General features: G+C 73.2%; 49 protein-coding genes and 1 riboswitch (2 of these 50 cut by a window edge). Of the genes, 34 read left to right on the plus strand and 15 right to left on the minus strand.

Features of this window, described 5'->3' with window-relative positions; all coding sequences use genetic code 11:
• Positions 1 to 378: the 5' portion of a histidine phosphatase family protein gene (locus BJ981_RS20180; RefSeq protein WP_184612859.1), read on the minus strand. It extends 195 nt beyond the left edge of the window; only the first 378 of its 573 coding nucleotides appear in the window; its start codon is at positions 376 to 378; its stop codon lies off the left edge, out of view.
• A 229-nt stretch (positions 379 to 607) separates the two neighbouring features.
• Between BJ981_RS20180 and BJ981_RS20185 the strand changes: the two genes are divergently transcribed.
• From BJ981_RS20185 to BJ981_RS20225, 9 genes are all read left to right on the plus strand, one after another.
• Positions 608 to 820, plus strand: a complete 213-nt coding sequence (locus BJ981_RS20185) for a CbtB domain-containing protein (RefSeq protein ID WP_184612860.1) — start codon at positions 608 to 610, stop codon at positions 818 to 820.
• Between the two features lie 18 nt (positions 821 to 838).
• Positions 839 to 1621 carry a CbtA family protein gene (locus tag BJ981_RS20190; protein ID WP_184612861.1) on the plus strand — a complete coding sequence of 261 codons (783 nt, stop codon included), beginning with the start codon at positions 839 to 841 and terminating at the stop codon, positions 1619 to 1621.
• Positions 1622 to 1685: 64 nt separating this feature from the next.
• A complete protein-coding gene (locus tag BJ981_RS20195) occupies positions 1686 to 3815 on the plus strand; it encodes a putative cobaltochelatase (RefSeq protein WP_184612862.1) in 2130 nt (709 codons plus the stop codon).
• A gap of 1 nt (position 3816) precedes the next feature.
• On the plus strand, positions 3817 to 4419 hold the full coding sequence (gene cobO, locus BJ981_RS20200) for a cob(I)yrinic acid a,c-diamide adenosyltransferase (protein ID WP_184612863.1): 603 nt from the start codon (positions 3817 to 3819) through the stop codon (positions 4417 to 4419).
• 54 nt (positions 4420 to 4473) lie between these two features.
• On the plus strand, positions 4474 to 5889 hold the full coding sequence (locus tag BJ981_RS20205) for a cobyrinic acid a,c-diamide synthase CobB (protein WP_184612864.1): 1416 nt from the start codon (positions 4474 to 4476) through the stop codon (positions 5887 to 5889).
• The gene (cbiE, locus tag BJ981_RS20210) at positions 5886 to 7091 is read left to right on the plus strand and encodes a precorrin-6y C5,15-methyltransferase (decarboxylating) subunit CbiE (RefSeq protein ID WP_184612865.1); all 1206 of its coding nucleotides are present in this window, start codon (positions 5886 to 5888) and stop codon (positions 7089 to 7091) included. The genes BJ981_RS20205 and cbiE overlap by 4 nt, the downstream gene beginning before the upstream one ends.
• 140 nt (positions 7092 to 7231) lie before the next feature.
• Positions 7232 to 8107, plus strand: a complete 876-nt coding sequence (gene cobM, locus BJ981_RS20215; protein WP_221314736.1) for a precorrin-4 C(11)-methyltransferase — start codon at positions 7232 to 7234, stop codon at positions 8105 to 8107.
• Positions 8108 to 8109: 2 nt separating this feature from the next.
• A complete protein-coding gene (locus tag BJ981_RS20220) occupies positions 8110 to 8778 on the plus strand; it encodes a precorrin-8X methylmutase (RefSeq protein WP_184616262.1) in 669 nt (222 codons plus the stop codon).
• Positions 8779 to 9101: 323 nt separating this feature from the next.
• Complete coding sequence (locus BJ981_RS20225; protein WP_184612866.1) at positions 9102 to 10751, plus strand: precorrin-2 C(20)-methyltransferase; 1650 nt, start codon at positions 9102 to 9104, stop codon at positions 10749 to 10751.
• Between the two features lie 191 nt (positions 10752 to 10942).
• On the opposite strand, the gene BJ981_RS20230 is transcribed toward BJ981_RS20225, so the two are convergent.
• Together BJ981_RS20230 and BJ981_RS20235 are read right to left on the minus strand one after the other, a co-directional pair.
• The gene (locus BJ981_RS20230; protein WP_184612867.1) at positions 10943 to 11683 is read right to left on the minus strand and encodes a cobalt-precorrin-6A reductase; all 741 of its coding nucleotides are present in this window, start codon (positions 11681 to 11683) and stop codon (positions 10943 to 10945) included.
• 45 nt (positions 11684 to 11728) lie between these two features.
• On the minus strand, positions 11729 to 13132 hold the full coding sequence (locus tag BJ981_RS20235) for a ferredoxin-like domain-containing protein (RefSeq protein ID WP_184612868.1): 1404 nt from the start codon (positions 13130 to 13132) through the stop codon (positions 11729 to 11731).
• A 185-nt stretch (positions 13133 to 13317) separates the two neighbouring features.
• Positions 13318 to 13445, plus strand: a riboswitch (cobalamin riboswitch).
• A gap of 56 nt (positions 13446 to 13501) precedes the next feature.
• On the opposite strand from BJ981_RS20235, the gene cobN reads away from it, so the two are divergent.
• The 3 genes from cobN (at position 13502) to BJ981_RS20250 (ending at position 20021) form a co-directional block, all read left to right on the plus strand.
• On the plus strand, positions 13502 to 17149 hold the full coding sequence (cobN, locus tag BJ981_RS20240) for a cobaltochelatase subunit CobN (RefSeq protein ID WP_204070678.1): 3648 nt from the start codon (positions 13502 to 13504) through the stop codon (positions 17147 to 17149).
• A 280-nt stretch (positions 17150 to 17429) separates the two neighbouring features.
• On the plus strand, positions 17430 to 19271 hold the full coding sequence (locus tag BJ981_RS20245; RefSeq protein ID WP_184616264.1) for a glycoside hydrolase family 15 protein: 1842 nt from the start codon (positions 17430 to 17432) through the stop codon (positions 19269 to 19271).
• A gap of 201 nt (positions 19272 to 19472) precedes the next feature.
• Positions 19473 to 20021 (plus strand): nucleotidyltransferase domain-containing protein, encoded by a 549-nt coding sequence (locus BJ981_RS20250; protein ID WP_239139690.1) that lies wholly within the window; start codon positions 19473 to 19475, stop codon positions 20019 to 20021.
• 4 nt (positions 20022 to 20025) lie between these two features.
• Here BJ981_RS20250 and BJ981_RS20255 read toward each other — a convergent pair whose 3' ends face one another.
• The 5 genes from BJ981_RS20255 to BJ981_RS20275 form a co-directional block, all read right to left on the minus strand.
• Positions 20026 to 20928, minus strand: coding sequence for a transglutaminase-like domain-containing protein (locus tag BJ981_RS20255; RefSeq protein WP_184612870.1), 903 nt, complete (start codon positions 20926 to 20928; stop codon positions 20026 to 20028).
• Between the two features lie 156 nt (positions 20929 to 21084).
• Entirely contained in the window at positions 21085 to 22173 is a 1089-nt protein-coding gene (locus BJ981_RS20260; protein WP_239139691.1) for a cation diffusion facilitator family transporter, read from the minus strand.
• Positions 22166 to 22570 (minus strand): ArsR/SmtB family transcription factor, encoded by a 405-nt coding sequence (locus BJ981_RS20265; RefSeq protein WP_239139692.1) that lies wholly within the window; start codon positions 22568 to 22570, stop codon positions 22166 to 22168. Before BJ981_RS20265 ends, BJ981_RS20260 begins: the two co-directional genes overlap by 8 nt.
• Before the next feature lie 99 nt (positions 22571 to 22669).
• A complete protein-coding gene (locus tag BJ981_RS20270; RefSeq protein WP_184612871.1) occupies positions 22670 to 23254 on the minus strand; it encodes a carbonic anhydrase in 585 nt (194 codons plus the stop codon).
• A gap of 100 nt (positions 23255 to 23354) precedes the next feature.
• Positions 23355 to 23750: a hypothetical protein gene (locus BJ981_RS20275; protein ID WP_184612872.1), complete on the minus strand. Its 396-nt coding sequence runs from the start codon at positions 23748 to 23750 to the stop codon at positions 23355 to 23357.
• A 259-nt stretch (positions 23751 to 24009) separates the two neighbouring features.
• On the opposite strand from BJ981_RS20275, the gene BJ981_RS20280 reads away from it, so the two are divergent.
• Positions 24010 to 25245: an esterase-like activity of phytase family protein gene (locus tag BJ981_RS20280; protein WP_239139693.1), complete on the plus strand. Its 1236-nt coding sequence runs from the start codon at positions 24010 to 24012 to the stop codon at positions 25243 to 25245.
• Positions 25246 to 25320: 75 nt separating this feature from the next.
• Here the strand turns inward: BJ981_RS20280 and BJ981_RS20285 are convergent, their stop codons facing one another.
• Positions 25321 to 27663: a sialidase family protein gene (locus BJ981_RS20285; protein WP_184612873.1), complete on the minus strand. Its 2343-nt coding sequence runs from the start codon at positions 27661 to 27663 to the stop codon at positions 25321 to 25323.
• Positions 27664 to 27807: 144 nt separating this feature from the next.
• Between BJ981_RS20285 and BJ981_RS20290 the strand changes: the two genes are divergently transcribed.
• The 3 genes from BJ981_RS20290 (at position 27808) to BJ981_RS20300 (ending at position 32033) form a co-directional block, all read left to right on the plus strand.
• A complete protein-coding gene (locus BJ981_RS20290) occupies positions 27808 to 28428 on the plus strand; it encodes a nucleoside/nucleotide kinase family protein (protein ID WP_184612874.1) in 621 nt (206 codons plus the stop codon).
• Positions 28429 to 28519: 91 nt separating this feature from the next.
• Entirely contained in the window at positions 28520 to 30376 is a 1857-nt protein-coding gene (gene asnB, locus BJ981_RS20295) for an asparagine synthase (glutamine-hydrolyzing) (RefSeq protein ID WP_184616268.1), read from the plus strand.
• Positions 30377 to 30470: 94 nt separating this feature from the next.
• The gene (locus tag BJ981_RS20300) at positions 30471 to 32033 is read left to right on the plus strand and encodes an ABC transporter substrate-binding protein (RefSeq protein WP_184612875.1); all 1563 of its coding nucleotides are present in this window, start codon (positions 30471 to 30473) and stop codon (positions 32031 to 32033) included.
• 18 nt (positions 32034 to 32051) lie between these two features.
• Here BJ981_RS20300 and BJ981_RS20305 read toward each other — a convergent pair whose 3' ends face one another.
• The 3 genes from BJ981_RS20305 to BJ981_RS20315 all read right to left on the minus strand — a co-directional run bounded on the left by BJ981_RS20305 (position 32052) and on the right by BJ981_RS20315 (position 34259).
• The gene (locus BJ981_RS20305) at positions 32052 to 32477 is read right to left on the minus strand and encodes a hypothetical protein (protein WP_204070680.1); all 426 of its coding nucleotides are present in this window, start codon (positions 32475 to 32477) and stop codon (positions 32052 to 32054) included.
• A gap of 80 nt (positions 32478 to 32557) precedes the next feature.
• On the minus strand, positions 32558 to 33004 hold the full coding sequence (locus BJ981_RS20310; RefSeq protein WP_184612876.1) for a Fur family transcriptional regulator: 447 nt from the start codon (positions 33002 to 33004) through the stop codon (positions 32558 to 32560).
• A gap of 187 nt (positions 33005 to 33191) precedes the next feature.
• Positions 33192 to 34259: an NAD(P)/FAD-dependent oxidoreductase gene (locus BJ981_RS20315; protein WP_221314738.1), complete on the minus strand. Its 1068-nt coding sequence runs from the start codon at positions 34257 to 34259 to the stop codon at positions 33192 to 33194.
• Between the two features lie 622 nt (positions 34260 to 34881).
• Between BJ981_RS20315 and BJ981_RS20320 the strand changes: the two genes are divergently transcribed.
• On the plus strand, positions 34882 to 35367 hold the full coding sequence (locus BJ981_RS20320; RefSeq protein WP_184612877.1) for a hypothetical protein: 486 nt from the start codon (positions 34882 to 34884) through the stop codon (positions 35365 to 35367).
• Between the two features lie 12 nt (positions 35368 to 35379).
• Here BJ981_RS20320 and BJ981_RS20325 read toward each other — a convergent pair whose 3' ends face one another.
• Positions 35380 to 36045 carry a DUF6461 domain-containing protein gene (locus BJ981_RS20325; RefSeq protein WP_184612878.1) on the minus strand — a complete coding sequence of 222 codons (666 nt, stop codon included), beginning with the start codon at positions 36043 to 36045 and terminating at the stop codon, positions 35380 to 35382.
• Between the two features lie 263 nt (positions 36046 to 36308).
• Here BJ981_RS20325 and lysS point away from each other — a divergent pair, with 263 nt between their 5' ends.
• From lysS to BJ981_RS20385, 12 genes are all read left to right on the plus strand, one after another.
• On the plus strand, positions 36309 to 38012 hold the full coding sequence (lysS, locus tag BJ981_RS20330) for a lysine--tRNA ligase (protein WP_184616271.1): 1704 nt from the start codon (positions 36309 to 36311) through the stop codon (positions 38010 to 38012).
• A gap of 2585 nt (positions 38013 to 40597) precedes the next feature.
• Positions 40598 to 41404, plus strand: a complete 807-nt coding sequence (locus tag BJ981_RS20335) for an SAM-dependent methyltransferase (protein WP_275422347.1) — start codon at positions 40598 to 40600, stop codon at positions 41402 to 41404.
• Positions 41405 to 41853: 449 nt separating this feature from the next.
• Entirely contained in the window at positions 41854 to 43629 is a 1776-nt protein-coding gene (locus tag BJ981_RS20340) for an ABC transporter substrate-binding protein (RefSeq protein WP_184612880.1), read from the plus strand.
• A 3-nt stretch (positions 43630 to 43632) separates the two neighbouring features.
• Positions 43633 to 44712, plus strand: a complete 1080-nt coding sequence (locus tag BJ981_RS20345) for an ABC transporter permease (RefSeq protein WP_184612881.1) — start codon at positions 43633 to 43635, stop codon at positions 44710 to 44712.
• Positions 44709 to 45626, plus strand: a complete 918-nt coding sequence (locus BJ981_RS20350; protein WP_184612882.1) for an ABC transporter permease — start codon at positions 44709 to 44711, stop codon at positions 45624 to 45626. Before BJ981_RS20345 ends, BJ981_RS20350 begins: the two co-directional genes overlap by 4 nt.
• Before the next feature lie 11 nt (positions 45627 to 45637).
• Positions 45638 to 46717, plus strand: coding sequence for an ABC transporter ATP-binding protein (locus BJ981_RS20355; protein ID WP_184616272.1), 1080 nt, complete (start codon positions 45638 to 45640; stop codon positions 46715 to 46717).
• A complete protein-coding gene (locus BJ981_RS20360) occupies positions 46714 to 47733 on the plus strand; it encodes an ABC transporter ATP-binding protein (RefSeq protein WP_184612883.1) in 1020 nt (339 codons plus the stop codon). The genes BJ981_RS20355 and BJ981_RS20360 overlap by 4 nt, the downstream gene beginning before the upstream one ends.
• Complete coding sequence (locus BJ981_RS20365; RefSeq protein WP_239139750.1) at positions 47730 to 48629, plus strand: GNAT family N-acetyltransferase; 900 nt, start codon at positions 47730 to 47732, stop codon at positions 48627 to 48629. The genes BJ981_RS20360 and BJ981_RS20365 overlap by 4 nt, the downstream gene beginning before the upstream one ends.
• Positions 48630 to 48672: 43 nt before the next feature.
• Positions 48673 to 49578, plus strand: a complete 906-nt coding sequence (gene murQ / locus BJ981_RS20370) for an N-acetylmuramic acid 6-phosphate etherase (RefSeq protein ID WP_184612884.1) — start codon at positions 48673 to 48675, stop codon at positions 49576 to 49578.
• Between the two features lie 159 nt (positions 49579 to 49737).
• Positions 49738 to 50085: a DUF488 domain-containing protein gene (locus BJ981_RS20375; RefSeq protein WP_239139749.1), complete on the plus strand. Its 348-nt coding sequence runs from the start codon at positions 49738 to 49740 to the stop codon at positions 50083 to 50085.
• Between the two features lie 113 nt (positions 50086 to 50198).
• Complete coding sequence (locus tag BJ981_RS20380) at positions 50199 to 51095, plus strand: SGNH/GDSL hydrolase family protein (RefSeq protein ID WP_184612886.1); 897 nt, start codon at positions 50199 to 50201, stop codon at positions 51093 to 51095.
• 103 nt (positions 51096 to 51198) lie between these two features.
• The gene (locus BJ981_RS20385; RefSeq protein ID WP_221314739.1) at positions 51199 to 51612 is read left to right on the plus strand and encodes a hypothetical protein; all 414 of its coding nucleotides are present in this window, start codon (positions 51199 to 51201) and stop codon (positions 51610 to 51612) included.
• 15 nt (positions 51613 to 51627) lie between these two features.
• On the opposite strand, the gene BJ981_RS20390 is transcribed toward BJ981_RS20385, so the two are convergent.
• The gene (locus tag BJ981_RS20390; protein ID WP_184612887.1) at positions 51628 to 52809 is read right to left on the minus strand and encodes a zinc-dependent alcohol dehydrogenase; all 1182 of its coding nucleotides are present in this window, start codon (positions 52807 to 52809) and stop codon (positions 51628 to 51630) included.
• Positions 52810 to 53007: 198 nt separating this feature from the next.
• On the opposite strand from BJ981_RS20390, the gene BJ981_RS20395 reads away from it, so the two are divergent.
• From BJ981_RS20395 to manA, 5 genes are all read left to right on the plus strand, one after another.
• Positions 53008 to 53574 (plus strand): hemerythrin domain-containing protein, encoded by a 567-nt coding sequence (locus BJ981_RS20395; protein ID WP_184616275.1) that lies wholly within the window; start codon positions 53008 to 53010, stop codon positions 53572 to 53574.
• A 63-nt stretch (positions 53575 to 53637) separates the two neighbouring features.
• On the plus strand, positions 53638 to 54687 hold the full coding sequence (locus BJ981_RS20400) for an NAD-dependent epimerase/dehydratase family protein (protein WP_184612888.1): 1050 nt from the start codon (positions 53638 to 53640) through the stop codon (positions 54685 to 54687).
• Between the two features lie 145 nt (positions 54688 to 54832).
• Positions 54833 to 55276, plus strand: a complete 444-nt coding sequence (locus tag BJ981_RS20405) for an Hsp20/alpha crystallin family protein (RefSeq protein WP_184612889.1) — start codon at positions 54833 to 54835, stop codon at positions 55274 to 55276.
• A gap of 128 nt (positions 55277 to 55404) precedes the next feature.
• Positions 55405 to 55725: a MerR family transcriptional regulator gene (locus tag BJ981_RS20410; protein ID WP_184612890.1), complete on the plus strand. Its 321-nt coding sequence runs from the start codon at positions 55405 to 55407 to the stop codon at positions 55723 to 55725.
• A 209-nt stretch (positions 55726 to 55934) separates the two neighbouring features.
• Positions 55935 to 57020, plus strand: coding sequence for a mannose-6-phosphate isomerase, class I (gene manA / locus BJ981_RS20415; protein WP_184612891.1), 1086 nt, complete (start codon positions 55935 to 55937; stop codon positions 57018 to 57020).
• Positions 57021 to 57075: 55 nt separating this feature from the next.
• Here the strand turns inward: manA and hpaE are convergent, their stop codons facing one another.
• On the minus strand, positions 57076 to 57671 hold the 3' portion of the coding sequence (gene hpaE / locus BJ981_RS20420; protein WP_184612892.1) for a 5-carboxymethyl-2-hydroxymuconate semialdehyde dehydrogenase. Its footprint extends 871 nt past the window's final position; the window shows 596 of its 1467 coding nt (coding positions 872–1467); its start codon lies off the right edge, out of view; the stop codon is at positions 57076 to 57078.

Consider the following 57671-nt stretch of genomic DNA (forward strand, 5'->3'; position numbering starts at 1 on the left):
CAGCCAGCCGGCCACCCGGCCGATCAGCGCGGCGACGGACTCGCCGCCGTGCGGGGCCGCCTCGGGATCGGTGAGCCAGGCGACGAAGCCCTCCGGGTGCTCCGCCTGCACCTCGGCGAGCGTGCGGCCCGCCCAGCGGCCCGCGTCCAGGTCCCTCAGCCCGTCGTCCACCTCGGCGGCCAGGCCCAGGCCCTCGGCCGTCCGCAGGCAGCGCAGCGAGGGCCCGCACCGGACACGCGGCGCGAGGTCCGCGAACAGGGGCGCCGCCTCCGCCACCTGACGGACACCCTGGGGCTCCAGCTCTTCGTCCGTGGGGAACGCGGCCCGGCGGAGCGCGCTGGTCGGGGCGTGGGAGAGCAGGACGATCCTCGCGGTCACGATGTCCACTCCTGGGGTGGGAGGAGGTGAATGTCTCCCTTGAGGTCAGTTGACGCGTCTGTGGTTCACACCGTAGCGTCCAAGCCGACATTGATGACGGTGTGGGGAAGACCAGCGAGATTCTGGCACGGCCGCGCCACTGTGACCGGTCCTTCGGGGCCGGGAGTCAGACCCTCCATCGTCACCGGAACTCCCTATGGGACGCGTGATCCCGAGGAGGCACTTGTTCATGGCCAACGCCGCCGTTCCCCAGTCCCGGCCCGTACCCGTGCGCATTCCCGTCAGGGAACTGCTGCCGTGGACCGTCTTCGCCGGAGTCCTCGCCCTCGCCCTCATCTACTTCGTCGGCGCCGAACAGGGCGCCACCTCGCTGATCTCTGGCGACACCGTGCACGAGTTCGTGCACGACGCGCGCCACCTGCTCGGTTTCCCCTGCCACTGAGGCGGGGCCGGAACCGAGATGGTGAGAAACCTCCTGGTCCGCGGCATGCTCGCGGGCCTGGCCGCCGCCGCCCTCGCCCTGGTCTTCGCCTGGGTCTTCGGAGAGCCCCAGGTCGCGGGGGCCATCGCCGTCGAGGAGAGCGGGGGCGGCGGCCACGCGGCCCCCGCCCCCGCGGTGCCCGGCACCGGGTCCGGTGAGACCACCGGGCACGATCACGACGACGAAGGTCCCGTCAGCCGGGACGTGCAGTCCACCGTCGGGCTCGCCACCGGCCTCGGCGTGTTCGGGGTCGCCGTCGGCGGGCTGTTCGCGCTCGCGTTCGCCTTCGCCCACGGGCGGCTCGGCGCGCTCGGGGCGCGGGCGACGGCGGCGCTGCTCGCGCTGGGCGCGTTCGTGGCCGTCGAACTCGTGCCTTTCCTGAAATATCCCGCCAACCCACCGGCGGTGGGCGACCCCGCGACGATCTCCCGCCGGACGGTCCTGCACCTGGCGACGCTGGTCATCTCGGCCCTCCTGGCCGTCGCCGCCGTCCACCTCGGCCGCCTGCTCGCCGCGCGCCACGGCGCCTGGAACGCCACCCTGCTCGCCGTCGCCGCCTACCTCGCGGCCGTGATCGTGACGTACCTGCTCATGCCCGCGGTCGACGAGGTGCCGTCCGACTTCCCCGCCACCTTGCTGTGGCGGTTCCGGCTCGCGTCCCTCGGCATCCAGGCGATCATGTGGAGCGGCATCGGGCTGACCTTCGGCGTGCTCGCCGAACGCGCCCTCGCGCCGCGCCGCGCGCTCGCCACCGCCGCCTGACCCCGGGCCGTCCCCAGCCCCTGGCCACCCGCGGCGTCGCGCCGCTCGGAAGGACGTTCTCGCCATGCCGGACCGCCCGGCCGCACGCCACCACTACCCCTTCACCGCGGTGGTGGGACTCGACACCCTCAAACTGGCCCTCATCCTCAACGCCGTCTCCCCCCGCACCGGCGGCGTGCTGATCCGCGGCGAGAAGGGGACGGCCAAGTCCACGATCGTCCGCGCGCTGGCGGCCCTGCTGCCGCCGGTCGCGGTCGTCCCCGGCTGCCGCTTCTCCTGCGACCCCGCCGCCCCCGACCCCGGCTGCCCCGACGGCCCGCACGGCGACGACCCCGGCGCCTCGGTGCGCCCCGCGCGGCTCGCCGAACTGCCCGTCGGCGCCACCGAGGACCGCCTGACCGGCTCGCTCGACCTGGAACGCGCGCTCACCGAAGGCGTCAAGGCGTTCGAGCCCGGCCTGCTCGCCGCCGCGCACCGCGGCGTCCTGTACGTCGACGAGGTCAACCTGCTGCACGACCACCTGGTGGACCTCCTGCTCGACGCCGCCGCGCTCGGCACCTGCTACGTCGAGCGCGACGCGGTGTCGGTCCGGCACGCGGCCAGGTTCATGCTGGTCGGCACCATGAACCCCGAGGAAGGGGAACTGCGGCCCCAGCTCCTCGACCGCTTCGGCCTCACCGTCGAGGTCGCCGCCTCCCGCGACCCGGGTGAGCGGGCCGAGGTCGTCCGCCGCAGGCTGGCCTTCGAGGACGACCCCGAGGGGTTCGCGGCACGCTGGGCGGCCGAGGAGAACGACCTCGCCGCCCGCATCGCCGCCGCCCGTGACCGGCTCCGCGCGGTCGAACTGCCCGACGCGGCGCTGCGCCGCATCTCCGCCGTCTGCGCCGCCTTCGACGTGGACGGGATGCGCGCCGACCTGATCACCGCGCACGCCGCCATGGCCCATGCCGCCTGGCGTGGCGGCACGCAGGTGACGGCCGACGACATCCGGCAGGCCGCGCGCCTCGCCCTGCCCCACCGCCGCAGACGCGACCCCTTCGACGCACCCGGCCTCGACGAATCCGAACTCGACACCCTCCTCCAGGACCCCGACCTCGACCCCGAACCCGACCCGGACGGTCCTGCCGGGCGTGGCCCCGATGGCGGCCCCGATGGCGGGCGGGACCCCGGGGCCGCCGATCCCGAGGACGGCCTGTCCGGCGGATCGGACGACGGCACCGAGCCGCACCCGGATTCCGGCCCCGACGCCGGGCCTGACCTCGACCCGTCCCCAGGTCCAGGCGGCAACGGCCGGACCCCCGAGCCGGCCCCCGGCGACCCCGCTCCGGCGGGCGGCCAGGCCGGACGGCACGGCGAGACCACCGGCGATCAGGACCTCGGGCAGCGGGCCGCGCAGGCGGGCGAGCCGTACCGGGTGCGCGCCCTGACCGTCCCCGGGCTCGGCGCGGGCGCGCCAGGGCGGCGGTCCCGGGCCCGTACGCCGTCCGGCCGCGTCTCGGGATTCCGCCTCCCCGAGGGCCGGATCGCCGCGCCGCACCTGACCGCGACCCTGCGCGCCGCGGCGCCGCACCAGCGCGCCCGCGGCAGGACCGGGCCCGGCCTGGTCCTGCGCCGCGACGACCTGCGGGAGGCCGTGCGCGAAGGCCGCGAGGGCAACCTCGTGCTCTTCGTCGTGGACGCCAGCGGCTCGATGGCCGCGCGCCGCCGCATGGGCGCGGTCAAGGGCGCGGTGCTGAGCCTGCTGCTGGACGCCTACCAGCGCCGCGACAAGATCGGCCTGGTGACGTTCCGTGGCACCCGCGCCGAGCTGGCGCTCCCGCCCACCTCCTCGGTGGAGGCGGGGGCCGCCCGCCTGCGCGCCCTGCCCACGGGCGGCCGCACCCCTCTCGCGGCCGGGCTGCGGCGGGCCGCCGACGTGCTGCGCGCCGAACGCCTGCGCGACCCCGCGCGCAGGCCCCTGCTCGTCGTGGTCACCGACGGCCGGGCCACCGCGGGCTCTCCCGCCGACCTGCGCGGGGCGGCGGCCCTGCTCAGGGATGTCGCCGCCGTCGTGGTGGACTGTGAGAGCGGGCCCGTGCGGCTCGGGCTGGCCGGAGGGCTGGCGCGGCTGCTCGGCGGCGAGGCCGTCCGGCTGGAGGAGCTGGCGGCGGGAAGCCTGCGCGATCTGGTCCGCGAACGCCGGAAGGCGGCCTGACATGCCTCAAGGGAAGCCGGCCCAGGTGCCGGACGACGGCCTGACGACCCGGCAGCGGCGCGCCCGCCCGCTGGTCTTCGTCCACACCGGGCCCGGCAAGGGCAAGTCCACCGCGGCCTTCGGGCTGGCCCTGCGCGCCTGGAACCAGGGCTGGCCGATCGGCGTGTTCCAGTTCGTCAAGTCCGCCAAGTGGCGCGTCGGCGAGGAGCGCGCGCTGACGGTGCTCGGCGAGTCCGGCGCGGGCGGCACGGTGACCTGGCACAAGATGGGCGAGGGCTGGTCCTGGATCAAGAAGGCGGGCGCCGAGGAGGACCACGCCGCCGACGCCCGCGAAGGCTGGGCGCAGATCAGACGCGACCTGGCCGCCGAGACCTACCGTCTCTACGTGCTCGACGAGTTCACCTATCCGATCAAATGGGGCTGGATCGACGTCGAGGACGTCGTGTCCGCCCTCGCCGCCCGCCCCGGAACCCAGCACGTGGTCATCACCGGAAGGGACGCCCACCCCCGCCTCCTGGAGGCCGCCGACCTGGTAACCGAGATGACCAAGGTCAGACACCCCATGGACTCCGGCCAGAAAGGCCAGAAGGGCATCGAATGGTAACCCGCGTCGCCTCTTCACCCTCCGGCCTTCCGGTCCTGCCGTGGCGGGGCGGGCATGGTTGAGGTTCCGCGTCTGGTGATCGCGGCGCCGGCGTCGGGGTCGGGGAAGACGACCGTCGCGACCGGCGTGATGGCGGCGCTGACCGCCAAGGGGGTCGCCGTGTCGCCGCACAAGGTCGGCCCCGACTACATCGACCCGGGCTACCACACGCTCGCCGCCGGGCGTCCCGGCCGCAACCTCGACCCGTGGCTGACCGGCGAGGACCTCCTCGTCCCCCTGTTCCTGCACGGCGCGGCGGGCGCGGACCTCGCGGTCATCGAAGGCGTGATGGGCCTCTTCGACGGCGCGTCCTTCCCGCGCGGCGCGGTCCCCGGGGCGGACGCCGACCACTTCGCCTCCACGGCGCACGTCGCCCGGGTTCTCGGCGCGCCGGTCGTGCTTGTGGTCGACGTCTCGGCGCAGGCCGGGTCGGTCGCGGCCCTGGTGCACGGCTTCGTGTCGTACGACACCCGGGTCCGCGTCGGCGGAGTGATCCTGAACAGGGTCGGCTCGCCCCGGCACGAGCAGATCTGCCGCGACGCGCTCGACGCCACCGGCCTGCCCGTACTCGGCGCGATCCCGCGCACCGACATCGCCGGCACCCCGTCCCGCCACCTCGGCCTCGTCCCCCCCGCGGAACGCAGCGCCGAGGCCGTCCGCGCGGTCGCGTCCCTGGGCGACCTGATCGACGCGACCTGCGACCTGCGCGCTTTGACGGACCTCGCCAGAAGCGCGCCCCCGCTCACGGCCCACCCATGGAACCCCCACGAGGCGATCGCCCCCACGACCGTCGACCGCACGCCGGGCGGCGCGCACGATGTGACGGCGCGGGCGGGCGGCGAGGTCGTCGTCGCCGTGGCCGGGGGCAAGGCGTTCACCTTCGGGTACGCCGAGCAGGCCGAGCTGATCGCCGCGGCCGGCGCGACCGTCGCCGTGTTCGACCCGCTCACCGACGAGCGGCTGCCCGAGGGCACCGCCGCCCTGGTGCTGCCGGGCGGCTTCCCCGAGGTGTACGCGGGGGAGCTGTCGGCCAACGAGCCCCTGCGCCGCGCGGTGGCCGCGTTCGGCGGCCCCATCGCCGCGGAGTGCGCCGGCCTCCTCTATCTCTGCCGCGAGCTGGACGGCCGCCCCATGTGCGGGGTCGTGAACGCGACCGCGGCCATGACGGACACGCTGACGCTCGGCTACCGGGCCGCCGTGGCCGTGCGCGACTCGGTGCTGACCCGCGAGGGCGAGCGCTACCACGGGCACGAGTTCCACCGCACCCGCGTCACGCCCGCCACCGGCGACCGCCCCCTCTACCGGTGGCGGGAGGCCGCCGACGGCTTCGGCGGCCCACGACTGGCGGCCTCCTACCTGCACCTGCACTGGGCAGGCAGCCCTCACCTGGCGGCCCGACTGGTGACCGCGGCTCGGACCGGTGGGCTGTGAGCCGGGCCGTGGTCGTGGTCGGGATCGGGGCGGACGGGTGGGCGGGGCTCGGGGAGGGGGCGCGCCGGGAGATCCGCGCCGCGGAGGTGCTCATGGGCGGCGCCCGGCAGCTCGCCCTGGTCCCGGACACCGGAGCGGAACGCGTGACGTGGCCCTCCCCGATGCTGCCCGTCGCCTTCGGCCTCATCGCCGAGCGCGAGGGCAAGGCGGTGTGCGTGCTGGCCAGCGGCGACCCGATGCTGTACGGCTTCGGCGCGACGCTGGCGCGGACGCTCGGCCCCGGGCGCGTACGCGTGCTGCCGCACCTCTCCTCGGTGTCACTGGCCTGCGCCCGCATGGGGTGGCCGGTCGAGGACACCCAGGTGGTGACCCTCGTCGGCCGCCCCGCCGACCTGCTGACCCGCGCGCTGCGCCCGTCGGCCCGCGTACTCGTCCTGAGCGCCGGCGCCGCCACCCCCGGCGAGGTGGCCCGCCTCCTCGTCGCCCGAGGGTACGGCCGCAGCCCCATGACCGTGCTCGAACGGCTCGGCGCGCCCGAGGAGCGCCTGGTCGAGGGCATCGCCGCGACGTGGGACGCGGCCGCGGACGCCCTGAACGTCGTCGCCCTCGAATGCCGCGCGGACCCGGGGGTGACCGCGCCGCCGTGCGTGCCCGGCCTGCCCGACGACGCGTTCGAGCACGACGGCCAGCTCACCAAGCGGGAGGTGCGCGCGGTGACGCTGTCCCGGCTCGCGCCCCGGCCCGGGGAACGGCTGTGGGACGTGGGCGCGGGCGCGGGCAGCGTCGCCGTCGAGTGGATGCGCGCCCACCCGTCCTGCGCGGCGACCGCCGTCGAGTCCCGCGCCGACCGGGCCGAGCGGATCGGGCGCAACGCCCGCGCGCTCGGCGTCCCGGGCCTGCGGGTCGTGCACGGCAAGGCTCCGGAGGCGCTGGAGGGGCTGGACCCGCCGGACGCGATCTTCATCGGTGGCGGGACCACGGCGCCGGGTGTCCTTTCCTCCTGCTGGGACGCGCTCGGGCCCGGCGGCAGGCTGGTCGTCAACGCGGTCACCGTGGAGTCGGAGGCCGTCCTGGCCTCCTGGCACGCCCGCCTCGGCGGCGACCTGCTCCGCCTGGCCGTCCACCGCGCCGGCCCGGTCGGCGGCTTCACCGCCTGGCGCCCCGCGATGCCCGTGACCATCTGGACGGCGGTCCGGCCATGAGCCGGGGCGGGCGCGGCGCCGCGTGAGGACTCCATGAGGACGCGAAGGCTTCGTGCGGAGCTGAAGGCTTCGTGAGGACGTGAAGGCTTCGTGTGAAGGCTTCGTGAGGACGTGAGGGACGTGCGGGAACGCGAAAGAACATGCGAGAACTGGGAGGCGTCGTCGTGACGGTGCACTTCATCGGGGCGGGGCCGGGAGCGGCCGATCTCATCACCGTGCGCGGGCGCGACCTGATCGCCTCCTCACCGGTGTGCCTGTACGCCGGATCGCTCGTGCCCGAAGAGCTGCTCGACCACGCGCCGCCGCGCGCCCGGCTCGTGGACACCGCGCGCCTGAACCTCGACGAGATCGTGGCCGAGATGCTCGCCGCGCACGCCGACGGCCTGGACGTGGCGCGGCTGCACTCCGGCGACCCCTCGATCTACAGCGCGATGGCCGAGCAGATGCGCAGGCTCGACGCGGCCGGGGTGCCGTACGACGTGACCCCCGGCGTCCCCGCCTTCGCCGCGGCGGCCGCCTCGCTACGCCGGGAGCTCACCGTGCCCGGGGTCGGCCAGACGGTCGTGCTGACCCGCACCTCCGCCCGCGCCACCCCGATGCCGCCCGGCGAGGACCTGCCGTCGCTCGGCCGGAGCCGGTCCACGATGGTGCTGCACCTCGCCGTCCAGCGCGTGGACGCCGTGGTGGAGGAGCTGATCCCGAACTACGGCGCCGACTGCCCGGTGGCCGTGGTCGCCCGCGCCAGCCGCGCCGACGAGGTGATCCTGCGCGGCACGCTGGCCGACATCGCCGGACGGGTGAAGGAGGCCGGGGTACGGCGCACGGCCGTGATCGTCGTCGGCGGCGTGCTCACGGCATCGGAGTTCACCGACAGCCACCTGTACTCGGCGACCCGGAACCGCGGGGAGCACCCCCAGGACTGCGAGGAGCACTCCCGCATGGAGCACTCCCGGGACCGCGTGGAGCACCCCCAGGACCGTGGAGAGCACCTCAGGGACCGCGGGGAGCATCCATGAGCATGAGCTCCGAGAAGACCGCCGGGCCTGGCGGTCCGGCGGCGGGGCCGTACGACTACGTGCGCGACGGTGCGGAGATCTATCGCCGCTCGTTCGCCACCATCCGCGCCGAGGCCGACCTCGTGGGCGTGCCCGAAGACGTCGCGCGGGTGGCCGTACGCATGATCCACGCCTGCGGCATGGTGGACCTCGTCCGGGATCTCGCCTGGTCGCCCGGCGTGGTCGCCGCCGCGCGGGCCGCGCTGCTCGCCGGGGCGCCGATCATGTGCGACGCCACGATGGTCGCCTCGGGCGTGACCAGGTCCCGGCTGCCCGCGGGCAACGAGGTGCTCTGCACGCTGGGCGACCCTCGGGTGCCCGACCTGGCCCGCCGCCTCGGCACCACCCGCAGCGCCGCCGCGCTGGAGCTGTGGCGCGACCGCCTGGCCGGCGCGGTCGTCGCCATCGGCAACGCGCCCACCGCCCTTTTCCGGCTCCTGGAACTGCTCCGTGACGGCGCGGAACGCCCCGCCGCCGTACTCGGCCTCCCGGTCGGTTTCATCGGAGCCGCCGAGTCCAAACAGGCCCTGGCGGAGCACGGCGACCTGCCCTACCTGGTCGTACACGGCCGCCGAGGCGGAAGCGCCCTGGCAGCGGCGGCCGTCAACGCGATCGCAAGCGAGAAAGAGTGAACACCCCGATGAACCCCGAAGCGCAGACCGGCCCTCAGCAGCCCGAGACCCGAGACGGCGTGACCCCAGACGGCGCGATTCGGGATGGCGAGGTCCAGGACGGCGGAGCCCGAGGCAGCGGGGCCCGGGACGGCGTGATCCGGGACGGCGAGGTCGGGGGCCGAAGCGGTCAGGTTCAGGGCGGCGGGGGCCGGGATCGTGAGGTTCGGGATGGCGGGGTCCCGAGTGGCGGGGTCTCAGATGGCGCAGTCCCGCGTGGTGAGGTTCGGGATGGCGGGGTCCCGCGTGGTGAGGTTCGGGATGGCGGGGCTCGGGGTGGCGAGGTGCGGGGGAGAGGGTGGCTGCGGGGGGTGGGGGTGGGGCCTGGGGATCCGGAACTGGTGACCGTGAAGGCCGCACGGCTCATCAGCGACGCCGAGGTGATCGCCTACCACAGCGCACGGCACGGGCGCAGCGTCGCACGGGCCGTCGCCGCGCCGTACCTTCGGGACGGGCAGATCGAGGAGGCCCTCGTCTACCCGGTCACGACCGAGACGACCCGGCACCCGGGCGGATACCAGGGCGCGATCGACGAGTTCTACGAGGACTGCGCCCGCCGCCTCGCCGCCCATCTCGACGCCGGCCGCGACGTGGTCGTGCTCTGCGAAGGCGACCCCTTCTTCTACGGCTCCTACATGCACATGCACAAGCGTCTCGCGCACCGCTACCCGACCGAGGTCGTGCCCGGCGTCACCTCGGTGAGCGCCGCCTCGGCGGTGCTGGGCCGCCCGCTGGTCGAGCGCGAGGAGACCCTGACCGTCCTGCCCGGCACGCTGCCGCCGGACACGCTGGCCGCGCGCATGGCCGACCCCGGCTCGCTGGCGGTGCTCAAACTCGGCCGCACGTTCCCCGCCGTCCGCGACGCGCTGGCCCGTGCCGGCCGCCTCGACGAGGCCTGGTACGTGGAGCGCGCCACCAGCGACCGCCAGCGCATCGCCCCCCTCGCCGACGTGGACCCGACCGAGGTGCCGTACTTCTCCCTCGCCCTCATCCCCAGCAGGGCCGGCGCCTCCTTCCCCACCCCCACCCCGGCGTCGGGCGAGGCGGTATCGCATGGGGCGGGCCAAGGCGAGACGAAGCGGTGTGAGCCGGGGCCGGTCCCGGCCGGGCATGTGAGGCACGGCGAGGGGGAGTGGCGCGGGGCGGCGCCGGGCTCGGGCGAGCGGGCGGGCCAGGGGGATGCGGCGCGGGGGGAAGTGGCCGTCGTAGGGCTTGGGCCTGCGGGGCGGGCGTGGCTGACGCCTGAGGCTCAGGACGTGCTGGCACGCGCCGACGACCTCGTCGGGTACGGCCCGTACCTGGACCGTGTGCCGCCGAACCCGCGCCAGCGGCGGCACCCGTCCGACAACCGCGTGGAGGCCGAGCGCGCCGCCCACGCGCTGGAGCTGGCCAGGGCGGGCTCGCGAGTGGCCGTCGTGTCTTCCGGGGACCCGGGCGTCTTCGCCATGGCCGCGGCGGTGCTGGAGGTGGCGTGCGAGCCACGGTTCGCCGAGGTGCCGGTGCGCGTGGTGCCCGGTCTGACCGCGGCCCAGGCGGTCGCCGCCCGCGCGGGCGCGCCGCTCGGCCACGACTACTGCGTCCTGTCCCTGTCCGACCGGCTCAAGCCCTGGGACGTCATCGCGGCCCGCCTGACCGCCGCCGCCCGCGCGGACCTCGTGATCGCCATCTACAACCCGGCCTCACGCGCCCGCCGCTGGCAGGTGGAAGCGGCACGCGACCTGCTGCTGGAGCACCGCGCCCCGGACACCCCCGTCGTCGTCGGGCGCGACGTCGGCGGCCCCGCCGAGAACGTCCACGTCACGACCCTGAACAAGCTGGACGTCAACGGCATCGACATGCGCTGCCTACTCCTGATCGGCTCCTCGATGACCCGCCACACCACCCGAACCAGCGGCCCCACCGTCTACACCCCTCGTCGCTACCCGGCAGAGTGAATGCGTCCCCGTTCGTCGCTTGCGGCCCTTTTGTGCGGCGTGCGCTGTTGGCGCAGGTGACGGGTGGGACCGCGGAGCTAGCCACGACAGCGGGGCATGGGAAGGGTGCGTGAAGGGGTCTCGACGCGCGTGATTGGGACGTCGCCGTTTCGTCGGGGAACTGGATGACGATGCGGGGTCGACCCGAGCGTTCACAGCAGGGTGTGCAGCCAGGTGAGCGCAGCTTCCACGGTTTCGGCCACGTGGCAGGCCGGTAGGGGTGGGCGGTGTACGACGACGACCGGCAGGCCGAGAGTCCGGGCGGCGGCTAGCTTGGCTACCGTCATTGTCCCGCCGCTGTCCTTGGTGACCAGGACGTCGATCCGGTGTTCGCGCATCAGCGAGCGTTCGCCGTCCGGTGTGTACGGTCCGCGGTCCAGGATGAGGTGGTGGTGGGCGGGCAGCGGAGGCTCGGGCGGGTCCACCGTGCGGATCAGGAACCACAGGGCGTCCAGGCCCGCGAACACGGGCAGGCCCTGGCGTCCGGTCGTGAGGAACACCCTGCGTCCCAGGGAGGGCAGGGACGCGGCGGCGTCCTCCAGCGACCGCGCCCAGCGCCAGTCGTCCCCCTCCTCCGGGCGCCATCCCGGACGCCTGAGCACCAGCAACGGGACCCCGGCCAGCTCCGTGGCCCGCACGGCGGAGGCGGTGATCCGCTCGGCGAAGGGGTGCGTGGCGTCGACCACCGCACGTATGCGCTGGTCACGAAGCCATACGGCCATCCGGTCCGGGCCGCCGAACCCGCCGACGCGCACCTCGCCCTCCGGCAGCCGTGGGTCGTTCACCCGGCCGGCCAGCGACGAGACCACGCGGATCTCGGGACGTCCCGCGAGCGCCGCCGCGAGCCGCCGCGCCTCGCCCGTGCCGCCGAGTATCAGTACCCCCGCACTCACCGAGCCTCCCTGTGATGCCTCTCGCGCCACGAACACGAAGCTCCGTCAGCGCGCGTCCCGGGCCGCGGTGACGGCGGCGGCGACGTCCTCGATGGCCGTCGCGCGCACGCTCCCACCCCCGGCCTCGACCCGGTACCCGTCCCCGGTGGCCACCACCAGCACGGCGTCCCCACTCGGCCGCCCGCACCGACGCTCACAGCCCACCCAGTGCACGGGCAGCGGCACGCCCGACGGACCGGCGGCTGCTTGGAGGGCGGCGCGGGCGGGGCCGCTCTGAGGAGTGACGCGGGCGGTGTCCCCCAGAAGGGCGGCCCGGGCGGTGGTGGCTTGGCCGGTGGCCTGGGTGGCGTCGGTCTGGACGTCGGAGAGGGACTTCTCGCATCCTGGTCGCCCGGCGCAGGACGACACGCCGCTCCACGGGGAACGCGGGTCGGTGACCAGCCCGGCCTCCTCCGACCGTGAGCGCCATCGTTCCGCGTCCTCAGGGGTCAGTCCGGGCACGATCACGCCGCGCCACGGCGTCAGCCGTACCTCACCAGGCCCCGCCTCGGCCGCCGCCGCCAGTACGGCCGTCTGCGCGGCCGTCAGCCGTCCGAGCGGCGGCATCACGACGAGGGCCACCCGTCCGTCGGCCTGCGGCATCGGCCCGAGCAGCACGGCGCCCGGCTCCGCGGGGATGGCGACCTCGCCCGCGACCGCGGCACGACCAGGCGCCGTAGGCCGAGAAGGGGCGTGGAGGCGCGTGGTGATCGCTTCGGGCCCGTCGGCCAGTTCCGCGATGCGCCAGGCGGTGGAACCCCGCGCCGCGCGCTCGGTGAGGAACGCCTCGGCGGCGTCGATCATGAGCGCCACGGCCTCGCGCGGCCCCGCCCGCAGGCCGGTGTCCCGCCCGGCCAGCAGAACCGCGCCCTGGACGGGCACGACCGGCTCGCAAGGCTCAGGGGATGCGGGGGGCGGCAAGGGGATGTAGGTGATGTCGGCCGGGAGGTGGGCGACGTCGCCGCGGCCGTCGTCGAGGGCGAACAGGAAGCGGCCGGGCAGGTCGGACAGGGCGGGGCGGGAGAGGAGCATGGCGTCCAGTTCGCGGACCAGCGGGGCGATCTCCAGGAGTCCGCGCCCGTCCAGGCCGGCCAAGGGAGAGGCCAGGATGTTGCGCACCCGTTCGTGCGTGGCCGAAGGGAGGAGGCCGGCGGCGGCCATCCGTTCGGCGAACCGTGCCGCCGCCGGTCCGGTCAGTCCGCGTACCTGCACGTTCGCCCGCGAGGTCAGCTCGATGACCCCCGAGCCGAGGTCGGCCGCCGCCGCGCCGAGCTCGCGCAGCCGTCCGGCCGTGAGCAGCCCTCCGGGGACGCGGACCCGTGCCACGGCGCCGTCCGCCGCGGCATGCGTCTGCAGAGCGCCGGGACAGGCGTCCCGCCGCGCCCGCTCGGGAAAGTCCACGACCGCCACGCCGAGGATCGTAACCCCAGGCCCGAGCCCTCAGACCAGTGCGTCCCCTTCAGACAGCCGGTGGGATCTGGGCATCCGGCGTGAGGGCGCGGCCGTGCGGGCACTGGTCGGATCCTTCGGTCGAAGGGGTACCTCTCTCCCCATGGGCGGTGGGGGCGTGATCTGATAGGGGCGACGGCGATGCGGAGGAAGCCGGTGTGAGTCCGGCGCGGTCCCGCCACTGTTACCGGGGAGTCGACCCCACCTGAAGGCCACGGCCCGGAGACGGGCGGGAAGGCCGGGGTGAAGCGCTGATCCGGGAGCCAGGAGACTCCGAGCCGTGTATGGACCCGCTACCCGGGGCGCGGACCCCGAGTGAGGAAACGTGCCGTGCGCGAACTCCCTGTCCTGCTGCTGTCGACCTCTGACACCGACCTGCTCAGCGCACGCGCGAGCGGTCTGCCGTACCGGCTCGGCAACCCCGCCCGGCTGGCGCCCGGCGACCTTCCCCCGCTGCTGGAGGACGCCGGCCTCGTGGTGGTCCGCCTGCTCGGTGGCCGGCGCGTCTGGGAGGAGGGGCTGGACGCCGTGCTGGCCGGTCCCCGCCCGGTCGTGGTGCTCGGCGGCGAGCAGGCCCCTGACGCCGAGCTGATGGAGCTGTCCACGGTGCCGGGCGGCGTGTGCGCGGAGGCGCACGCCTACCTGGCCCACGGCGGCCCGGCGAACCTCGCGGAGCTGCACCGCTTCCTGTCCGACACCGTCCTGCTGACCGGCCACGGCTTCGCGCCGCCCGCGCCGACCCCGAGCTGGGGCGTCCTGGACCGCCCGCGGTCCTCGGAGACACAGGGGGCAGGGGCGCGGGCCGTGGAGGGGCAGGGGCGGCCTGTGGTGGGGGTGCTCTACTACCGGGCGCATCACGTCGCGGGGAACACGCGGTTCGTCGAGGTGCTGTGTGACGCGGTGGAGGAGGCCGGGGGGCGGGCGTTGCCCGTGTACTGCGCCTCGCTGCGGGCGGCCGAGCCGGGTCTGCTGGAGGCGCTCGCCCAGGTGGACGCGCTGGTGGTGACCGTGCTCGCGGCGGGAGGCACGCGGCCCGCGACCGCGTCGGCGGGCGGCGACGACGAGGCGTGGGACGTGGGCGCGCTGGCGAGGCTGGACGTGCCCGTCCTGCAAGGCCTGTGCCTCACGGGGGACCGCGCGACGTGGCTGGCGAGCGACGACGGCCTGTCGCCGCTGGACGCCGCCTCGCAGGTGGCCATCCCGGAGTTCGACGGGCGGATCATCACCGTCCCCTTCTCGTTCAAGGAGGTCGACGCCGACGGCCTGCCCGTCTACGTGGCCGACCCGGAGCGCGCGGCCAGGGTCGCGGGCATCGCCGTCCGCCACGCCGCGCTCCGGCACGTGCCCCCGTCCGCCAGGCGGGTCGCCGTGATGCTGTCGGCGTACCCGACCAAGCACGCCCGCATCGGCAACGCGGTGGGTCTCGACACGCCCGCCAGCGTCGTACGGCTGATGGCCGCGATGCGGGACCAGGGGTACGACATCGGGGCCGACGGCGAGATCCCGGGCGTGGCCGAGGGGGACGGCGACGCGCTGATCCACGCGCTCATCGCCGCGGGCGGCCAGGACCAGGACTGGCTGACCGAGGAGCAGCTCGCCGGCAACCCCGTCCGCGTCTCGGCGGCCCGCTACGGCGCCTGGTACGCCACCCTCCCCGAGGACCTGCGGGCCCGCATGGAGCGGCACTGGGGCCCGCCGCCGGGCGAGCTGTTCGTCGACCGTTCCCGCGACCCGGAGGGCGAGATCGTGCTGGCCGCGCTGCGCGCCGGCAACGTCGTGGTGATGGTGCAGCCGCCGCGCGGGTTCGGCGAGAACCCCATCGCGATCTACCACGATCCGGACCTGCCGCCGAGCCACCACTTCCTGGCCGCCTACCGCTGGCTGCGCGACGGTTTCGGCGCGCACGCCGTCGTCCACGTCGGCAAGCACGGCAACCTGGAGTGGCTCCCGGGCAAGTCGGCCGGCATGTCCGCCTCCTGCGGCACCGACGCCGCGCTCGGCGACCTGCCGCTGATCTACCCCTTCCTGGTCAACGACCCGGGCGAGGGCACGCAGGCCAAGCGCCGCGCCCACGCCGTGCTGGTGGACCATCTCGTGCCGCCGATGGCCCGCGCGGACGGCTACGGCGACATGGCGCGCCTGGAGCAGCTCCTGGACGAGCACGCCTCGATCGCCGCGATGGACCCGGCCAAGCTGCCCGCGATCCGCGCCCAGATCTGGACGCTGATCCAGGCGGCGCGCCTGGACCACGACCTCGGGGTGGCGGACCGGCCGCACGACGCCGAGTTCGACGACTTCCTGCTGCACGTGGACGGGTGGCTGTGCGAGGTCAAGGACGTGCAGATCCGCGACGGGCTGCACGTGCTCGGCCAGGCCCCCGAGGGACGCGCCCGCGTGGACCTCGTGCTGGCCATGCTGCGCGCCCGGCAGATGTGGGCGGGCGGCACCGCCGTGCCGGGCCTGCGCGAGGCGCTCGGCCTGACCGAGGACGGCGCCGCGGGGCGCGCCGAGACCGACCGGGCCGAGGGTCTGGCGGCGGCGCTGGTCGAGGGCATGGAGGAGCGCGGCTGGGATCCGGCGGCGGTGGAAGAGGTGCGCGCGTCCGTCCTCGGCGCCACGGAGGGGACGGAGGCCGTGGCGCGGGTGCTGGAGTTCGCGGCCGCCGAGATCGTGCCGCGGCTGGCGAGGACGGCCGACGAGATCGGGGCGGTGCTGCACGCCCTGGACGGCGGGTACGTCCCGGCGGGGCCCAGCGGGTCGCCGTTGCGCGGCCTGGTCAACGTGCTGCCGACCGGCAGGAACTTCTACTCGGTGGACCCGAAGGCGGTGCCGAGCCGGCTCGCGTGGGAGACCGGGCAGGCGATGGCCGACTCGCTGCTCGCGCGCTACCGCGCCGACACCGGCGAGTGGCCCCGCTCGGTCGGCCTGTCGATCTGGGGGACCAGCGCCATGCGGACCGCGGGGGACGACGTGGGGGAGGTGCTGGCGCTGCTCGGCGTCCGCCCGGTGTGGGACGAGGCGTCCCGGCGGGTCACGGGCCTTGAGGCCGTGCCCGCCGCCGAGCTCGGCCGTCCCCGCGTGGACGTGACCGTTCGCATCAGCGGGTTCTTCCGCGACGCGTTCCCGCACGTCGTGGCCATGCTGGACGACGCCGTCCGGCTCGCGGCCGCGCAGGAGGAGCCGGACGAGCTGAACTACGTGCGCGCGCACGTGCGGGCCGACCGGGCCGCGCACGGCGACGAGCGGCGCGCCACCACGCGGATCTTCGGCTCCCGCCCGGGCGCGTACGGGGCGGGGCTGCTGCCGCTCATCGACAGCCGCAACTGGCGCGACGACGCCGACCTGGCCGAGGTGTACGCGGTGTGGGGCGGCTTCGCGTACGGCAGGGACATGGACGGCGTCCCGGCGCGCCCGGACATGGAGGCCGCCTACCGGCGCATCGCGGTGGCCGCGAAGAACGTCGACACGCGCGAGCACGACATCGCCGACTCCGACGACTACTTCCAGTACCACGGCGGCATGATCGCCACGGTCCGCGCCCTGACCGGCCGCGCGCCCGCCGCGTACGTCGGCGACAGCACCCGCCCGGACGCGGTGCGCACCCGCACCCTGTCGGAGGAGACGGCGCGGATCTTCCGGGCCCGGGTGGTGAACCCGCGCTGGGTGGCGGCGATGCGGCGGCACGGGTACAAGGGGGCGTTCGAGCTGGCGGCGACGGTGGACTACCTGTTCGGCTACGACGCGACGACGGGCGTGGTGGCCGACTGGATGTACGACAGGCTCGCGGCGGTGTACGTGCTGGACGCGGAGAACCAGGCGTTCCTCGCCGCGTCCAACCCGTGGGCCCTGCACGGCATCGCCGAGCGCCTGCTGGAGGCGGCGAACAGGAACATGTGGGAACACCCGGACCCGGAAATCCTGCGGGCCCTCCAGGAGGTCTATCTGAAGGCCGAGGGCGACATCGAGAGCGGGGGGTGAACCGCGTCGCGCGGTTCTCTTCCCCGGGGAAAGGCATGTGCGTGGAAATAGCGGCGAGGGCGAGATGGTTTCGCCGTCAACTTTCTCGGTGCCGACTTGTGAATGCGCGAATATCTGCATTCCACCGCATTTCCTCGTAATCCCGCGGCCCATCGGCATTCGGGGTATTCGGCGCCGCCTCCGGCCGCTCCTCCTTCGCGGAGCGGAGCCCGTGCCCCGTGGCAGGAGGGGCGGGCGGTGAAGTTCCGCCGGGCGGGGAAGGATCGTTGTCGGGGGCGTGATGACGAGGACTCCGATCGCCGACTACGCGTTGCTGTCCGACCGCCATTCGGCCGCGCTGGTCTCGCGGCACGGTTCGGTGGACTGGTTGTGCCTGCCGCGGTTCGACAGCCCGTCGGTGTTCGGCGCGATCCTGGACGACTCGGCCGGCCGCTGGTCCATCCGCCCGCCGGGCACGCGGAAGGTGTCGCGGCGGTACCTGGACGGCACGATGGTGCTGGAGACGACGTTCGAGACCGCGACCGGCACGCTGGTGCTGACCGACGCCATGGTCGTCGGCGAGCACCCGGACGTGCACCGGCTCGGCGCGAGCGCGCCCCACGTGCTCGCCCGCCGGGCCGCCTGCACGCGCGGCGCCGTCCGCGTGGAGCTGCGTTACGCCCCGCGATCCGAGTACGGCCAGGTCGTGCCGCTGCTGTGCGAGATCCCCGGCGGCGTGAACTCCCGGGGCGGGCCCGACCGGCTGACGATGTCCACACCGGTCGCCCTCGATCTGGCGGGGCACGAGGCCGCGGCGACGGTCGCGATGGAGGAGGGCGCCCGCCTGTGCTTCGCGCTGCAGCGCAGCGACGCCTGCGCCGAGGCGCCGCCCGTCTGGGACCAGGCGCGGATCACCGAGGCGATCGAGACCACGGCGCGGGCCTGGCGGCGCTGGGCCGAGGCACACCAGCGCTACGACGGCCCCTACCGCGACATGGTGGCCCTGTCCGGGCGAGTCCTGCACGCGCTGAGCTACCAGCCGACCGGCGCGATCGTGGCCGCGCCGACCACCTCGCTGCCGGAGAGCCCGGAGGGCGAGCGCAACTGGGACTACCGCTTCTCCTGGATCCGGGACGCCAGCTTCACGATGGAGGCCCTGTGGGTCGCGGCCTGCCCGGACGAGGCGGGCGACTTCCTGAACTTCATGACCACCGCCGCCGCGAGCTACGAGCCGCAGGGCGCTCTGCAGATCATGTTCGGCGTCGGCTGCGAGCACGACCTGACCGAGCGTGAGCTGCCCCACCTGCGCGGATGGCAGGACAGCAGGCCGGTGCGCGTCGGCAACGCGGCGTGGAGGCAGCCCCAGGTCGACGTCTACGGCGAGCTGCTGGCCGCCGTCCACCTGCTGTCGGACCAGATCGGGCCCCTGGACCGGGAGAGCCGCGCCTTCCTGGTCTCCTTGGCGGACGCCGCCGCGGGCCAGTGGCGCGAGCCCGACCACGGCATCTGGGAGATCAGGGGAGACCCCCGCCACTACCTGTACTCCAAGCTGATGTGCTGGGTGGCCCTGGACCGCGCCCTGGACCTCGCCCCCCGGCTGGACGCCGCCGAACGCACGGGTCCCTGGCGGACGGCGCGCGAGGAGGTGCGGGAGGCGATCCTGCGGCAGGGCTGGGACGAGGGCATGGGCGCGTACACGCAGGCGTTCGGCTCGTCGGTGCTGGACGCGTCCGCGCTGATGATGCCGATCGTCGGCTTCGCCCCGGCGCACGACCCGCGCGTCCGGGCCACCATCGGCGCGATCGCCGAGCACCTGACCGACGAGGACGGCCTCGTGTACCGCTACCGGGCCGCCGACGGGCTGGCGGGCGAGGAAGGGCCGTTCCTGATGTGCACGTTCTGGCTGGCCCACGCGCAGGCCCTGGCCGGGTGGCGGGACCGGGCGCGCGAGACCTTCGCGCGGGCGGCGGCGTTCGCCAACGACGTGGGGCTGATGTCGGAGGAGGTCTGCCCGCGGACCCGCCAGCTCCTCGGCAACTTCCCCCAGGCGTTCAGCCACATCGGCCTGGTCAACGCCGCGTGGGCCATCGACCAGGCCGAGCGGGAGGCGCGGGGCGGCCACAGGAAGCGCCTCGACCTGTGACCCCGCGACGGGTGATCGCGCCGCCGCATCGGGTGCGATCACGCGGAGCGCTTGGTGGATTCGCGATACTTCCCCGGTATTACACCGGATTCCGTAACCCGTGAACACGGGAGTGAATCAGGCGCGAAGATGGGCCGCATGATGCGGAGGGAGACGCCGTGGGGTGCTTGGGACCCCGCGTCGCTTTCGGAAGCGGCCGCGATGTTCTCGACCTTGCGCACCCCGTGGTGGATCGCCGGCGGATACGCCATCGAGCTCGCGGTGGGACGTACGTTCCGTGATCATTCGGACATCGACGTGTTGCTGCTCCGGCGCGACCAGCTCACCGCCCACAAGGCGCTGCCCTCCTGGGAGCTGTGGGCGGCCGACCCGCCCGGCGTCCTGCGGCCCTGGTCGGCGGCGGAGATCCTTCCGGGGACGGTCCACGACATCTGGTGCCGCCCGGGGCCCGTCGATCCCTGGCGGATCCAGGTCATGCTGGACGAGTCGGACGGCCGCGACTGGATCTCCCGCCGCGACGCGCGCGTGCGCATGCCGATCGGCGAGGCCGGCCGCGTCTCCCCGGAGGGCGTCCCGTACCTGGCGCCCGAGATCCAGCTCTTCTACAAGGCGAAACGGCCGCGCGCCAAGGACGAGCAGGACTTCGGCGAGACCCTGCCGGTGCTCGCCCCGGACCGGCGGCGCTGGCTGGCCGAGGCCATCTCCCTCGCCTACGGCGACCATCCCTGGCTGGCCCGGCTGCGCGGGTGAGCGGTCATGCGCCGAGGTCGATGGCCCGCACGCCCGAGTAGGTCGTGTAGGACGTGATCGTCCGCGGCGTGCGCAGGCCGGGGTTGGCGAGGAAGAGGTGCCGCAGCCGCGAGAAGGGCCCGCCCCGGCTCTCGGCCTCGGCCACGCCGTCGAGCAGCCGCGTGTCGGTCTCGTCCAGGTGCAGGCGCTCGGAGAGGTTCCAGCCGTCCCAGGGCAGCACCTCCACCTTGTTGAGCGCCGCCAGGTCCCGCACGACGTTGCCCTGGACCAGGTCCACGCCCGACAGGCCGACGACCGACACCCCGAACGCGTCCGGGTCGGCCCGTCCCTCCCGGCAGGCGCGCCAGGCGTCGCCCGCGACCAGGAAGCGGTCGCGGGGCACGTCCGCCGGGTCGAAGGAGATCGCGAAGGCCTCCATGACCTGCGGGTCGGGAAGCTGGGCGTCCACCAGCGTCCATCCCTTGTCACGGTCCCAGTACTCGGTCACCCAGTGGTCCTCGTAGCGGCCAGGGACCAGGTACGCCGCGAAGCCGCAGCGGACGCGCGCGGGCGTGCCGGTGGTGCGCAGCAGGGAGCACAGGACCAGCGCGAAGTCCCGGCAGGTGCCGGCGAACCGCCGCCCGGGCGCGCGGGGGGTCGTCAGCGGCCGGTCGTCCAGCTCGGTGACGATCCGCAGGATCGCGGAGACGTAGCGCGTCTCGGCCTCGTTCCTGCGGTGCTCCGGCACCGTGAACCCGAACAGCCACCCCTCTTCCCTGTGGACGAGCAGGTCGCGGACCAGCCGTGCCAGCGCCGCCGGCTCGGTGGGAATGCCGTCCAGCCTTGACAGGTCGCCGGGGTCGCTGAAAACGCTGTGGGAGAGATAAAAGGCCGGCTCATCCGCTTCGAGAGCGCGCGCGTCGGTCATGGTTCGCCTTCCCTCGCCAGGTGCACCGTCACGGACCGGCCTTAGCTTGACGGTAATTAATGGAGAATGTCCACTATTTCACTGACGGTTGCGAAATTCTGCGGGGAGATCGGGGTGGCCGAACCTGCTATATGTGCTGGTGGTCATGGTGAGCGGTCAGGGGCGTTCCGGGGAGGAGGCGGCGTGATCGTTGCGGTGCGTGGGGCCGTGCGGGTCGGCGCAGTGCGCGTCGGCACGCCCGATCGTGAGCAGCTCCGGCGTCGCGTGGTCCACCTGCAGCGTGGTGTGGCCGATGCCGTACTCGTCGTGGACCAGCCGCTCGGCGGCGATCCGCACGCCGTGACAGTCGGCCCCCGGCTCGACCAGGATGTGCGCCGACAGCGCGGCGTACCCGGAGGTCACCTCCCAGATGTGCAGGTCGTGGACCTCGACGACGTGTTCGAGCGACGCGGCCTTCCTGCCGATCTCGGCGGGGTTCATGCCCGCGGGCGCGGCCTCCATGAACACCCGGCCCGACTCGCGGACCAGGCCCCAGCCCGCCTTGAGCATCAGCGCGGCCACGACGAGGGCGGCGATGGCGTCGGCCCTGGCCCAGCCGGTGGTCCAGATGATGATTCCGGCCACGGTCGTGGCCACGAACGCGTACAGGTCGTTCAGGATGTGCTGGAAGGCGCCCTCGACGTTCAGGCTGGACCTGTTGGCCTTGTTGAGCAGCATCGTCGCCCCCACGTTGACGGCGATGCCGGCGAGCCCGGTGAAGACGACGTACACGCCCTCCACCTCGGGCGGGGAGATCAGCCGGACGACGCCCTCGTACACGAAGTAGGCGGCGAGCAGCAGCAGCGTGATGCCGTTGATCTGGGCCGAGATGATCTCGGCGCGTTTGAGGCCGTAGGTGAAGCCGCCCCGCGGGGGACGCTGGGCGATCCGCATCGCGACGAGCGCGAACACGATCGCGATCGCGTCGGTCAGCATGTGGCCGGCGTCGGAGATCAGCGCCAGCGAGCCCGCGATGAAGCCGATGACCACCTCGACGGCCATGAAGGCCACGATCAGCGCGAGCGCGCCGCTCAGATAGCGCCGGTCGGAGTCGGCGCCGAACCCGTGCCCGTGGCCGTGGCCGTGTCCCTGCCCGTGGCCGTGTCCGTGCCCCTGTCCCTCCTCCTGCATGGGCCCCTGTCCGTTCTCCTGCTCTGGCTTTCGCCCGCGGCCCTTGGCCCCGGAGTGCCCGGCCCGGTCAGCCATCGCCACCCTCCTTCTCGGTGTGCCTGGCGTGCGTGATCGCCAGGTCGAAGAGCATGCGGACGTGGGAGTCGGCGAGCTGGTAGTACGCCATGCGTCCTGACCTGCGTACCTTGACCACCCGGTGCATGCGCAGCAGCCGCAGCGCGTGCGAGGCCCCGGACATGCTCTGCCCGGTGGCGGCGGCGAGGTCGCACACGCACATCTCACCGCCCTCCAACAGGGCGGCCATCATGCGCAACCGGCCGGGGTCGGCGAGCAGGCCGAAGACCTCCGCCAGGTCCTGCACGGTCTCGTCGGAGGGCAGGGACTCGCGGACGGACGTCACGCGGTCGGCGTCCACGACCGGGGTGGTACAGGCGTCGGGGTTCATCACTACGACATTTGCACGATCCTTCATATATCGAAGTGTAGGAATCGGGCGGCTCGTTGTCGACCTCCGGGCACGGAAGCCGTGCCGCACCGCCTCACGCGGTACGGCACGGGACACGGCCGTGGCTCACAAGGGCGTGAAGGCCCCCGTCTCCGGCTGGAAGTTGGACACGACCCCGGTGTCGACGTCGTAGAACCAGCCGTGCAGGCGCAGCCGCCCGCTCGCGACGCGGCGCGCCACCCGCGGGTAGCGGCGGAGCTTGTCGAGCTGGGCGATCAGGTGTCCGCGGCCCGGCTCCTCGCCGCCGCTCACGCGCGCCTCGCGCCAGCGGTGGGTCTGCAGCAGCCACCAGCGCGTGGTGGGCGCCGAGCGCAGCGTCCAGGAGCGGACCCTGCCCTGGACGGCGCCGCAGCGGGTGTGGCCGCACACGACGAGGTCGCGCACGCCGAGGATGTTCACGGCGTACTCGATGGTGGCGGCCTCGGCGGTCAGCCGGCCGAGCCGGTAGGGCGGGATGATGTTCCCGGCCGTGCGCAGCTCGAACAGCTCGCCCGGCCGCGCCCCGGTGATCAGGGACGGGATGACGTGGGCATCGGAGCAGGTGATGAACATCGCCTGCGGTGAGATGCCGTCCTTGAGGGGGGCCGCCTGTTCTCGCCCGCCGCTGACCTTGCGGTGGAACATGCGGGCATGGTCGATCAACGACTGCATGGAGAGCACTCCTTCGTGCTGATGACGGGACGGGCAGGGGGAGACCGGCCGGACGGCCCGAGGCGCGTCCGGCCCCCGCGCGGCGCGGGAGGCCCGCCGATCAGCAGCGGAAGACGGGCAGCCGCGGCCCTGTCGGCCGCGCCCTCCGCAGGGCGAAGGCGCCCGCTCCGGACGTCCCCGCCAGAGACGCCGTCTCGGCGACGGCTCTCGCTCTCTGCGGTGGGGGTCCGCCGTTGCGAGACGGCGGTGGGGGAGACTTGTGCCAGCCCGCGGCGCCCGGCTGTTCCCACGGCTTCGGACACCCGTCGTGGTCGGTGTCCTCGGGAACGGAGGCGGGGGACGGCACGGGGGCCGTCTGCGGAGGCGCCTGCGCGGCGAGCGTGAACGGCTCGGACCGGGACACGGGCGAGCCGGGGGCCTCGGGGCCGGGGGCGACGCCGTGGACGAGCAGGACGGCGGCGGTCACGGCCATCAAAGCGCGCAGAACCGCCGTCATCGCAGATCGTCGCTCCGTCAACGCATCGCCCCACTACTTATAGCATGCAGTTGATTACGAATAGTAGTCGAAGGGTCGTGTCACGTACATTGGCTGTTTGGCAAAGGTGCTGGTCACGCTATGGATATGGGAGATCGGCGCGGCGGACACGGTTTCGTGTCCGATGTTTCCGTTAATGCGGCTTTTTGATCGCGGGCCGGCACCCGCGGGTCATCCGTTGTTGTGCCCGGCTTCACCGAGCGTCCTTAGCGTTGCGGCCATGAGAAAAACCATGATCGGGCTGGGCGCCCTCGTGCTGGCGCTGAGCATGACCGCTCCCGTCTTCGCCGACCAGGGCGGCGACGGCCGTGACCAGCAGGGCGAGCACGGCGGGCACGGCGGCGGCTCCTTCGGCCGCGCCACCCTGACCGGCTTCGCCTCTCTCCCCGCCGAGACCTACGTGCCCGGCAGCGAGCCCTCCGGCGGCCAGATAGGCACCGCCCCGATCAACGGAATCACCCCGCCGTTCCCCGGCCAGCCCGTCCAGGGCTTCAGCGGTGTCCTGCGCCGCCGCGACGGCACCTACGACGTGCTGTCCGACAACGGCTACGGCGCCAAGGCCAACAGCGCCGACTTCCTGCTGCGCGTCCAGCGCCTGGCGCCCGACCTACGCACCGGCAAGGTGCGCGTCGTCGGCGGCGTCGACCTCACCGACCCCAAGGGCCGGGTCCCCTTCGCGCTCACCCGCGCCGACAGGAAGCTGACCGGCGCGGACTTCGACGTCGAGTCGATCGTCGCGGGCGACGACGGCACCTACTGGATCGGCGACGAGTTCGGCCCGTTCCTGCTCCACTTCTCCGCCACGGGCGTCCTGCTGGAGGCGCCGATCCCGCTGCCCGGCGTCAAGGCCCCGGAGAACCCCGGCCTCGACGGGGCGCAGCCGAACCTCGGCAGCAGCAAGGGCTTCGAGGGCATGGCCCGCTCGGTGGACGGCCGCACGCTCTACCCGATGCTCGAAGGCACCGTCGCCGGCGACCCGGCGGGCACGCTGCGGATCAACGAGTTCGACCTGCGCGCCCGCTCCTACACCGGCCGCCGCTGGACCTACCAGCTGGAGGACCCGGCCAACTCCATCGGCGACCTCATCACGGTGGACCGCCACCGCTTCCTGGTCATCGAGCGCGACAACCTGCAGGGCGACGCCGCCAGGACCAAGAAGGTCTACCTCATCGACGTCCGCGACCGCGACCGGGACGGCAAGGCCGACAAGACCCAGGTCGCCGACCTGCTCGACCTGGCGAACCCGCGCGGCCTCGGCGGGTTCGGCCCGACATTCCGGTTCCCGTTCCAGACGATCGAGGACATCGTGCTCCTCGACGACCGCACGATCGCCCTGCTGAACGACAACAACTTCCCCTTCTCCAACGGCCGCACCCCCGGCCGCCCCGACCCCAACGAGTTCATCACCGTCCGCCTGACCCGCCCCCTGAACGCCGACCTGCCCCACCACGACTGACTCGTGTGGGCGCGCCGGTGCTCTGACCGACGAAGGAGGAACGAGCCCTTCCGAGTGAGGAGGGAAGAGCACCGGCTAAGGGGCGCTATCACGCCGCGGCGCCGGAGGCGACGCCATAGGCGCAGTAGAGGTCACGCGGGTCCACTCGATGCGGCACTGGGCGGCGTTGCCTCCGGCGGTGCCCGTCACCCAGTGGGTGACCTGAGGGCTTTCACGGCTGTCCTGCACCACCCACGTGGCCCCGGTGTCGGCGCCGTCCCGGTAGAGGCGGGCCACGCCGGAGGAGCCCACCGTGACCCGCCACGTGGCCGGCGCGGCGGCCGTGGCCGTGGCGTGCACCCGCTCCCACACCCGCGAGCCCTTGCGCATGCTCCAGACCCCGCCCCTCTGGACCGCCAGCATGAGCCGCCGGTGCCCGTTGGCGACCTTCGCGCCCAGGCTGACGCCCTCGCCGCCGTCGGGGTCGAGCGCGCTGTCGTCGTCCACCCGCCCGCGGAACTCCAGGGTGAAATCGCAGCCGAGGGCCACGTCGAGCCCGGTGGAGGCGCTGGAGCCCCGGGCGCCGGCGCTGCGCAGGCGCAGCGTCCCTCCCACGACCTCGGCGGCGCCGCCCGTGCCGTTGAGCGTCCAGCCCGCGAAGGAGTCCCAGGAGCTCGCGGCGAGGACGTCCACGACCTCCAGGTCCTCCACCAGGGCCCCGGCGGGCCGCGCCGCCGTGCCCGAGCACCAGACCGACACCTGGGGCGACTCGCGGGACGCCGCGACCACCCAGCGGGCCGGGGTCTCCGCGCCGTCGCGGTACAGGACGGCCTCGCCCGCCGCGCCGACCGTCACCTGCCAGGTGTGGAACGCGGTGGCGTCGATCTCCGTGGCGTGGACCCGGGTCCAGCCGGGCGTCCCCTGGGCGAACGAGTACACCCCGTCGGCCTGGAGGGCGAGCATGAGCCGCCTGGTCCCGGTGGCGACCTTCAGCGCCGTTCCCGCGCCCGCCCCCGTGGCCGGGTCCAGCGCCCCGTGGGCGGTGACCCGGGCCTTGATCGACGCGGCGAACGCGCCGGTGGGGCCGTACGGCTGCGAGACGCCGGAGAAGCCGGGCCCGGGGCCGGGGGCGGCGTTGGCCAGGCGCAGGCCGCCGGAGCCGTCCGCCTCGGCGGTGCCGCCGCCGGGGGTGACCGTCCAGGCGGACAGGTCGCCGAAGCCGCCGCCGACGCCCGTGAACGACGCGCCGACGTCGAGCGAGGCGACCATGATGTCGGTCTGGTTGTGCTCCCACGCCACGAAGAACCGGCCAGGGGCGTACTCGTCGGCACTCGCGTACACGTCCCACCCGCGGGCCGCGCCGCTGGTCAGGCGCGCGCCGTCGGCGAAGAGCCGTCCCGGCCCCCAGGGCGCGCCCGGCCGCTTGATCTTGTAGCAGAGGACCTCGCGGTACTGGTCCGGCTTGCTCGCGCTCGACCCCGTGAAGGGCCCGGCCATCGTGTTGTAGATCGCCAGGTAGGCGCCCGAGGATGCCCTGGTGAGAAGGCCCTTGACGTAATAGTTGGGGATGTCCGGGTCGAACGTCACCGGTGACCAGGTCAGGCCGCCGTCACCGCTCGTGCACGTGACCGCGTGCACGGCGTGGGTGCGGTAGTAGGCGTCCCGCTGGGCGGGGGAGGACCCGCCCCTGAGGTCGAGCGGGCGGGCCATCATGACCAGCACGCCGGGGTCGTCGTGCGAGACGACGACCTGCGGCTCCTCGATCGAGCCGACGCCGGGCGGGTTGGCGGTCAGCGCGCCCGGCCGCCAGGTGGTCAGGTCCGTCGAACGCAGCACGCCCGCGCGGTTGGCCCCGCCGGAGGACCGCCAGAACGGCAGCACCCACACCCCCTGGTGCTTGATCGGCTTGCCGGCGAGCACGACGCCCCGGCTGTTCGCCGGCACCTCGACCGTGACCGGGACGTCGGCCCACGTGCGGCCCGCGTCGGTGCTCCGCTTGGCGACCATGGTGACGGGGAAGCCGTCGACGTCGCCCTCACGGTTGCGGTCGGCGGCGACGGTGATGCGGCCGAGCAGGGCGTACAGGGTTCCGGCGTCGTTGAGGAAGATCACGTAGTGGTAGCGGTGCGTGGCGGTCGCCGCGGCGAGCGTGCCGTTCGTCCAGGTGGCGCCGCCGTCGGTGGAGCGCGCGACCAGGATGGACCCCTGGTCGGTCGCGGTCGGGTCCCGCGCGTCCCGCAGGCCCGCGCGCCAGGCGACGACCAGGGTGCGCGGGTCGAGCGCCACGATGTCGGGGACCCGGTTGCCCTCGTGGGCCAGCTCGCCGCCCGCGGCGGTGCCGACCTTGGAGTACACGACGACGGGACGGCCGACCGCCGCTCCCACGACGTCGGCCTCCGGCCACGATCGGACGGATTGAGGGGTGTCGCCGGCGCTCATGCCTAGAGCCAACACGACCGCCGGGGCCCGGCGCGCGCGGTCCGCCGCGCGTTAACCGGCTGTTCACGGTGATCCGGGGGGATCCGTCCGGTCTTGGGATCGCAGGCGCCTGAGGGACGCTGGGGGATCGGTAAGGATGGAGACGTGCAGCTACGCCCGATCACCCATGAGGCGCTCGTCGAGGAACTGGCCGACCGCGTCGCGGGCGCGCCCGGCCGGACGCGCGTGGCGCTGGACGGCGCGCCGGCGGCCCGGCCGGAGGCGCTCGCGGACGCGCTGGTCGGGCCGCTGCGCCTGCGGGGGCGCGAGGTCGTGCGGGTGTCCGCCTCCGACTTCCTGCGCCCGGCCTCGCTGCGCTTCGAGTACGGCCGCACCAACCCGGACGCCTTCTACGAGGACTGGCTGGACCAGGGGGCGCTCGCCCGCGAGGTGCTCGGCCCGCTGGAGCCGGGCGGGTCCGGCAAGATCCTGCCGACCCTCTGGAACAGCGCGACCGACCGGGCCACCCGCGCCCCGTACGTCACCGTCCCGCAGCACGGCGTCCTGATCATGGACGGCGTGCTCCTGCTCGGCCGCGGGCTGCCCTTCGACCTCGCCGTGCACCTGTGGCTCACGCCGGGCGCGCTCGCCCGCCGCACGCCCGAGGACCGGCGCTGGACCCTGCCCGCCTACGCCCGGTACGAGGAGGAGACCGGGCCGCGTGAGCTCGCCGACGTGGTCGTCCGCGTCGACGATCCCCGGCATCCGGCGATCGTCGTCGGCTGACCACCGGAGCCCGGCCGGGCATACATGAGACCTCGCATGCCGTTTGACCTGGTAAGACGCTTTTCTCCGGATGAGACGTGGGGTCGGCGAGATGTGCGGAATCTGCGGATGGGTGGGCTACGACAGGGACCTGACCGAGTCACGGGACACGCTGCGCGGCATGACGGAGCAGATGGCCTGCCGGGGCCCCGACGACGAGGGCATGTGGCTCTCGCCACACGGCGCCGTCGGCCACCGGCGGCTGGCGATCATCGACATCGAGGGCGGACGCCAGCCCATGATCGCCGAGGAGGACGGCAGGGAACTGGTCGTGCTCACCTACAGCGGCGAGGTCTACAACTTCACGGAACTGCGCGAGGAGCTCGAGGAACTGGGCCACCGCTTCCGCACGCGCAGCGACACCGAGGTCGTCCTGCGGGCCTACCTGGAATGGGGCCCCGGGTTCGCCGCCCGGCTGAACGGCATGTACGCCCTCGGCATCTGGGACACCCGCACCGAGGAGATGCTGCTGGTCCGCGACCGGATGGGCATCAAGCCGCTCTACTACTACCCGACCCTCGACGGCGTGCTGTTCGGCTCCGAGCCCAAGGCCATCCTCGCCAACCCGCTGTGCCGCCCGGCCGTCGACGCCGACGGCCTGCGTGAGCTGCTGTCCTTCGTCAAGACGCCGGAGAACGGCATCTACCAGGGCATGTACGAGGTGCGCCCCGGCTCGGTCGTCACCGTCGGACGCCACGGCGTGGCCAAGGAACGGTACTGGCGGCTGGAGTCCCACGAGCACACCGACGACGTGGAGACGACCGTCGCCACCGTCAGAGGGCTGCTGGACGACATCGTCGAGCGCCAGCTCATCTCCGACGTCCCGCTGTGCACGCTGCTGTCCGGCGGCCTGGACTCCAGCGCGGTCACCGCGCTCGCCGCCAACGCCCTGTACCGGTACGAAGAGGGCAAGCTGCGCTCGTTCGCCGTCGACTTCGTCGGCTACGCCGAGAACTTCAGCCCCGACGAGATGCGCGACACCCCCGACACGCCGTACGTCCACGACCTGGTACGGCACCTGGACGAGCTCGGCGTCGAGCACGCCGACATCATCTTGGACTCCGGGGACCTCATGGACCCCGAGGTGCGCTCGGCCGTGCTGCGGGCGCGGGACATGCCCACGGGCATCGGCGACATGGACAGCTCCCTCTACCTGCTGTTCAAGGCCATCCGCGGCCACTCGACCGTCGCGCTGTCCGGCGAGTCCGCCGACGAGGTGTTCGGCGGCTACCGCTGGTTCCACGACCCCAAGGCCGTGCACGCCGGCACGTTCCCCTGGCTGGTGGAGGGCAGCGGGCACCGCTTCACCGCGCTGGAGGACGTGCTGAGGCCGGATCTGGCCCGCGAGCTGGACGTCCCCGGCTACCGCGCCGCGCGCTACCGCCAAGCGCTGGACGAGGTGCCCCGCCTGCCCGGCGAGACCGGGCTGGAGGCGCGGATGCGCGAGATCAGCTACCTGCACCTCACCCGGTTCGTCCAGATCCTGCTGGACCGCAAGGACCGGATGAGCATGGCCGTGGGCCTGGAGGTCCGCGTCCCGTTCTGCGACCACCGGCTGGTGGAGTACGTGTTCAACGCGCCCTGGGCGATGAAGACCTTCGACGGGCGGGAGAAGAGCCTGCTGCGCGCGGCCGTGCGGGACGTGCTGCCCGCCTCGGTGCTGGAGCGCCGCAAGAGCCCCTACCCCTCGACGCAGGACCCCGCCTACGAGAAGGGCCTGCGCGACCGGACCGCCCGCGTCCTGTCCGGCCACGTGGCCGCCGAGCCGCTCGTGGACGTGGGCAGGATCCGCGCCATGCTGGAGGCGCCGCAGGACGAGGTCAGCCGGCACGACGTGCGCGGGGCCCTGGAGGGGTTCCTGCAGTTCAACGCCTGGCTGGAGCGGTACCGCGTGCGGGTGGACGTCTAGGGATCCTGGAGCACCAGGCCGCTCGCGGCCGGTCGGTTTCCGTCAGGCGGCCGGGCGGCTCCCCTAGGGTGATCTCCCTGTGGAGGTCGCGACGATGTCCCTGGTCCGAGGCGCCGGCCCCGCCGTCGCCGTGCCGCTGCTCGCCCTCGCCGTCCTGGCGCCGCGGCCCGCCGCCGCGGACATCGGCCGGGCGGCCGGAGCGCCGCGCGCGATCACGATCGCGGCCTGCGCGCCCGGCGCCATGGAGCCGGCCGAAGCGCCGGAGTCGTGCGGCGGCGAGACGGCGGCCGCCATGTTCACCGGCCTCGTCGAGTACGTCCCCGGCACGGCCACGACCCGAGAGGCCGTCGCCTCCGCCATCACGACCAAGGACAACAGGGTCTTCACCGTGCGGCTGAGGAAGGGGTGGCTCTTCCACGACGGCACCGAGGTGAAGGCCGCCAACTTCGTCCGGGCGTGGAGCCACGCCGCCGGGGTGAGCCCCGACGGCTCCTACTATTTCCGGGACATCGCCGGCTTCGGCGGTCCGTCGCGCGGGGGAGTGCTCTCCGGGCTGAAGGTACTCGACGACCGCACGTTCACGATCACGCTGACCAGGCCGTCCGGCGGGTTCGTCGCCCTGCTCGCGCGGCCGGCGTTCGCGCCGCTGCCCGACTCCTTCTTCGCCGACCCCGCGCGGTACCACAAGACGCCCGTCGGCGACGGGCCGTACCGGTTCGTGTCCCGGTCCGGCGGTGATGTCACCCTCCAGCGGTTCGACGCCTACGGCGGCCCGGCCCTTCCCCGGCCCGAGCGCGTCGTCTTCCGCGCCTTCCCCGACTGGGACCAGGCGTTCCTGGCGCTGCGGCGCGGCGAGATCGACTACACGCCGAGCCTGCCGCACGCCCGCTGGGATCATGTGGTGAACACCCCGTTCCCCGGCGTCCACGTGCTGAACTTCCCCCTGGGACGGCCGGAGGTCGCGGGCAACGCCCCCTTCCGCAGGGCCCTGTCGATGGCGATCCCGCGGCGGCGGATCGTGCGGGAGTTCGGGGCCGAGCGGGCGCCGGCCGACGGGTTCGTCCCACCTCCGGCGACGGGCGCACGCCCCGGGACGTGCGGCCCCGCCTGCGCGTACGACCCGGCGGGGGCGCGCGCGGCGCTCGCCGAGGCCCGCGCGGCGGGGTTCACCCCGCCGCGGACCTTCACGATCTACTACAACTCCGACGCGCTCCAGCGGAAGTGGGCCGCCGGCGCCGCGGCCGCCGCCACCAGGGCGTTCCGGGGGCGGCTCACGGTCGTCGCCAGGTCCGGGCCCCCCTTCGACGCGATGGTGCGCCGGGCCGACGCGGGCGGCCTCGCGGGCGCCTTCCGGTGGGCGTGGCTGCTGGACGCCCCGCACGCGTCCGACGTCCTCGCGACGTACCGCTCGGGGTCGCCCGACAACCACACCGGCTACGCGGACCGGCGGTTCGACGCGCTGCTCGACGCCGCGGACCGCACCCCCGCGCCCGGCGCCGCCGCCAGGCTCTACCACCGGGCGGAGAAGCTGCTGGTCCGCGACATGCCCGCCATCCCGTTGTTCTTCTACCGCAACGCCGCGGGGTACTCGCAGCGGCTCTCGGGCGTTCGCACCACGCCGTTCGGCGGCCTCGACCTGTACTCCGTCCGGGTGTGACGGAGCGGCCCCGCAGGCTCAGCCGCGCACGCGGGCGAGCCCGTCGGCGATGCCCTGGCGCAGCATGTCGCCGTACGGGCCCGCCGGCAGGGCGGGAGCGTGGTCCTCGGCGAGGAGGAAGTAGCGCTCGGCCTCCGCCGGATCGCCGAGCAGCTCGTGCGAGGCGCCCATGTTGAGGTACAGCGAGGGGTAGAAGTCGGCGACGCGGTCGTCACCGGCCTCCTTGGCGTGATGCAGGGCCACGGCGTTCCACAGCAGGACCTCTTCGGGGCTGTCCTGCTGGCGGGCGACGTAATGCGCGGCCACGCAGGCGTCGAAGTCGTCGGAGCGCTCGGCCCACGCCTGGTCGAACAGCCGCCTGGCGTCCTCGGGCCTGCCCTCGGCCTCGGCGCGCATTCCCTCGGTGCACAACCGGACCACCACATTGGCGGGATCCATCTCCACGGCCACCTCCCTTGTCCAGGTGCCCGGCAGCCTAGACGCGGGGTACGACAATCCCGCGCCGCCTCCCGGCACGCGGGGGGTCAGCGGCCCGGCGCGCAGTCGGGGCAGACGCCGAAGATCTCGACGGTGTGGTCGACGTCGACGAAGCCGGCCTCGGCGGCCACCCGGTCGGCCCAGCGCTCGACGGCCTTGCCCTCGACCTCGACGCTGCGCCCGCACGAACGGCAGGTCACGTGGTGGTGGTGACCGCCGGTGGCGCAGCGGCGGTACAGGGTCTCGCCGCTCTCGTCGCGGATGGCGTCCACCATCTCGTTCTCGCTGAGCACCTGGAGGTGCCGGTAGACGGTGGTCAGCCCGACCTGCTCGCCCTGGCGGCGCAGCTCGGCGTGGATCTCCTGCGCGCTGTGGAACCCGGTCAGCTTGCCCAGCACCGACACCAGCGCCTCGGCCTGCCGCGTGCCCCGCACCCGGGTGCCCCGGTTCGGCCGTTCGACCTCGGGAGCGGGCTGGGCCGATTGTGACGTCATGCTGAGCCCTCCCACACGTCGTGACGCTGACCTGTCGCGGACACCGCCGCGCCTACGCACATTACCAACGCGCGCGAACCGCCCCTCGTTCCCTCCGCGAGAGTCGGTGGCCGTCGTCGCGGGCGTGGGCGGCGGGCTCGCCGGGCGGGCGGCATCCCCCCGCCTGCCCGGTCGTGACCTGCGGAAACTAGCCGGGTGGCACGGGCAGTCCCGCGCGGAACAGGCCCTGCTCCAGCCGCACGGCGGCGCGCACGCCGTCCGCCGCGGCCTGGCTCACCAGCGTGAGGCCGTCCTGCAGCGCCGCCTGCCTCGCCATGTCGCCGGCGGCGAACACGCCCGGCACGGACGTCTGCTGGAACTCGTCCACCAGCACGAACCCGTCGTCGAGCAGCCGCGCGCCGAGCTGGGTGGCGAACGGGGCCTGCTGGCGGGTCGGCGCCCGGTGGAAGATGGCCTGCCGGGGCAGGACGGTGCCGTCCGCGAAGTGCACGTTCAGCGCGCCCGCCTGGCCGGTCACCTCGGCCAGCGGCGTGTCGATCAGTTTCACGCCCAGGGCCTCGAGGTTGGCGAGGATGGGGGACGGCAGGGAATGCGGACCGTCGGTGGCCACGACGACGTCGTCGGAGTAGCGGTCGGCCAGGTAGGCGGCGAGCACGACCTGCGTCGGCTCGCGCCCGAGGACCGCGAGGCTCTGACCGGACGCCTCCCACCCGTGGCAGAACGGGCAGTGGAAGATGCCGCGCCCGAAACGCTCGGGCACGCCGGGAACGTCCCAGGGCTCGTCGAGAAGCCCCGTGGCGAGGATCAGCCGGCGGGCGCGGAACATCGGGCCGCCGGTCACCGTGACCGTGAAGTCGTCGATCTCGCCGCCCACCGACTCGGCGTGCGCCGAGCGCACCTCGACCGAGGGGTAGGCGGCGAGCTCCTCCCTGCCGAGGGCGACCAGGCCGATGGGGGTGAAGCCGTCGCGGCTGAGGTACATGTGCATGCCGCTGGCGCGGGCGTTGCGGACGCGCCCGCCGTCCAGGACCAGGATTCTTCGGCGCTGGCGGCCGAGGACCTGCGCGGCGCTGAGGCCGGCGGCGCCGCCGCCGATCACGATCACGTCGTAGATGGACGGGCTCGCCGGCTCGCCGCGCGCGCCCCTCGCCGTGGACCACAGCAGGCCCGGGGGTGCGGGATGGTCGCGGGTGCCGTTCGTCTCTGGCAGGTAGTGCTCGTACGGCGCCGGCCAGTTGAGGCGTGCCGTGCTCATGGGACCTGCGGTGCCGGAGGTGTCAACGTCATCGATTCCGTCTCCAGGGTTCGTCGCCGAAGGGCGGCCGGGCTGAGGTCGTCGCCGTCCCCGGGGCGCGGGCGGGCCGCGAGGGGGTGATCCGAGTGGCGGGCTCGGGAATCTCGGTTGCGATGTCAGGGCTGAGCAGGACATTACTCGGGAATGGTTCCCGTTTCCAGTAACGTTCGGGTGCAATGTCGCGCTATGGGGTGGGAGGGGGAGCGCATGGCGGCCAGCCCGTACGGAGAGAAGCGTCCGAAATACCAATTCGGACATAGGTCACCTGACCAGAACATTATTTCATGTGACTGGATAGACCACCTGTATCAATGACATACGTGATGCGATCGGAATATCTCCCTGGGCATGACTTCCTCCCCTCACGGATTCGCGTTGGCCCGGCCTGATTCCGGCGGACGATCGGCCTGGCGCCGCCTGGACGGGCCGGCCGCGTCGTGCTCCGGGGACAGGACGCCTCACCTCCCACAACGGGTGGGCCGCCGAGCCGGTTCGGTCCTGTCGTCGCGGGCGAAGGGAAACGTCGGCGGGCCGTGGCATGCTGGCGTGCACCGTCCCCCGCCTGCTTACGGAGTGCGAGCCCATGAGCCTGACCTGGCGTCACCTGCCCAAGCCCGCGCGGGCCATCGCCGAGGCCACGGTCGCCGCGGTCGAGGCCGCCCGGGCCCGCGACGCCGAGGCGTACCCGCGTGAGGTCGCGCGGCTGGCCGCCCTGCCGTCCGAGCAGGCCGGGCTCGTGCTGGGCGGCGTCGTGCGCGCCCTGCTGGAGGAGCAGTATCCCGACGGGCTGACGGCGGACGACGTGCGGGCGCTGGCCGTGCGCTGCCTGCGCGCGGCGGCCGGCTGGTTCCCGGCCGTCGAGCCCGACGTCGTGGTCATGCTCGTGGCCGGCGCCCTCGGCCTTCACCCGTCCGCCGAGGAGGGCCTCCCCCTGAAGGCGGCCGACGTCGCGGGCCACGCGCCGCTGCTCGTCGCCGACCTGCTCACCACCTCGGCCGCCCCCCTGAACGCCCACCTGACGACGGCCTTCTCCACCCTCGCCGTCATCGAACTCTCCGACACGCCCTAGACGGGCGGGGCGTCAGTACAGGTGCGCGGCCGAGCCGGTCAGGGCCGGGCGCGCGAGGTGGCGCCAGGTCAGCCGTACGCCGGTGACGCGCTCGGCGAGCGCGATGGCGGAAAGGACGGCCAGGTCCGCGGGCGGCACGTCCGCCAGGTCACCGGCGGGTGCGGCGGCCTCGCCGTCGGGCGACGGCAGCAGGCCGGGGGAGGCGCCCCACGGCGCGGTGGGCAGGCCGGGCTCGTAACCGGCGACGACCTGCCCGTCCGCCGCGAAGACGAACTGCCGGCCGTCGCGGGCGTCCAGGTGGACGGCGGCCGTCACCGTGCCCGCCGAGAGACGCCGCGTCACCTCCGCCAGCGTGCCCGCACGGCCCCCGTCCTCCAGCAGGACCGTGCCTCCCACGGCGGCGTAGGCGGCGATCGGACGGCCGTCCGCCGCGACGTCAGGGGCGGTGGGGTAGCCGGACGCCGCCACGGCGGGGTGGCTCACGATGCCGGGCGCGCTGTGAGGGTCGGGTGCCGTCCCCTCCGGGGGGTTCCACGGCGTGCCCGGCACGCCGATGCGGGCGAACGCCTCTTCCGGCGACAGCCCGCGTACGAACGTCAGGCAGAAACCGGACACCCATAAGCTGTCGCCGTACTTCTCCTCGAACCAGGCGTAGTCGGCTGCCGTCGCGTCGGCCATCGGGCGGTCCCTTCGACATCTGGGCGCTACGCATGATCGTGCCACCCGCCTCCGACAGAAATCCGCCGCTCGCCGGTTCCGGGCGGTCTCGCAAACCCCGCCGCCGTAAGGGATCCGCGCGCGGAGCGGCGTTCAGGCCGGGCGCCGGCCGTTCGGCGGTCACGTGGTTTTCCACAGGGGGACGCGGCGGTGCACGGTCCACTGCCGAGGTCCGGAAGAATGGAGGCGTCAGGCATTCGAGGAAGGATGTTCCCATCGTGGCTATGAGCCCTGAGGCCGACTGGGTCTCACGATTCGCGGACGAGGTCATCGCCGAGGCGGAGCGTCGCGCCCCCGGCAAACCGATCGTCTGCGCGTCGGGACTCAGCCCGTCCGGCCCGGTCCACCTGGGCAACCTTCGCGAGGTCATGACGCCCCACCTGGTCGCCGACGAGATCCGCCGCCGGGGCCACGAGGTCGTGCACATCATCTCCTGGGATGATTTCGACAGGTTCCGCAAGGTCCCCGCCGGCATCGACTCCTCGTGGTCGGAGCACATCGGCAAGCCGCTGACCACCGTGCCCGCCCCGCCCGGCAGCACGTACGCCAACTGGGCCGAGCACTTCAAGGCGCCGATGATCGCCGCGCTCGAGGAGCTCGGCGTCGAGTACCACGGCATCAGCCAGACCGCGCAGTACACCTCCGGCGTGTACCGCGAGCAGATCCTGCTGGCCATGCGCGAGCGCGAGCGCATCGACGCGATCCTCGACCGCTACCGCACCAAGGGCAAGCCCGCCAAGAAGCCCCAGACACAGGGGCTGGACGAGGCCGAGGCCGCCGCGGCCGAGGGGTCGGGCGCGGCCTCCGAGGACGACGGTTCGGCCGCCGCGGGCTACTTCCCCTACAAGCCGTACTGCTCGGTGTGCGACCGGGACATGACCACGGTCACCGCCTACGACGACGCGTCCACCGAGCTGTCCTACACCTGTGTGTGCGGCCACTCCGAGACCGTCCGGCTGTCGGAGTTCAACCGCGGCAAGCTGGTGTGGAAGGTCGACTGGCCGATGCGCTGGGCGTACGAGGGCGTGGTGTTCGAGCCCTCCGGCGTCGACCACAGCTCCCCGGGGTCGTCGTTCGTCGTCGGCGGCCAGATCGTGAAGGAGATCTTCGGCGCCGAGCAGCCCATCGGGCCGATGTACGCCTTCGTCGGCATCAGCGGCATGGCCAAGATGAGCAGCTCCAAGGGCGCGGTGCCCACTCCCGCCGACGCCCTGGCCATCATGGAGGCGCCGCTGCTGCGCTGGCTGTACGCGCGCCGCCGGCCGAACCAGTCCTTCAAGATCGCCTTCGACCAGGAGATCCAGCGCACCTACGACGAGTGGGACACGCTGGGGCGCAAGGTCGCCGAGGGGATCGCGCTGCCGGCCGACGTCGCCGCGCACACCCGCGCGGCCACCACCGCCGCCGGTCCGCTGCCCGTCACGCCGCGGCCGGTGCCGTACCGCACGCTGGCCTCGATCGTCGACATCACCACCGGCCACGCCGAGCAGACCCTGCGCATCCTGCGCGACCTGGACGCCGAGCGGCCCATCACCTCCCTGGACGAGGTCCGCCCCCGGCTGGACCGCGCCGAGCGGTGGATCACCACGCAGGTCCCGGCCGAGCAGCGCACCCGCGTCCGCGACGAGCCCGACGTCGCGCTCCTCACGTCCCTGGGGGAGCGCGAGCGCGAGTCGCTGCGCCTCCTGCTCGACGGCCTCGACGACCACTGGTCCCTGGACGGGCTGACGGCGCTGGTGTACGGCGTCCCCAAGGTGCAGGCCGGCCTCACCCCCGACGCCAAGCCGACCCCCGAACTCAAGGTCGCCCAACGCGAGTTCTTCGCCCTCCTCTACACCCTCCTCGTCAGCCGCGACACCGGCCCCCGCCTCCCCACCCTCCTCCTAGCCGTAGGCCCCGACCGCGCCCGCAAACTCCTCCACCCCTGAGCCCACCCCAACCACCGACCATCCCCGGAAATCCGGCCCTGGGCCGCCTCGTCTGGCAGGCGGCTCAGTTCGGTGCGGGAGCCAGGGTGAAGCCGTCGTACGGGTATGTCTGAGCTGTTCCACCCGATGGATGCTCCAGGCTCTGCGCGGACATCCAGGGGCGAATCCCCTGTGCCCAGCACGTCCGAGCCACTCCTGGGCGCTCCATCCGGTTGAGGGTCCCTCCTGAGATCTCTCATTGACCTGGGCGACGAACGCGCCCCCCGCTCGCCGCTCGCGTCTCCCGTCCGTCTCTCTCAGACGTGTTGAGCCCCCCCCATGCCCCACCGTCGTGGCCGAGCCCCGCGATCCCACCCATGACCTGCGCCAAGGGCACACGCAAGCCTCAATGGCGGACGCAGCCGCAGTCACGCCCATGGACTGTCCAGCTGTTTCTGCCAGAAATCTCAGCCCGTCTCGCCAGAAGAGCAGGCCCGGTGGTTGAGGTGTGTTGAGCCCACCCGTGGCCCGCCGTTGTGGCCGAGCGCCGCGATCCCACCCATGACCTGCGCCAAGGGCACACGCAAGCCTCAATGGCGGACGCAGCCGCAGTCACGCCCATGGACTGTCCAGCTGTTTCTGCCAGAAATCTCAGCCCGTCTCGCCAGAAGAGCAGGCCCGGTGGTTGAGGTGTGTTGAGCCCACCCGTGGCCCGCCGTTGTGGCCGAGCGCCGCGATCCCACCCATGACCTGCGCCAAGGGCACACGCAAGCCTCAATGGCGGACGCAGCCGCAGTCACGCCCATGGACTGTCCAGCTGTTTCTGCCAGAAATCTCAGCCCGTCTCGCTAGAAGAGCAGGCCCGGTGGTTGAGGTGTGTTGAGCCCACCCGTGGCCCGCCGTTGTGGCCGAGCGCCGCGATCCCACCCATGACCTGCGCCAACAGCGACGCAAGCTTCAAGGGCGGACGTGACCGGATTTGCGCCCCCTGGACGAGCCAGGTGTTCATGTGGGAGATCTCAGTCTGTCCCGCCGGTAGGAAAGGTCTGGTGGTTGAGGTGTGTTGAGCCCACCCGTGGCCCGCCGTCGTGGCCGAGCACCGCGATCCCACCCATGACCTGCGCCAACAGCGCACCCGAGCCTCAAGGGCGGACGCGACCGTATTCACGCCCCTGGACGAGCCAGGTGTTCGTGCGGGGGATCTCAGTCTGTCCCGCCGGTAGGAAAGGTCTGGTGGTTGAGGTGTGTTGAGCCCACCCGTGGCCCGCCGTCGTGGCCGAGCACCGCGATCCCACCCATGACCTGCGCCAACAGCGACGCAAGCTTCAAGGGCGGACGTGACCGGATTTGCGCAAGGTCTGGTGGTTGAGGTGTGTTGAGCCCGCCTGTTACCCGCCGTCGTGGCCGAGCGCCGCGATCCCACCCACATCTGCCGAGACGGAACGTCCCGTAACAAGTCGCAAGCGATGAACGCGGACGCACTCGCACCTGCGGTTCACTCAGAGACGCGGCAGGGACTCTCGAGGTTCATCCCATCAAACGCTTTATCGGACAGAGCGGCTCAGACGTGTCCGCTCAGGTAGCTCAACCTCATGATCTCCGCGCCGACCCCGGGCCACTGTCTTGCATCGCTGTGGCAGTAAGTGGGTGGGCTTGCCGTGCTCGGCAGGAGGCGAGTCATGGGTGGGGGCAACGCATCTCAGCGGTGGCCGGATCGGTGTGGGGATCGTGAGGTGATCTACCGTGCGGGCACGTCGGGGTCGCTTTGTCGTAGAACGTTTCTGGTGCGGTGTCTGACTGATCCGCAAGTGTGAGTGCGTCCATGTTCGTCGCTTGTGGGCTGTTCTCGAGCGTTCGCTCTGGGGCGCAGGTGATGGGTGGGATCGCGGTGCTCAACCATGAGGGCGGGCCACAGGTGGGCTCAACACACCTCAACCACCGGATCTGGTCTTCCAGCGGGACAGGCTGTGATCTTCAGCGGAAACACCTGGACAGTCCATGGGCCCAAATCCGGGTCGCGTCCGCCCGTGAGGCTCGGGTGCGCTGTTGGCGCAGTTATTGGGTGGGATCGCGGTGCTCGGCCACGACGGCGGGTCATGGGTGGGGGCGACGCACCTCAGCCATTGGACCTTCTGCGTCCGCTGTTGGCGCAGGTTAGGGGTGGGATCGCGGCGCTTGGCCACGATGGCGGGTCACGGGTGGGCTCATCACACCTCAACCACCAGACCCTTCCTACCGGTGGGACAGGCTGAGATCTCCCGCGTGAACACCTGGCTCGTCCAGGGGCGTGAATACGGTCGCGTCCGTCCTTGAGGCTTTACCGGAGGGTGGGGCTCGAGCGCCTGATAGGTCAGATCGCGGACGTGCAGCGCCTGGCATGGTCGCTGTTCGGAGTGGTCGTCGCGTTCGCTGCTTGAGGTTTGCGCCCGCTGTTGGCGCGGGTGATGGGTGGGATCGCGGGGTTTGGTCGGGGTTGTGGAGCATGACAGGGGGGTTGGCAGTTTGTCAGGTGATGTCTGGTGCGTCGGGTATGGGGGTTGCTTGGGGGGAGTGGTGGATTAAGATCTCTAAGGGTGTCTGAGTGCGAATCGGTGGGTGAGGGTGGCGTGGGCGAGGTCAGGGCGCCGGCGGGAGTCGATCCGTACACACCGAGTGTCGCGCGGATGTACGACTACTATCTCGGCGGCAAGGACAACTTCGCGTCCGATCGCGAGGCGGCCGAGAAGATCATTGAGATCCTGCCCAACCTGCGTGACATCGCCCGGGAGAACCGCGAGTTCCTGATCCGCGCGGTCACCTACCTCAGCCGTCAGGGCATCCGGCAGTTCCTGGACATCGGCGCGGGGCTGCCGACGCAGCGGAACGTGCACCAGGTCGCCCAGGAGCTCGTCCCCGAGTCCCGCGTCGTCTACGTCGACAACGACCCGATCGTCATGTCCCACGCCCGGGCGCTGCTCGCCGAGAACGACCGGGTGATCGCCGTGGACGCCGACATGCGCGACCCCGAGGCCCTGCTGGCCCGCCCGGAGATCCGGGCTCACCTCGACTTCACCAGGCCCGTGGCGATCCTGCTGCTCGGCGTGCTGCACTTCGTCCCGGACGACGAGGAGGCCGCGCGGATCGTCGCGACCCTGAAGACCGCGCTCGGGCCGGGCGGCCATCTGGTGATCTCGCACGGCTCGATCGGCGAGCTGAGCGACGAGCAGCAGTCGGCGGGCGAGCGGGTGTTCAGCCGCACGGCGGTGCCGGGGACCAGATCCCGCTCGCCGGAACAGGTGCGCGCGTTCTTCGACGGCCTGGAGCCGGTGGAGCCCGGCGTCGTCCCGCTGCAGGACTGGCGCCCCGACACCGATGTCCCTCTGGCCAGGCCCGGCGAGGCGGGCGCCGTGGGCGGCGTCGCCCGCATGGCCTGACCCTCGGCAACCCCCCGTCGCCCGCATGGCCTGATCCATGGCGGATCCACCCCATCCACCCCATCCACCCCATCCGGCGTCTCCACTCCCGCGCGACCGGGTTCGTCGATCTTTCCGAGGGTCCGCGCGTCGCCATTTCTCCCGGGCCACCTCTTCGTGTGTAGATCTTCCGCGCGCCGATCTCTCGGGGTGAACCTCCCGCGCGCCGTGCGCCGATCCTCCGCGCGCCGTCCCCTCCCGCGTCCGCTTCCCCCGGCCCTTTCGGACGGGAGCGCGTCGTCGTCGATCCGGGCGGCGGTCCGGAGGGCGCGAAGGGGGATTCGGGGGAGTCTTCCCAGGTAGAAGGGGGGTTAAAAGTTAGCTTCATGCTAGGCTGTCGAAGCGAAAAAATTTGCCCACCCTGTCCCGGCGCCCGTATGGTCCTGGCAATCGGGGACCTGGAGCACTTCATGAAGCGACTCACAGCGATCGCCGCCCTCGCGGTGGTCGCCACAGCCACCGCCTGCGGCACCACGGGGACCACCTCGTCGGGAGGCATCTACACGACGATCGACGGCGCGAAGCAGATCGACGCGAGCGCGCCGATCAACCCGTTCAACCCGCAGGGCAGCACGTTCGTCGGCTACGACACGATGTCCCTGGGCTGGCCCAAGAACGACCTCATGAACCCCGACTTGTTCTACCCCGGCCTGGCCGGGAGCTGGTCGGCCACGCCCGACCAGGGCGAGGTCGTGATCCACCTGCGCCCGAACGCGCGCTGGTCGGACGGCAAGCCCGTGACCAGCAAGGACGTGCGCACCTCGATCGGCCTGGCCTATACCCAGGGCGGCAGCGCCTACACGGTGAACGCGGGCGCGGCCGGGGCCGCGGCCGACGTGGTGATCGTGGACGACAAGACCGTCAAGATCACCCAGGGGGCCAACCGCAGCAACGCCTTCCTCAGGAACGTGCTCTCCACGGTGGTCGTGCCCGACCACGTGTACGGCGGGCTGCTGCCCGCGACCTTCTGGCGCACGCTCCAGGACGCCCGGGGCACGGGCCCGGCCGCGGACAAGGCCAAGACCGAGATCACCGGTCTGTCGCAGAAGGTCATCACCTTCTCGCCGCGCCAGGACGTCTCGGCGGGCCCCTTCGTGCTGGAGCGCGTGAACCCCGGCGCCGCGCTGCTGAAGCGCAACCCGTACTTCTACGACGCCGCCAAGATCGTGCCCGACAAGGTGAAGGTGCTCAACTACACGGGCAACGAGCAGATCTGGAACTACCTGGTCTCCGGCAAGCTCGACAGCGCCCCCTTCACCGCCGTCCCCGCCGCCGTCATGGCGCGGATCAAGGCGACCGCGGGCAACGAGATCCGCAAGGGTTACTCCCCGGTGGCGGCGTCGATGGCGTTCAACCAGTCCCGCAAGCCGTACGACAACGCGCACGTGCGCCGCGCGCTGGCCTACCTGATCGACCGCGGCCAGGTGACCAGGGTGGCCTCGCCCGAGGCGGGCACGCCGTCCATCGCCACCACCGGCATCCACGGCAGCGCCGCCAAGGCGTGGCTCGGCCCGGGACTCGCCGGGCTGAACCCGTACAACGTGGACCCGGCCAAGGCGGACCAGGAGCTGAGGGCGGCCGGCATGGTCAAGCGCAAGGGCCAGTGGGGCTTCGCGGACGGCAAGCCGTGGCAGGTGCGCCTGACGGTGCCCGCCGAGTTCTCCGACTGGGTGGCCGCGGCCAAGTCGATCACCAGCCAGCTCAACGACCACGGCATCGACGCGAGCGTGACGACATCCGCCGACTACACGCTCTACCTGGAGGAGCTGGCCTCGGGCAAGCTCGACGTCGGTTTCTGGCTGATGGCGCTCGGCCCGTCGCCGTACAACATCTACCAGCGCCTCTACGGCTCGGCCAACGGCTGGTCCCTGCTCGCGGGCCGGCTGACCCACTCGCCGCCCGGCAAGGACGGCAACTGGATGGGCGGCCCGGAGAAGATCGGCGGGGTGAACCCCGGCGAGCTGACCAACCGCCTGAACCTGGCGACCCCCGAGGAGCAGAAGAAGATCGTCGGCACGCTCGCGAGGCTGACGAACGAGCAGCTCCCCGTCATCCAGCTCTACGACTACGTCAACACCCAGTTCGTCAACACGTCCCGCTACACCGGCTGGCCTCCCCACGACAGCGAGGCGCTGCGCCTTCCCGCGGGCGTGTGGATGCAGCTCGGCATGATCGAGAAGAAGTAGCCCATGAAGCTTTCCGCGACCCGCGACGGCACCCGGGACGACCCGGCGGAGCCGCAGGCCGCCCCGGTGGCGAAGAAGGGCCATCCGGTCAGGCGCCGGCTCGCCGGCCACCTGGTCAGGGGGCTCGTCATGATCTGGGTGGTCACCACGATCAGCTTCGTGATCATCCGCAACATCCCCGGCGACCCCGTCCGGGGACAGTACGAGGCGCTGATCGAGCGGGGCATGTCCCCCGAGCAGGCCGAGCGCGCCACCGCCGTGCTGTACGGCTTCCTGCCCACCGGCACGCTGTGGGAGCAGTACGTCGGCTACATGAAGGCGCTGCTCCACCTGGACCTCGGCCAGTCGCTCAGCACGCCCGGCACCGAGGTGACCACGCTGCTCGGCTCCGCCGCCTCGTGGACGATCCTGCCCGTGCTCGGCGGCACGCTGCTCAGCTTCCTGCTGGGGGTGACCCTCGGCGTCTACGCGGGCATCAAGCGCGCGGGCAAGCTCGGCGACCTGCTGACCATCTCCGGCTCGCTGCTGCACGGCGTGCCGCAGTACGTGCTGGGCCTGCTGATGCTGGCCATCTTCACGACGCTGTGGCCGATCCTGCCCGCGGGCGGCCCGGTCGACGTCGAGTTCCCGCCGGGCCTGAACGGCCCCTACCTGGCCTCGCTGGTCCAGCACGCCACCCTGCCCGTGCTGACGTACGCGCTGGCCAGCTACGGCGGCTGGGTGCTGGCGATGAAGTCCAGCGTGGCCACCGTGCTCGGCGACGACTTCATCCTGGCCGCCGAGCTGCGCGGACTGTCGCGGTGGGTGCTGTTCCGGTACGTCGCCCGCAACGCGATCCTGCCGCTGTTCACGATCCTGGCCCTGTCGCTCGGCATGCTGTTCGGCGGCGCGATCTTCATCGAGCGCATCTTCAACTACCCGGGTCTCGGCCTGCTGCTGGTCGACAGCATCGGCGCCCGCGACTACGCGCTCATGGGCGGCGCCTTCCTGGTGACCACCATCGCGGTCGTCATCGCCAACATCGCGGCCGACCTGCTGTACACCGTGATCGACCCCCGGGTACGGACGGGAGGCGCGGCATGACCGTGACGGCGATACTCCCCGACGGCCAGGGCGGCGGGAGCGCCCGCGCCACGCTGCGCCGCAACTTCTGGCGGGGCGTGGCCCGCGTGCTGCGCCGCAAGCCGAGCCGGATCGCCGGGGTGGTGATCATCGCGCTGTTCGCGCTGATGGCCCTGGTGGGGCCCCTGCTGTACCCGGCCCACCTGCCGCGCGACGACGACGCCCTGTACGCGCCGCCGAGCCTGGCCCACCCGTTCGGCACCGACTTCGAGGGCACCGACGTGCTCGCGCTGGTCGTCACCGGCTCCCGGTACGTCATCCTCACCGGCCTCGCCACGGCGCTGATCACGGTCGCGGTCGGCACGGCGCTCGGCCTGCTCGCCGGGTTCCACCGGGGCCGCTGGGACACGGTGCTGATGCGCGTCACCGACCTGCAGCTCACCATCCCCGGCCTGCCGCTGCTGCTCGTGCTGTCCACGGTGTGGAAGTTCGAGGGCCCGCTGGAGATGGGCCTCGTGCTCGGGCTGCTCGGCTGGGGCGGCATCGCGCGGGCGGTGCGCTCGCAGACGCTCTCCCTGCGCGAGCGCGGCTTCATCGAGGCCGCGCGGGGGCTCGGCCTGTCCACCCCGCACGTCATCGTGCGCGAGCTGCTGCCCGGCATGGCGCCGTACATCGCGATGAACATGCTCATCGCCGTGACCGGCGCCATCTACGCCCAGGTCGGCCTGTTCTTCCTCGGCGTCCTGCCGTTCGACTCCAACAACTGGGGCGTGATGCTCAACCTCGCCGTCTTCGGCGGCGGCGCCCTGACCAGCGCGGCGGCGCTGCCGTACCTGCTGGCGCCGCTGCTGGCCATCCTGCTGCTGACGCTCGGCATCGTGCTCGTCGTCGACGCGATGGACGAGATCTTCAACCCACGGCTGCGTGAGGAGTGACCCGGGTGACCATGAACGCCACGCGGCTGCTGAGGCGCTCCCGCGCCGAGTCGGCCTCCAGCGGTTCCCCGGGCGGCACCGCCGGGGCCCACCGTCCCGACCCCGGCCCCCCGCCGGGCGTGCGGGTGCGCGACCTCACCGTCGTCTACAAGACCCCGCTCGGCGAGCTGCCCGCCGTCGGCGGCGTCTCGCTCACCATCGCCCCCGGCACGATCACCGGCATCGTCGGCGAGTCCGGCTCCGGCAAGTCCACGCTGGCGCTGTCGCTGCTGAACGCCGTCCAGCCGCCCGGCCGCATCGCCGGGGGCAGTGTCGAGGTGGACGGCCTCGGCGACGTGCTCCGGCTGGCCGGCGACGAGCTGCGCCACGCCCGCGGCCGGCGCCTGGGGTACGTCTTCCAGGCCGCGCAGAACTCGCTGAACCCGCTCAAGACGGTCGGCAAGCAGGTGCTCGATCTCGGCCGCTCCCACGGCGTGGACGACCTGCCCGCGCTGGTCAGGGACGCCAGGGGGCTGCTGGAGCGCATGGGCCTGGACGGCGCCCGCGTGCTGGACTCCCACCAGCACGAGCTGTCGGGCGGCATGCGCCAGCGGGTCGGCATCATGCTCGCGCTGGTGCTGAACGCCCGCCTGGCGATCCTGGACGAGCCGACCACGGCGCTGGACATGATCACCCAGGCCACGATCCTGCGCATCGTCCGCGAGGTGCACAAGGAGCGCGGGCTCACCACGCTGATGATCACCCACGACATCGGCGTGGCCGCGGAGGTCACCGACCGGCTCGCCGTGATGTACGGCGGCCGCGTGGTCGAGCACGGCCCCACCATGGACGTCCTCGGCGCCCCCGCCCACCCGTACACCCAGGGCCTGATCAGGGCCATCCCGCGCCTGTCCGGCGACCCCGCGCAGGCGAGGGCCCTGCCGGGGCGCCCGCCGACGCTCGGCACGCTGCCCGCGCGCGGGTGCGTGTTCCGGGAGCGCTGCCCGCTGCGCATGGAGATCTGCGAGACCACCGAGCCGCCGCGGGTGGCCGTGGAGGAGAAGACCGTCGCCTGCCACGCCGTGGCGGCGGGACGGGAGGAGCGCGCGTGATCACCGGCACCGGCATCACCAAGACCTACCGGCAGCGCGGCGACGTCCTCGGCGGACGCGAGGTGCGGGCGCTGCGCGGGGTCGACTTCGCCGTCCCCCGGGGCGGCGCGGTCTCGTTCATCGGCGAGTCCGGCTGCGGCAAGACCACGCTCGGCCGGATCGTCGCCGGGCTGGAGACCTACGACGCCGGCGAGATCGTCATCGACGGCACGCCGATGTCGTCGCTGCGGCACAAGCAGCGGCAGGCGGAGTTCCGGAAGATCCAGCTCATCCACCAGGACCCGTACTCCGCGCTCAACCCGAACCGCACCATCCACCAGACCCTGCAGGCGCCGCTGGCGCTGCGCGCCCGCCGCACCGGCCGCCCGTCCTCCTGGGTGGACGACCGGGCCGAGGAGCTGCTGTCCCTGGTCGGCATCGACCCGGGGTACGTGCTCGGCCGCTACCCGCACCAGCTCTCCGGCGGCATGCGCCAGCGCGTGGTCATCGCCCGCGCGCTGACCGTGGACCCGGAGATGCTCGTCGCCGACGAGTCGGTCTCCATGATCGACGTCTCGATGCGGCTGAGCGTGCTCGCCCTGCTCAAGGACCTGCGCGAGCGGCTCGGGGTGAGCGTGCTGTTCATCACCCACGACATCGCCACCGCGCGCTACATCGGCGACTCCGGCGAGCTGTACGTGCTGTACCGGGGGCAGGTCGTCGAGCGCGGGCTCACCGAGTCGGTGATCTCCGGGCCCGTGCACCCCTACACGCAGTCGCTGCTGTCGGCGATCCCCGTCCTGCACGGCCTCGAACGGCCGGGGCATGACCGGGTGGTGCCGACCGAGGCGCTGGACGAGCGCCGTCCCGACACCGGCTGCCTGTTCGCCCGCCGCTGCCCGTTCCGCACCGAGGAGTGCACGGCCGAGCCGCCCGCGCTGGTCCGCGTGGCCGGACCGGCGGCGGAGGCGGCGCCGCACGAGCACGCCTGCTACCACCCGGCGCGGCGCAGCGTCATCCCCGAGGAGGCCGCGTGAGGAGCCCGGATCTCATGACCGGCGTCCGGGTCGCCACGCCCACGGAGCTGCCCGCGGTCGGCGAGCTGGCGCGCGAGTCGCTGCACCTGGACGCGGCCGAGGCCTCCGCCCTGGTGGCCCGGCTGTCGGCCCCTCCGGCGGGCCGCGCCTGGACGGCCCTGGTGACGCCCGGCCTCGACGGGGCGGTGTTCGCCTCGACGTCCCCGGTGCGGGGCCATGGGCACATCGACCTGCTCGCCGTGCGCCCGGCCGCGCGGGGCCGGGGCCTCGGCAGGGCGCTGGTCGTGGCCGCCGAGGGCTGGCTGCGGGAGCACGGCGTCCAGGAGGTGAGCCTCGCGGGGAACCCGCCCTGCTACGCCTGGCCCGGCATCGACGTCCGCTACACCCCCGCGGTCCTGCTGGCCGAGAGCCTGGGGTACGAGCGTCGTCACACCGCCTGGAACATGTCCGTCGGCCTGGAGCCGTCCGGGCGGCCCTGGGGGCAGGCGGGGGACGGGGACCTCGCCCGCCTGGCCGCGGCGGACGTGACCCTGCACGCGGCGCCCTCGGGCGACCGCGGCGAGGTGGCCGCGTTCGTGCGGGCGCACTGGAACGACGCCTGGGCGTGGGAGGCCGAGCAGGCCGCCGGCTGCCACTACGCCGTCAGGGACGGCGAGATCCTGGGATTCGCCGCCTGGGGCACCCGGCCGGCGTGGTTCGGCCCGATGGGGACGGCCGAGGCCGCGCGCGGGCTCGGCGTCGGCAGGGTCCTGCTGCGGCGCTGCCTGGACGAGCTGGCCAAGGCGGGGCACGCCTCCGCCCAGATCGCCTGGGTGGGTCCGATCGGCTTCTACGCCAAGGCCGTCGGAGCCCGGGTGGAACGCGCATTCTGGCTCTACGGCCGCTCGCTCGCCTGAGGCCGGCCCGACCCTTTCGCCCACTTCCTTGGAATGAGGACGCATGACCCGACCACTCCTGGCGACCACGGAACAGAGCGACCCGCGGTACCGGCGGATCGACCGCCTGCCGACCGAGGAGATCGCCCGGTTGATGAACGCCGCGGACTCCACCGTGCCCGCCGCGGTCGCCGAGGCCGTCCCCGCGATCGCCGCCGCGATCGAGGACATCGCCGCGCGCATGCGGCAGGGCGGCCGGCTGCTGTACGTCGGCGCGGGCACCAGCGGGCGCCTCGCGGTGCTGGACGCCTCCGAGTGCCCGCCGACGTTCGGCACCGATCCCGAGGTCGTGCGCGGCATCATCGCCGGGGGCGCCGAGGCGCTGGTCCGCTCGGTGGAGGGCGCGGAGGACGACGGCGAGGCGGGCGCCGCGGCCATCCGCGAGGCCGGGGCCGGGCCGCTGGACTCGGTGGTGGGCCTGTCGGCGAGCGGCCGGGCGCCGTTCGTGCTGGCGGCCGTGGCGCAGGCCCGCCGGCTGGGCGCGCTGACCGTGGGGCTGTCCTGCAACCGGGGCGTGCCGCTGTCGGAGGCCGCCGAGCACGCGGTCGAGGTGGTCGTCGGTCCCGAGGTGGTCGCGGGCTCGACCCGGTTGAAGGCGGGCACGGCGCAGAAGCTCGTGCTGAACATGATCTCGACGATCTCGATGATCAAGTGCGGGCGCACGTTCGGCAACTACATGGTCGAGGTGTCGGCGAGCAACTCCAAGCTCGTCGACCGGGCGGCGCGCATCGTGGGGGAGATCGCCGGGACCGACGTGGCCACGGCCCGCGGCGTGCTGGCGGCCGCCGGGCACGAGGTGAAGACCGCCGTCGTCATGATCGCCCGCGACCTGGACGCCGACGCGGCGCGCCTGCTCCTGGCCGCCTACGACGGCCGGTTGGACACGGTCCTGGACGCGCGGGTCCCGTAGCGCCCACGATGTGATCCGCGTCACAGCGCGCTCCTGCGGGCTGGTTCGGGTGAAATGCGGGCTAAATGGGCATATTTCGGGATGTCAGCGGGTGGCGACCCGCGGTGCGCCCGCGGTCGCCCGCAGCGGACGGGGGAGAACATGTCATCACCTGTACGTGTGCGCCGCGTATACGAAGACCCGGCCGCCGAGGACGGAGATCGCGTCCTGGTGGACCGTCTGTGGCCACGGGGCCTGTCCAAGGAGGAGGCCCACGTGGACGAGTGGCTCAAGGACGTGGCCCCCTCGGCGGAGCTGCGGGCCTGGTACGGCCACGACCCGGCCCGGTATCAGGAGTTCAGGAAGCGCTACCTCGCCGAGCTGCGGGACTCGCGGCATCGGGACGCCATGGAGCGGCTGCGGACGATCCTCCACGACAAGGCCCCGGTGACGCTCCTCACCGCGACCAAGGACGTGAAGATCAGCAACGCCGCCGTCCTCGCCGACCTCCTCAACGAGTCGGGCTGACCCGGCTCCGGCCTGGACGGCTCCCGGTGTCCCGCGCGCTCGCGGCACGACGCGCCGCGCGACCGCGTGTGACTCCCGGCGAGACGGCATGCGGGGGAGTAGGTTCTCTCACCATGGCCCCGAGGTCGCCGTTGATCGCACGGCCCGCGTCCGGCCCGGCGCGGCCCGCGCGCCGCGCGGCCGTGACGCTGCTGTCCCTGCTGTCGTTGCCGTCCCTGATGGGCGCGTCGGGCGTGGCGCTGGACGTGCTGACCACCTCCGGCGCGCCGGGCACGGCCGTCGCCCGCGCGGCGGCGCACCGGGCCGGGACGGAGCGCGTGAGCTCCGTCCTCGGCCTCGGCGACTCGGTGCCCGCGGGGTCGGGGTGCGACTGCGACGGCTTCGTCGCCCTGGTCGGGCAGGGCCTGGCCCGGAGCCAGGGCACGCGGGTGCGCGACGCCAACCTCGCCGTCCCGGGCCTGACCAGCGAGGGTCTGCTGGACCTGCTCGACGACGACACCGTGCGGACCGCGGTCGCGGACGCCGACCTGACGATCATCACGATCGGAGCGAACGACTTCGACCCCGCCCTCGCCGAGGAGGAGGCGTGCGGCCCGCGCCTGGCCTGCCACCAGGACGCCCTGGCCCGGCTGCGCACCGGCGTGGACGCCGTCCTGGCCAAGGTGCGCGCGCTGCGCGGCCCCGGCGGGCGCGTCGTCCTCACCGGCTACTGGAACGTCTTCCTGGACGGCGCCGCCGGCCGCGCCCGGGGGCCGGCGTACGTGGCGGGGAGCGACCGGCTCACCGTGGCCGTGAACGGGGCGCTCGCCGCGTCGGCCGCCGCCGCGGGGGCCCTGTACGCCGACCTCTACACGGCCTTCAAGGGGCCGGACGGCGGGCGTGACGTCACCGGGCTGCTCGCCGACGACGGCGACCATCCCGCCGCCTCGGGGCACGCGCTCATCGCCGAGACCGTGCTAGCCGTCCTCGCGGACGCGGACGCGGACGCGGACGCCGCGCCGCAGCGCTGAGCTCGTCACATGCGTTTTTCCGGGCATGTCCGGGTATCGTCAGGTTGACCCCCGGGAGCCCGGCCGCGCGAGCGGCGCGTGTTCGTTGGCCAAGGGGGACAGCATGATGGAGCGCACATTCGCCGTGGCCGCGCTGCTCGTCTTCGCCGCCTCGGCGCCCGTCGTGGTCCCGGGGAGCGCGGCGGCGCACGCGATCGTCACCGGGGGCGGCGGCGGGGGAGGCGGAGGAGCGGGGCCGGCCGCCAGGACGGAGGTGTCCGCCGCCCAGTACAGGATCCTGCTGCGCCAGTGCCGCTACGCCGACACCCGCAGGGCGCGCCGGCAGTGCCGCCAGGCGGTGAAGACCCGGTACCGCGTCGGCGCGTGGAACCCCCGCCTGGACTGCCGGACGTACTCCGGCATCACCGTCTGCGGCCGGCTCAAGCTGAACAAGCGCGAGCGCCGCTGCGTCGCGTACCTGGTCAAGGCCGGGCTCACCCGCCGCCGCGCCGAGGTGGAGTGCTACGCCTTCGTGTGACGACGCCCCCGGACGTCAGGGCGACAGCAGCACCTTGATCGCGCCGTCCCGCTTCTTCTGGAAGATCTCGTAGCCGTGCGGCGCCTGGTCAAGGGGAAGGCGGTGCGTGGCCAGGTCCAGCACGCCGAGCGGGTCGGCCTCGTCGCTCACCAGGGGCAGCAGGTCGTCGATCCACCGCTTGACGTGCGCCTGGCCCATGCGCAGGGTGACGCCCTTGTCGAACATCCGCATCATGGGCAGCGGGTCCGCCATGCCGGCGTACACGCCGACCACCGAGACGGTGCCGCCGCGGCGCACGGCGTCGATGGCCTGGTTCAGCGCGGCCAGCCGGTCCACGCCCGCGTTCCTCATGAGCGGGGCCGCCAGCGCGTCCGGCAGGAGCCCGGTCGTCGCGTGCGCGAGCTTCGCCATGGGGGAGCCGTGCGCCTCCATGCCGACCGCGTCGATCACCGAGTCGGCGCCGCGTCCGCCGGTGAGTTCGCGGACGGCCTCCGCCGGGTCCCGCACGTCGCGGGCGTCGATCACCTCGACGCCGTGGCGGCGGGCCATCTCCAGGCGCGCGCCGACGCCGTCCACCCCGATCACCCGGTGGCCGAGGTGCCGGGCCACGCGGCAGGCCATCTGCCCGATCGGGCCCAGTCCGAAGACGGCGACGGAGCCGGCTCTGGGCACGTCCGCGTACGCGACCGCCTGCCAGGCGGTGGGCAGCACGTCGGACAGGTAGACGAACCGCTCGTCCGGGGGCCCCGCCGGGACCTTGATCGGGCCGAAGTGCGCCTGGGGCACCCGCAGGTACTCCGCCTGGCCGCCGGGCACGTGGCCGTACAGCTTGGTGTAGCCGAACAGGGCCGCCCCGGTGCCGTGCTCGCGCACCTGCGTGGTCTCGCACTGGGCGAACAGCTTCAGCCCGCACATGTGGCAGTCGCCGCAGGCGATGTTGAACGGGACCACCACCCGGTCGCCGGGCGCGATGTGGGTCACCTCGGAGCCGACCTCCTGGACGATGCCCATGGGCTCGTGGCCGAGCACGTCGCCCTGCTGCAGGAACGGCCCCATCACCTCGTACAGGTGCAGGTCCGAGCCGCAGACGCCGGTGGAGGTGATCTTGATGATGGCGTCGGTGGGCTCCTTGATGACCGGGTCGGGGACCTCCTCGACCCGGATGTCGCGCTTGCCGTGCCAGGTAACCGCCTTCATGGCTCCTCTTCCCCGAGTGGACGTATCGGGGACGGCTACCCCCTCAGGAGCGCTGTATAGCCGATCGTCCCGTTCTGGCGGATGTTTCCGCTGAGGTGGGCCGGGTACCGCGTGCGCACCGCACCGGGAACGGGCCCCCGGTCGCGCCGCCGGGCCCGTGGCGAGGTGGGCCGAGCGCGAGAGAGGACGAAGTTCGTGATGGAGCACAGCGGGGACGTCATCACCGTCCTGACCACCGATCACCGACAGGTGGAGGAGATGTTCGCCGAGTTGGAGGCGCTGCGCGGCGCCGGACGGGACGACCGCCGCAAGGAACTGGCCGAGAAGGTGATCATCGCGCTGGTGGGGCACGCGGTCGCCGAGGAGGCGTACCTGTATCCGGCCGCGCGCAGGCACCTTCCCGACGGGGACGCGCTCGCCGACCGGGCGGTGGCCGAGCACGCGGAGGTCGAGCGGCTGATGAAGGACCTGGAGAAGGCCGAGCCCGGCGACCCCGTCTTCGACCACCTGCTCGACCGGCTGGTCGCCGAGGTGCGCCACCACGTCCGCGAGGAGGAGAGCCGGATCTTCCCCGACCTGGTGCGCTACGCCGAGCCCGAGGACCTGATCAGCCTCGGCGGGAAGATCCGGATGATCAAGAAGATCGGTCCGACGCGGCCCCATCCCGCCGCGCCCGGCAGTCCCGCCGCGGGCAAGCTCCTGGCGCCCGGCACGGGCCTGGTGGACCGCGTCCGCGACCTGCTGACCGGCCGGGGAAGGGACTGATCGTCCGCGCCCGGCCGGACACCGGCGCGGTTTAGCCGCAGGCCAAGCGGGGAGCAGCCTGATATGCGGGTAATTGTGGTGGGGGCGACCGGCAACGTCGGAACCAGCGTGATCTCCGCCCTGGAGCGGGACTCGAGCGTCGAGGCGATCGTGGGCGTCGCGCGCCGCCTGCCGGGGTGGCGCCCCGGCAGGACCGAGTGGCGGGCCGCCGACATCGCCACCGACGACCTCACCGACCTCTTCACCGGCGCGGACGCCGTGGTGAACCTCGCCTGGCTGTTCCAGCCCACCCGCGACCCGGCGGTCACCTGGCGGGCCAACGTGCTCGGCGGCATGCGCGTCTTCCGCGCGGTCGCCGAGGCCGGGGTGCCGGCCCTGGTCCACGCCTCCTCGGTCGGCGCCTACTCGCCCGGCCCCAAGGACCGCGCGGTGGACGAGAGCTGGCCCACCCACGGCTGGCCCCGCGCCGCCTACGCCCGCGAGAAGGCGTACCTGGAGCGCGTCCTCGACGTCTTCGAGAACGACCACCCCGGCATCCGCGTGGTCCGCATGCGCCCGGGGTTCATCTTCAAGCGCGAGTCGGCCACCCAGCAGCGCCGCCTGTTCGCCGGGCCCCTGGTGCCGCAGCGGCTCGTGCGGCCCGGCTGGGTGCCGTTCCTGCCGGACGTCCCCGGCCTGCGCATTCAGGCCCTGCACTCCGACGACGCGGGCGAGGCCTACCGGCTCGCCGTCACGCGCCCGGTCTCGGGGCCGTTCAACCTCGCCGCCGACCCCGTGCTGGAGCCCGCCGACCTGGCCGAGCTGCTCAGGACCCGGCTGGTGCCCGTCGCGCCGTGGATGATCCGCGAGCTGACGGCCGCGGCCTGGCACCTGCGCCTGGTCCCGGCCTCGCCGGGCCTGGTCGAGATGGCGCTCAAGATCCCGGTCATGGACACGACGCGCGCCCGTACCGAGCTCGGCTGGACGCCCCGCCACACCGCGCTCCAGGCCGTCCGCGAGGTGGTCGCGGGCATGGAGGGCGGCGCGGGCATGGACACCCCGCCCCTGGAGCCGGAGTCCGGCCTGAAGGGCCGCCTCCACGAACTCGCCACGGGCGTCGGCGGTCGTCCCTAGCCGCGTCTCCCGGCCGCCTCCGGGACCTCGCGATCCCGCGCACGAGAACTTGCGATCTGGGCGCCGGTAACTTATAACTCTAGTAAGAGGTTTTCGGGAAGGCAGGCTTGAGGAAACCTGCCTGTTCTACTGGAGGTGGTCACGGATGCTGCTGACGTCGATCGATCCGTTCATCCAGGAGTTCGACCGGCAGTTCGACAGGTTGGCCCGGCAGGCCCTCGGCACGGGGGACGGCGGGGCGCGGGTCATGGCTCTCGACGGCGTCCGGCGCAAGGACGACGTCCTCCTCAGGTTCGACCTCCCCGGCGTCGACCCCGACTCGATCGAGATCACCGTCGACCGCGGCGTGCTGTCGGTCAGCGCCACGCGGGAAGAGGAGCACGCGCAGGAGGACCGCCCGTTCGTGCGCGAGCGCCCCATGGGCGCCTTCACCCGCCGCGTCTACCTCTCCGAGCACCTCGACAGCGAGAAGATCGACGCCGCCTACTCCAACGGGGTCCTCGCCGTGCGCATCCCCGTGATCGAGAAGGCGCGCCCCCGCAAGGTCGAGATCCACAAGGGGCCGGAGGTCAAGTCGATCAAGGCGTGAGGTCCGCGACTCCGCAGCGGAACGCGAGGGGCGGGCGCCGGCGACGGCGTCCGCCCCGTCGTCTCATGAGAAGTCCTGCGAGAACGTCCGGGGCCGCCCGGCCCCCGCCCGGGAAGGAACGAGCGACGATGGCGAGGCTGCCGTTCGACGACGAGCACGCGCCCCTCTACTCCGTCGGACAGGTCGCCGCCATGCTCAACGTCGAACAGGCGTTCCTGCGGCGGCTGGACGAGTTCGACGTCGTGCGCCCCGCACGATCCGGTGGCGGTCAGCGCCGCTACAGCCGCCACGAGATCGGCGACGTGCAGAACGCCATCTCCCTCGTCGGCGAAGGCATGACGCTGGTGGCCGTGCGCCGCATCTTCGAACTGGAGCAGCAGGTCCGCGAGCTGCGGGCCGAGCTGGCCCGGGAGCGCGCCCGGCGGGGCGGCGAGGACGCGCCGGGCTGAGCGACCCTCGGGCGGCGCGGCCGGTCCGCCGCCGGCACGGGGCCGCGCCGGACTCCCCACCGCCTGAGGCGGCCCCGGGCGGGCGGTCGTGGGAGGCTGTACTCGGAGTCGTTTCCGTCATCTTGCGTCTTCTGAAGTCAGCACATATCCGGTTCGGCTGGTGAGTCCCCGAACCGCCCCCCGCATCATCCCGATCGAGGAGCCCCACGTTGCACCTGCTCACCAACCCCCTGAAGGACTACGCCTGGGGGTCGCGCACGGACATCGCCGAGCTCACCGGACGGCCCGCCCCCTCGCCGGGGCCCGAGGCCGAGATGTGGCTCGGCACGCACCCGGCCGGCCCCTCGACGCTCGACGGGGACGGGCGCTCCCTCGCCGACCTGATCGACGCCGACCCGCTCGCCGGGCTCGGCGCGCGGACGCTGGAGCGCCACGGCGCGCGGCTGCCGTTCCTCCTCAAGCTGATCGCGGTCGCCAGGCCCCTGTCCCTCCAGGTCCACCCGTCCGCCGAGCAGGCCGCGGACGGTCACGCCCGCGGCGTCTACGGCGACCCGTGGGCGAAGCCCGAGCTGGTGTGCGCGCTCACCCCGTTCACCGCGCTGGCCGGGTTCCGCCCGGCCGACCAGGCGGCCATGCTGGTCGAACGGCTCGGCGTGCCGGGGCTCAAGGACGTGGTCGCGCTGCTGGCCGAGGGGTCGCCGCTGAAGGCCCTCGCCGCGCTGCTCGACGGCCGCGACATCGCCGAGCAGGCCGTCTGGGCGGCCTCCGCCGTCCACCACCCCGACTACGCGCTGGTGGTCCGCCTGGCCCGCTGCCACCCCGGGGACCCGGCCTGCCTGGCCCCGCTGATGATCAAGCGGCACGAGCTGGCCCCGGGCCAGGCGCTGTTCCTCGGCGCCGGGGTGCTGCACTGCTACGTCAAGGGCTTCGGCGTGGAGATCATGGGCAGCTCCGACAACGTCGTGCGGGCGGGGCTGACCGCCAAGCCGGTCGACGTGGCCGAGCTGCTGCGCGTGACCGACCCGGACGCGGGCCCGCTGGCGCCGGGCACGGGGCCGGACGGCGCCTTCGACACCCCCGCGCCGGAGTTCCGGCTGCGGCGCCTGGCGGTGGACGGTGAGACGCGGCTGGAGGGCGGCGTGCCGCGCATCCTGCTGGGCGTGGCGGGCGAGACGCGCGCGGACGGCGTGGACCTCGGCGCCGGACGCTCGGTGTTCGTGCCCGCCGCCGGCCCCGCGCCGACCCTGTCCGGCTCCGGCGTGGTCTTCTGCGCCGAGCCCGGCGGCGACGGCTGACAACGGCGGACGGCGCCGCCCCCCCTCGGGGAGGCGGCGCCGTCCGGTGACGCGATCAGGCCGCGCCGAACCGCGGGATCGGCAGATCCTCGGTCGCCAGGTGCACGATGTGCGCCTCGGTGTAGACGTCGATGCTGTGGTGCCCGCCCTCGCGGCCGAGGCCGCTGGCCTTGACACCGCCGAACGGCGTGCGCAGGTCGCGGACGTTCTGGGAGTTGACCCACATCATGCCCGCCTCGATGGACTGCGCGAGCCGGTGCGTCCTGCGCAGGTCGTTGGTCCACAGGTAGGCGGCCAGGCCGTAGCGGGTCGCGTTGGCCAGCTCCAGCGCCTCGGCCTCGGTCGAGAACGGCGTGACGGAGACCACCGGGCCGAAGATCTCCTCCTGGAAGATCCGCATCTTCGGCGTGACGTCGGCGAACACCGTCGCCCCCAGGAAGTTGCCCTCCGGCAGGTGCGCGGGCCGCTCGCCGCCCGCGACCAGGCGGGCGCCCTCCTCGGTGCCGATGCGCACGTACTCCATGACCCGCTCGTAGTGCTCGGGGTGGATCAGCGCGCCCAGCTCGGTGGCGGGGTCGCTCGGAGCCCCCACCTTCACCCGTGAGGCGCGCGCGGCCAGGCGCTCCACGAACTCGTCGTAGACCTCCTCCT

Source organism: Sphaerisporangium krabiense (genome assembly GCF_014200435.1).
GTDB lineage: Bacteria > Actinomycetota > Actinomycetes > Streptosporangiales > Streptosporangiaceae > Sphaerisporangium > Sphaerisporangium krabiense.

Bases quoted from the DNA above. Each gene is read 5' to 3' on its own strand.
- BJ981_RS20185 (WP_184612860.1), top strand. From the start codon at position 608: ATGGCCAACGCCGCCGTTCCCCAGTCCCGGCCCGTACCCGTGCGCATT.
- BJ981_RS20190 (WP_184612861.1), top strand. From the start codon at position 839: ATGGTGAGAAACCTCCTGGTCCGCGGCATGCTCGCGGGCCTGGCCGCC.
- BJ981_RS20195 (WP_184612862.1), top strand. From the start codon at position 1,686: ATGCCGGACCGCCCGGCCGCACGCCACCACTACCCCTTCACCGCGGTG.
- cobO (WP_184612863.1), top strand. From the start codon at position 3,817: ATGCCTCAAGGGAAGCCGGCCCAGGTGCCGGACGACGGCCTGACGACC.
- BJ981_RS20205 (WP_184612864.1), top strand. From the start codon at position 4,474: ATGGTTGAGGTTCCGCGTCTGGTGATCGCGGCGCCGGCGTCGGGGTCG.
- cobM (WP_221314736.1), top strand. From the start codon at position 7,232: ATGCGAGAACTGGGAGGCGTCGTCGTGACGGTGCACTTCATCGGGGCG.
- BJ981_RS20220 (WP_184616262.1), top strand. From the start codon at position 8,110: ATGAGCTCCGAGAAGACCGCCGGGCCTGGCGGTCCGGCGGCGGGGCCG.
- BJ981_RS20245 (WP_184616264.1), top strand. From the start codon at position 17,430: ATGACGAGGACTCCGATCGCCGACTACGCGTTGCTGTCCGACCGCCAT.
- BJ981_RS20250 (WP_239139690.1), top strand. From the start codon at position 19,473: ATGTTCTCGACCTTGCGCACCCCGTGGTGGATCGCCGGCGGATACGCC.
- BJ981_RS20255 (WP_184612870.1), bottom strand. From the start codon at position 20,928: ATGACCGACGCGCGCGCTCTCGAAGCGGATGAGCCGGCCTTTTATCTC.
- BJ981_RS20260 (WP_239139691.1), bottom strand. From the start codon at position 22,173: ATGGCTGACCGGGCCGGGCACTCCGGGGCCAAGGGCCGCGGGCGAAAG.
- BJ981_RS20265 (WP_239139692.1), bottom strand. From the start codon at position 22,570: ATGAAGGATCGTGCAAATGTCGTAGTGATGAACCCCGACGCCTGTACC.
- BJ981_RS20270 (WP_184612871.1), bottom strand. From the start codon at position 23,254: ATGCAGTCGTTGATCGACCATGCCCGCATGTTCCACCGCAAGGTCAGC.
- BJ981_RS20275 (WP_184612872.1), bottom strand. From the start codon at position 23,750: ATGACGGCGGTTCTGCGCGCTTTGATGGCCGTGACCGCCGCCGTCCTG.
- BJ981_RS20280 (WP_239139693.1), top strand. From the start codon at position 24,010: ATGAGAAAAACCATGATCGGGCTGGGCGCCCTCGTGCTGGCGCTGAGC.
- BJ981_RS20285 (WP_184612873.1), bottom strand. From the start codon at position 27,663: ATGAGCGCCGGCGACACCCCTCAATCCGTCCGATCGTGGCCGGAGGCC.
- asnB (WP_184616268.1), top strand. From the start codon at position 28,520: ATGTGCGGAATCTGCGGATGGGTGGGCTACGACAGGGACCTGACCGAG.
- BJ981_RS20300 (WP_184612875.1), top strand. From the start codon at position 30,471: ATGTCCCTGGTCCGAGGCGCCGGCCCCGCCGTCGCCGTGCCGCTGCTC.
- BJ981_RS20310 (WP_184612876.1), bottom strand. From the start codon at position 33,004: ATGACGTCACAATCGGCCCAGCCCGCTCCCGAGGTCGAACGGCCGAAC.
- BJ981_RS20315 (WP_221314738.1), bottom strand. From the start codon at position 34,259: ATGAGCACGGCACGCCTCAACTGGCCGGCGCCGTACGAGCACTACCTG.
- BJ981_RS20320 (WP_184612877.1), top strand. From the start codon at position 34,882: ATGAGCCTGACCTGGCGTCACCTGCCCAAGCCCGCGCGGGCCATCGCC.
- BJ981_RS20325 (WP_184612878.1), bottom strand. From the start codon at position 36,045: ATGGCCGACGCGACGGCAGCCGACTACGCCTGGTTCGAGGAGAAGTAC.
- lysS (WP_184616271.1), top strand. From the start codon at position 36,309: ATGAGCCCTGAGGCCGACTGGGTCTCACGATTCGCGGACGAGGTCATC.
- BJ981_RS20340 (WP_184612880.1), top strand. From the start codon at position 41,854: ATGAAGCGACTCACAGCGATCGCCGCCCTCGCGGTGGTCGCCACAGCC.
- BJ981_RS20345 (WP_184612881.1), top strand. From the start codon at position 43,633: ATGAAGCTTTCCGCGACCCGCGACGGCACCCGGGACGACCCGGCGGAG.
- BJ981_RS20350 (WP_184612882.1), top strand. From the start codon at position 44,709: ATGACCGTGACGGCGATACTCCCCGACGGCCAGGGCGGCGGGAGCGCC.
- BJ981_RS20355 (WP_184616272.1), top strand. From the start codon at position 45,638: ATGAACGCCACGCGGCTGCTGAGGCGCTCCCGCGCCGAGTCGGCCTCC.
- murQ (WP_184612884.1), top strand. From the start codon at position 48,673: ATGACCCGACCACTCCTGGCGACCACGGAACAGAGCGACCCGCGGTAC.
- BJ981_RS20380 (WP_184612886.1), top strand. From the start codon at position 50,199: ATGGCCCCGAGGTCGCCGTTGATCGCACGGCCCGCGTCCGGCCCGGCG.
- BJ981_RS20385 (WP_221314739.1), top strand. From the start codon at position 51,199: ATGATGGAGCGCACATTCGCCGTGGCCGCGCTGCTCGTCTTCGCCGCC.
- BJ981_RS20390 (WP_184612887.1), bottom strand. From the start codon at position 52,809: ATGAAGGCGGTTACCTGGCACGGCAAGCGCGACATCCGGGTCGAGGAG.
- BJ981_RS20395 (WP_184616275.1), top strand. From the start codon at position 53,008: ATGGAGCACAGCGGGGACGTCATCACCGTCCTGACCACCGATCACCGA.
- BJ981_RS20400 (WP_184612888.1), top strand. From the start codon at position 53,638: ATGCGGGTAATTGTGGTGGGGGCGACCGGCAACGTCGGAACCAGCGTG.
- BJ981_RS20405 (WP_184612889.1), top strand. From the start codon at position 54,833: ATGCTGCTGACGTCGATCGATCCGTTCATCCAGGAGTTCGACCGGCAG.
- BJ981_RS20410 (WP_184612890.1), top strand. From the start codon at position 55,405: ATGGCGAGGCTGCCGTTCGACGACGAGCACGCGCCCCTCTACTCCGTC.